Consider the following 57,671-nt stretch of genomic DNA (forward strand, 5'->3'; position numbering starts at 1 on the left):
CGCGTGACCTGGTACCACTGGCCGATATTCCGGCCGTTGCTGCGCCCCGCAGTGCTGCCGGGTGCCGACAGCCACCTCCGGATACCGATACCCCCCCTGTCGGAAGCCGCCACCCTTGCCGTGGTACCCACCGCGGACCGCCCCCGCCCCCCGGATCTGGCCCTGCTGCCGGTGCGTGGTGGCCATGTCCCGGGCATGGCCCTCGGGTTGGCCGCCACACTGGATGGGCACACCCCGCACTCATTGCTGGTGGAGCCGGGAAGGGGTGTCTACATCGGCGATAAATTTGTGGGGCTGGGACCGGACCTGTCCCTGCGGGTGATTCCTCCCCGACGGGACCCCCGCGGCAAGGCGCTGGACACCTGGACAATGACCGACCTGCTGGAGATGAGAATCCCCGCAACCAGCATCCAGGGGCGTGCCGTGGTCATCGGCATGAATCACCCCCGCCAAACCCCCTTCATCAGCCATGAAGGCCTGACACTTCCCCCTGCTGCATGGACGGCGTGGACCACGGGCGCCTTGCATGAGGGCCGCTACATTCGCGTGGGCGGGGGATTCCTGCTTCTGGAGCGCTTGCTGCTGGTGCTTGCGGGCATCTACCTGCTCTGGCTTTCCGTTGCCGCGCCGGCGAGGCGGGATCAGATCGTGCTCGGCACCATCCTGGGTCTGCTGGTGATCAATGTATTGACCCTGGCCGTGGCCCGCTGGTGGCTACCCCTGATTCTCCCGGCCCTGCTCATCGGTCTGGCACCCGGACTTTTGCTGGCCCATGCCCGGCTGACTCGCTATCTGGCCAGGAATCTTCATGAGGCATCCGAAGCACAGCTCCAGCTGGGCACGCAACTGCGAAAACAGGGACACCTGGATCAGTCATTCGCGGCACTGCGGCGTTGCCGGATGGAACTGGAACCACTGAATGGAGAACTGTACCAACTGGGTCGCGACTTTGAGCGACGACGCCAGTATGGCCGGGCGGTGGAAGTCTTCCAGCATCTGAATGAACGCTGCGCGGGGTTCCAGGATACCTTCCAGCGGCTGGAACGCCTGAAACCCTTCATCGGCACCCGACAGCCACGCCTGGGGGACATGAAACGCATAGGCGGGGGTAAGGAACTCCTGTTGTCCGAGGATGGGGATGACAAGACCATGATCGGCCGTTACCAGATCGAAAAACAGCTGGGCAAGGGGGCCATGGGCATTGTCTACCTCGGGGTAGACCCTCACATCAATCGCAAGGTCGCCATCAAGACCCTCGCCCTGAACCGGGAGTTTGAACCGGAAATCCGGGAAGAGGCCAAACGACGTTTTTTCCGAGAAGCCGAAGCCTCCGGCCGTCTCGCCCACCGCAACATTGTCACGGTCTATGATGTGGGCGAAGAACACGATCTCGCCTTCATTGCCATGGACTTCCTGGAGGGGGACCCTCTGGAGGCCTTTACCCGCCCGGACACCCTGCTGCCCATCCCCGAGGTGCTGGAGGTGTGTGCCCAGGTGGCGGAAGGCCTGTCCTACGCCCACGAACAGGCGGTCATTCACCGCGACATCAAACCCGCCAACATCATTTACGACCGCGACGGCAAGACAGTCAAGATCACGGACTTTGGTATCGCCAACATCACGGATCGCACGAAGACGCGCAGTGGTGCATTGCTGGGCACACCGGCCTTCATGTCACCCGAACTGGCCACGGGCGCATCGGTGGATGCCCGCTCAGACCTGTTTTCGCTGGGAGTCTGCCTTTACCAGCTGTTGACGGGAGAGCTTCCCTTCAAGGCCAATACCCTGGCTGAACTGATAGCGCAGATTGTCCAGTCACAGCCAACGGACGTCCTGGAACTGCGCCCCGAGCTCGGGCCGGTGATTCAGGTCATGGTGAAAAAGGCGCTGAATAAAAATCCGGACTTGCGTTACCAGAACGGTGGGCAAATGGCCAGGGCCCTGAGGGACTGTATCGAAAGCATCAGGAGAGTTCCCAGGCAGGGGCAGTTCAATCCCCATCAGGCTGTGGACAATTACCTGGGCGGAGACTGAGTACCGCACGGTGAGTGCTCCCTATGGCACACCCCTGAATTCCGCCCGGACCCGGCCATTGTCCTGAATGCGGTCCCCAGGATGGGCAATGACGCTCTCTCCGGGAGCCAGCCCCTCCAGGACCTGGGCCCACAGACCACTGCGACGTCCGATTTCCACCCGCCGCAGGTGGGCCCGCCCCTCCTCCACCGTGAAGACAGCCCAGGCATCCCGATGCCTGAACAGGGCACCCGAGGGAATCTGGATCACATCGTCCCCCTCCCAGAGCACAAACCTGGCCTCCACCCGGTAACCATCCCCCAGGTGCCGCCACTGTTCGCGAGGCGAAACCAGAGTGATCCAGACATAGACCCGCTGCTCCTCCACGCCCAGTGCCGAAACCTTTTCAAATCCCGCCGGCTCAACCCTTCGTACCGTGCCTTCCAGGGCATCACTCCCCCCCCATCGATCCAGAATGACCCGCATGCCGGGGCGCAGACGCACGGCCTCCATGGAGAGCAGATCCACCTTGACCTCCAGATCATCCAGATTGCCGAGCTCCAGCACCGGCTCCCCCGTTTGCACCGGCCCCTCGTCCCGTCGGTGGCGCTGGGTCACCACACCGCTGATGGGTGAACGCACGGTCACCAGCGGCATGTCATCCCCGGCACGCTGTCCATCCGCGATCTCCAGGGTCAGGCGCGCCGAGGCCAGCTCGAAGCCGGCCACTTCCACCCCGTGCCTTGCGGCACGCTCCGCCGCCAGGCCGGCATCCCGCTCCGCCAGGCGCCGGTCCCTTTCTTCGGCGGCAATCTGGGATTGCATGAACAGACGATCACTGCGTTCATACGCCTGCTGCGCCAGACGGGTTTCGGCACGACGCGCTTCCAGTTCCGCCCTCGCCGCCGCCAGGCGGGCAGCGGCCACCTCCACAGCCTCCCGGGCCTGCTCCCGGCTGCGAACATCCAGGCCCGGGGCCGGCGCGGGTTCCAGCCGAAACAGAGGATCACCGGCGTCAACGGGATCACCCGGTTCCAGAATCACCCGGCGCAAATGGCCGCTGATGGGGGCCGTCACCGTGTAGGGATTGCGCAGACGGGTACGACCTTCGTCCTCCACGTATTCGACGAAGGGACCCTGAATCACCCTGGCGGCACTGACCGGAATCGGTGCCGGCCGCAAGGCCAGACCCAGCAGAACCAGAATGAACAGGGCGGTCAGGAGAATCAGGATCTTCTTGAACAAAGGCATGACAGTTCACTCATCGGTCTTCAATGCGCTGACCATATCCAGCCCGGCCAGCCTGCGTGCGATCATCAGCACCGACAGCACCGCCGCCAGCAGTACACCGGCGGCAGAAAAGGCATAGGTAGCCGGGGTCATGATGAACGGTATCCTGAACATGTCCATGCTCAGGGCCTGATTCAACAGCCACGCGAACCCCGTACCCACCAGCCAACCCATCGGGATGGCCAGCAGGGTCAACAGGGCCATTTCCCCGATCAGCACCCAACTGACCTCGCCGCGACTCAGGCCCAGCACCCGCAGGGTGGCCAGTTCCCGCGCACGCTCCGCGAAGGCAATGCGGGCACTGTTGTAGACCACGGCAAACGTGATGGAACCCGCCATCAGCAACAGAATACCCATCATGACCAGCACCGTATCCTCCATATACGCCCGAAACTGACGCTCAGAGTCGTCGATCATCCCGATCCCCGCCACCCTGGGGATGTCCCACAGACGGGCAAACAACGACTCCCGCTCATGCCCGTCCACCATGAGCCAGGCCCCGGAGATGGCCGGGCCCTCCCCCATCAGACGGTTCAAGGCCCGACGCTCCATGTAGGCGCTGACCCCGATGGGTTCTTCCACCGTCCCCGCCAGAATAACCTGAAGGCTTCGGCGATGACCTTCCAGCACTTCCACGGTAATCCCGTCACCGGGACGTACCCCCAGATAATCCGCCAGATAATCGGTCAGGAGCAGTCCTTCCGGCGGCAGGCGCAGGGGCTGAAAATCCCGGTCCAGCAACCCGCGCAACCGGGGTTCGGCGTCCATGCCCTGGATGCTGGTGCGATACTCCCGGCGCTCATGCACCAGACGCACGGGCACATTGCGATACCCTTCCGCATAGCGCACTCCCGGAAGGGTCCTGAGTTCGGCCAGGGCCCGCTCCGGAGTGGGATCCGTGAAACTCAGGTGCAGATCCATTTTCATCACCAGCCGGTACTGGATGTCGAGCAGATGGTCCACGGCGTTGAACTGATAACTCCCCAGCAACAGCAGTCCACCGGAGAGGGCGATGCCCAGCATGGACATGAAGGCCTTGAAACGGTGACGGGACAGATTGCGCACGATGATGCGGGTGGGCTGGGACAGATGGCGACCCAGGGCCGAGCCCTCCAGCCAGGAAGGCCTGAACCGTACCGGTGACGGTGGACGCATGGCCTGTGCGGGCGGCAGTCTGACCGCCTGATTCACCGCTCGCCAGGTCCCCACCAAGGCCGCCGCCGCCGCCACCACCAGGGCCAGCAGGATCACCCGGAGCTGGAGTCGGAAACTCATTTCGGGAAACCGGTAATATTCCGCATACACTCCGGCCAGGGCCTCGGCGGACCAAGCACCCAATACGATGCCCAGCATGCAGCCCACCCCTACGATCAAACCGGTCAGCAGGCCGAAATGGGCGGCAATCTCGCCATTCCCGTAACCAAAGGCCTTGAGAATGGCCACCTGCTGGCGCTGGGTCCGGACAATGCGTCCCATCAGTATGTTCAGCAGGAAGGCGGCCACCCCCAGAAAAATGCTGGGCAGCATCACCGCCATCACACGCAGCTGATCCAGCTCTTCCGACAGGAAGCGATGGGAAACCTGATCCTCCCGACCCACGGCGCCGATGCCGCCATGGGGGGCCAGAAGCCGGTCAAGGGACTCAATCACCGCCGCCTCCACCGCACCGGCCTGCAGGGAGATCAGCACACTGTTGAAGGCACCCTCCAGGTCCATCGCCTGGGCCAACCCCCGGCGGTTCATCCACAGGACCGCATAACGCTGGTAGTCCGGCAACAGATCGGCCGGGCCCACCTGATAGATGAACTCCGGGGACAGGGCAACACCGCGGATGGTGAGGCGTTCCAGGCGGCCATTGATGATGGCGGTGAGCATGTCCCCGGGATGAAGGTCATGGGCCTGGGCAAACGGTTCGCTGATGACCACCTGATCCGCCCGACCCGGCTCGGGCAGGCCGCCCTGCCGCAGATGCAGGCGGTTGAGTGCCGGCTGGCGGCCCTCGGGCACGGAAAGGATCATGCCCCGTACCGGTTCATTGAAACCCGGCACTTCCAGGCGTACCGGTGCCCTGATCCGGGTCTGCACCCGGTTGACGCCGGGGATCTCTTCCAGGCGAGGGGCAAGCCCTTCCGGTGCCCGTTTCAGTTCCACAAAGACATCGGCGAAATGGTAATGGTCGTAAAACCGGTCCTTGGACAGGGTCAGCGCATCCAGGGTGGTGACGGCGAGGATCAGCACCATGACGCCGGCGGCAATCACCACCGCGATGGCGGCCACCTGGCCCTTGAGCCGGGACAGATCCCGCAGCAGTTTGCGGTTCAGGGGACCCATCACCAATGGAGCTGTCCCGGAGACTTACGCGCCGGGTTTTCCACAACGGAATGCACACGACCATCGGCCAGTCTCACCACCCGGTCGGCCATCTCCCCGATGACCGCATTGTGGGTGATCACGGCCGTGGTGGTGCCCAGTTCCTGGTTGATCTGCTGAATGACCTGCAACACCCGGATACCGGTACGGGAGTCCAGGGCGCCCGTGGGCTCATCGCAAAGCAGCACATCGGGGCGTTTGGCAATGGCCCTGGCAATGGCCACCCGCTGCTGCTCACCACCGGACAACTGGGCGGGAAAATGATCCATGCGGTCTTCCAGCCCCACCAGCGACAGCGCACTGTCGGGCGTCATGGGGTCACGGGCAATCTCGGTGACGATCGCCACATTCTCTCGCGCGGTGAGACTGGGGATGAGGTTGTAGAACTGAAAGACAAAACCCACGTGATGACGGCGGTAGGCGGTCAGAGCCTTGTCACCGGCATGGGCCAGATCCTGATCACGGTAACGCACCACACCGCCATCGGCATGATCCAGCCCCCCCAGGATATTGAGCAATGTGGACTTGCCGGAACCCGAGGCCCCCAGCATCACCACCAGTTCGCCGGCGTAAAGGGTCAGATCCACACCACGCAGGGCCTGAATACGGACCTCGCCCATCAGGTAGGTCTTGGTAACCCCGCTGGCCTGGAAGACCACATCTCGATGTCCGCTCATACCGTGAATACCGGCTTGTGGATCAAAAAATCCCCAGGACCCGAACCCCGCTCAAGCCAGGGATGCATGGAGCGCCCCTCCATCTCATCCCCGGTGCATTCCCGCGAAAGCGGGAATCCAGTCGCGGATTGAACATTCTGCACGCCATTCGCGGGAATGGCGGCAGGAAACTGCTCCAGCGATGCCCTAACGGAAATAGCGCCGCAGGTATTCAGGGAAGGAGATGTCATCCTCTGCCTCCATCCGTCGCTGGCGCGCCAGGGAAGCCAGGGCCTCGGCCTCCAGCATGGCCTCCCGGGACGGATCCGGGGCCACATCACGGAAAAAGGCGGCGTGGGCCAGGGACATCCGGCGGGCGAATTCGTGGAAGCCATGCTCTGCCTCGCACATGAGGGCCAGCATGCGGGCCGAGGGCGTCAGTCCGGCATCCGCCACCTTGGCCTGCTGCTCGGCCAGCGAGGCCGAATAGGGCCGTGACGGCTGTCCGTCATCCAGCACCCTGCACAGGAGCGCCATACGGTCCAGCACTTCAGTCGCCCAGGCTCGCAACGGGACCTGCTCGCCGCCACGCAGTAGCCGCAGGGCAGGATCCCTGCCACGGTGAGCCGTAGCGCTCTGGTTATGATCAATGGCGTAGCGTTCCACATCACTGATGGGCGGGCTGTCCAGCAACAGGGCAAAGATCATGAACGCCTCCAGAAAACGCAGCTGCGACTCATTGACCCCCAGCGGATCAAAGGCATTCACATCCACCGAACGTAACTCCACATATGCCACCCCCCGGCGCTGCAACGCCACGGTGGGCCGCTCGTCACCCTCGGTCAGGGGCTTGGGGCGCACGGTACTGTAGTACTCGTTCTCAATCTGGAGGATATTGGCATTGAGCTGACGATATTCTCCGTCCACCTCCACGCCAATACGGGCGTATTCCGCCGACGGCGTGGTGATGGCGTGGGAAAGACCACGGACATACCCCTCCAGGCTGTCATAGTTTGCCTTGATGCCGCTTTCTTCCTCCTTGCGGTTCTGATAGCCGATGTCTCCCATGCGCAGACTGGTGGCCCAGGGCTCAAAAAAGGTGCTCTCATCGAATTCCGCCAGCGTGGTGGGCCTGCCGGCAAGAAAAGATCGGCACACCGCCGGCGAGGCCCCGAAAAGGTAGGGGATCAGCCATCCCAGGCGCTGGAGATTGCGGATCATGCCGAAGTAGCCCTGGTCACGGAACCGGCGGATGTCCTCCCCCCCTGCCCCCAGCACCTGCTGATAGATGGGCCAGAAACACTCACCCATGGAAAAGTTGAAATGCACCCCGGCGATGACCTGCATCAGCCGTCCATAGCGATGGCCCAGCCCCAGACGATAGATGGTCTTCATGCGACCCGCGTTGGAGTGACCATAACGGGCCACGGGTATCCCCGCCTCTCCCGCCAGCACACAGGGCATGCTGGTGGCCCAGAGAAACTCCTCGCCGATCCGGGGGTAGGTGAAGACATGCAAATCCCGCAGAAAATCAAGGGCCTCGCCCGGTGTTTCACAGGGTGGGGTAATGAATTCCAGCAGGGCCTCGGAATAGTCGGTGGTGATCCAGGGGTGGGTGAGCGCTGCCCCAAGGTCCGTGGGATGGGGCGTCTGGGCGATGCTGCCGTCCTTATCGACGCGCAGACTTTCCTTTTCCAGGCCGATTCGGGTGCCTCGCAGACACTGGGCGCCGCCCAGTTCAAGGATCTGCCGCAGGCGTGTTTCACAGGTGGTGTACAACGTCAGTTCTCCATCGGAGCCGTGCTCTACGTCCTGATCATACTAAGCACGGGACTGGAAAGGCCATCTTGCCCGCCCCATAATCCCCCTGAACATCAGTCACCCTACGCCCCATGATCCCCCTCCTGAAGGCCTGGCAAAGACGCCGCGCACTTGCCCACGCTCCCATTCCCGACACCCTCTGGTCCTCGGCCCTGGCGACCCAGCCCATGCTGACCGGACTGAGCGGCACCGAACGGGCGGAGCTTCGGCGTCTGGCCACCCTTTTCCTGCATGAAAAACGTCTTTATGGCGCCCATGGGCTGGACCTTACCCCCGCCATGGCAATGCACATCACCTTGCAGGCGTGCCTGCCGATCCTGAAGCTGGGGATCGACTGGTATGACGAATGGACAAGTGTCGTCGTCTATCCCGATGACTTCATGCCACGACGGGAATTCATGGACGATGAGGGCATCCTGCACCTGGATGACAGCCCACGCAGCGGCGAAGCATGGGAGCGAGGCCCGGTGCTGTTGTCCTGGGCCGCCATCGCCGCGGGCGAGCCACTGGCCATTCATGAATTCGTCCATACCCTGGATCTGCGCAACGGCGTTGCCAACGGCATGCCGCCCCTGCACCGGGAAATGTCCATCCAGGACTGGACCCAGGCCCTGAGCACGGCCTACGATGCACTCGTTATCCGGCTGGATCGGGAGGAGCCAGTGACAATGGACCCCTATGCCGCTACTGATCCGGGTGAGTTCTTTGCCGTAATGAGCGAATATTTCTTTACCGAACCCTGGACCCTGGCTCAGGCCTACCCCGATGTCTATGGGCAATTCCGTCAATTCTACCGCCAGGATCCCTTGGCCCGGTTGCCCAAGGGTCCTGGTCGTCGCACGTTTGAGGAGTAAGACATGACCCAGAGCCTTCGCGAGCAACTGCTCCAGGCCGGACTGGTCACCGAAGAGCAGGTCAGGAAGGTCGAGCAGGCCAGAGCGCCCGAGGCCCGTCAAGGCAAGCGAAGCGGGCCGCAAAACGGCAAACCCGCCAAGGCGGGTGAAAAGGTCAAGGCCAGGCCCAGGCGTAAGGCGCGCAAAAACCCGGAACGAGGTTCCGCCAGGAGCCACAATCAGTTACCGTCTTCAGTGGTTACAAAAGCGCCACTCTCGCCAGCCGCCGATGCACGGGCACTCAAGCAGCAGCTCCGGGAACTGGTGACCGCCCACCGCGTGAACAAGGAGGAAGCCGACGTGCCCTATCACTTTCAGGTGGGCACCACCATCAAGCATCTCTATGTCACATCGGAACAGCAGGAAGCCCTGGCGGATGGCCGTCTTTGTATCGCCTTTCTGGATGGACGACGCAACCTGCTGCCCAGCGAGCAGGGGCGTGAGATCCTACGCATCGACCCCAGCCGCACGGTCATCTTCCCCGGAGATTGATGAACCCGGCCCATGACCTGCCTGGTCCGACAGGGCCAGGCCCTGATCGTGAGAACGATCAACGATCATTGATGAACCAACACAGGCTCAAGACATGCGACGCAACAGAACCGACCTACTCCCCCTCCCGGCACTGATGCTGATCGCCCTGCTGGGATGGGGTCAAGCAGCTCTCGCCGCCCCCTCCGGAAGCAGCGCCACCTTCCCGGGCTACATCCCCCTGCAGCCGGCCCTCGTGGTCAACCTGGACAATCCCAGACGCGCCCAGTATCTGCAACTCAATGCCCAGCTCTATGTGGAAACGGCACGGGATGCCCAGCTGGTGGAGCATCACATGCCGATCATCCGTCACCATCTGATCATGTTTTTTGGTGGTCGTGATCCGGATCTTGTACAAACCTCCGCAGCCCGTGAGCAGCTCCGCGGCGAAGCCCTGGACACCCTGCGCCAGATCATGACGGAATACATCGGCGCACCGACCATCAACGGGCTGTATTTCACAAGTTTCATCGTGCAGTAATCGATTGGCGCCGGTGCGGCTGCCGGATGCCACCGACAACAGGGAGACATAGCCAATGAAACGCCAGAACCATGAAGACAAGGGCCTCCCGGGCCTGTTGCTCAAACCTGCCGCCCTGAGCCTCACCCTGATATCCATGCCGTTATGGGCCGGTGAGTCATTCCAGCCCTCCCATTTCAACCCAGCGCTTCTGCTCGCCCAGGCAGGTCTGCCCGATGCATCGGGCACGGAACACGAACTGTCTCCGAGCATCCCGGAAATGGAAGCTCCGCGGAATGAACTTCGAGATCAGGACCCGCCCGGCATGGATACCACGGCACCTGACCGGCCTGCCCAGCCAGAGGCCGGTTCGCTGCCGCCGGAGCAAACACCACCCGCCTTCCCCGAACCCACGCCCGCGGAGCCGGTGCACACGCCCGAAGCACATCCGGAGCCCGGCCTCCCCGAACCCACCCCGCCGGAAGCCCCGGCACCGACCATGGATCATGTCCCAGAACCGGCAACAACGCCCAGCATGGAACCCCGGCCAACACCGGCTGTGCCGGATGCCAGATCGTCCGTGCCGGGACCAAGGGGACATGTGGCCCGCGCCCAGTTCACATCGGAAGTGCGGGGACGCGAGCCCATTGATCAACTCAGCCGCCTGGATCATCAGACCCGGCAGATCCAGTTCTTCACCGAAATCATGGATCATGAAGGTGGAGAGATCATCCACCGCTGGTGGTACGGGTCACAGTCCATGGGGGATATCCGCTTTCAGGTCGGAGGTCCCCGCTGGCGGGTATGGTCCACCAAGACACTGAAGCCCGAATGGGCGGGCGTCTGGCGCGTGGAGGTGGTGACCCAGGATGGCGAGGTGCTTGAAGAACGCCGGTTTGAGCTGACGCCCTGACTCAGGCCTGCCAGGACAGTGATCTCGTGGTCCTGTCCATGAGACTGCGTGGGCGGGTTACGTGCCCCGGAACGGACCCGCCCCGCAACTTCACACCATCAATTCATCCCATCGGACTCCGCCATTTCCAGCGCCTCGCAGGCCTCCAGCCATGCGGATTCCACCTCGGCCAGGCGTCGGGATTTTTCCGCCTGGCTGGCCAGCAATGACTGCAGACGTTCCCTGGCGGTCGCATCGTAGATCCCCGGGTCCGCCAAGGCCTCATCCAGAGACTGCTTTTCCCGTTCCAGGACTTCGTGCTCCCGTTCCAGGCGCCTCACCTGATCCCGCAGGGGCTTGAGCCGTTGCCGGAGTGCCGCCTCGTCCCGCTTGCGCGCCTTGCGGGACGCCGCGCTCTGTTCGCCACCGATTTCCCGGTCATCACCGCCTCCCCGAGTCCGTTCCCGAGCTGCCAGCCAGTCCCGATAATCGTCCAGATCTCCCTCAAAACCCTTGGCATCGCCATCGGCCACCAACAGAAACTCGTCACAGACACTGCGCAACATGTGACGGTCATGGGATACCAGCACCACCGCCCCCTCGAAATCCTGCAGGGCCTGCTCCAGGGCATGGCGCATATCCATGTCCAGGTGGTTGGTGGGCTCATCCAGCAACAGCAGGTTGGGCCGCTGCCAGACCAGCAGGGCCAGCACCAGCCGGGCCTTCTCTCCTCCCGAGAAAGGCCCCACCGGCGCCAGGGCCTGATCCCCCACGAAACCGAAACCACCGAGAAAATTCCGCAGCTCCTGCTCCCGTATCCGGTTGTCCAGTCGCTGCAAATGCAGCAGGGGACTGGCCTCCGGGTCCAGTTGTTCCAGTTGGTGCTGGGCAAAATAACCCACCGCCAGATCGGGCGCCGGCTCCCGGTTGCCATTCAGGGGAGCCAGGTCACCGGCCATGATCCGGATAAGGGTGGACTTGCCCGCACCATTGGGGCCGAGCAGCCCCAGTCGTGCCCCGGGGTGCAAGGAGAATTTCACCCCATGTATCACCGCCGTCCCGCCGTACCCGCCGGATACCCGATCCAGCTTCAGCAGGGGATCGGGCAACCGCGACGGTTCGCGAAAGGCAAAACGAAACGGTGAGTCCGCATGGACCGAAGCCACCCGGGTCATGCGCTCCAGGGCCTTGAGACGGCTCTGGGCCTGGCGGGCCTTGCTGGCCTTGGCCCGGAACCGGGCCACGAATTTCTCCATGTGCTCGATTTCACGCTGCTGGCGCTCATGCAGAGCCTGCTGACGGGCCAGGGCCTCGGCACGGGCCAGTTCGAAGGCGGAATAATCGCCGGTATAGAGCCGGATACCGCCCTGTTCGATATGGGCCACATGGGTCACCACCCGATCCAGGAAATCGCGGTCATGGGAGATCAGCAGCAACGTGCCCGGATAGGATAACAGCCACTGTTCCAGCCACAGCACCGCCTCCAGGTCCAGATGGTTGGTGGGCTCATCCAGCAACAGCAGATCAGACCGGCACATGAGGGCACGCCCCAGGTTCAGGCGCATGCGCCAGCCGCCGGAGAAGGAAGCCATGGGGCGCCGTTCATCCCCCGGCTGAAAACCCAGGCCATGGAGCAGCCTGCCGGCCCGGCTTTCCGCAGTCCAGGCATCGATGGCGTCCAGACGGGCATGCAGTTCACCCACCCGGGTACCTTCTCCAGCGGCCTCCGCCCCGGCCAGAGCCTCCTGCAAGCGACGCAATTCGCCATCGCCGTCCATCACATAATCCAGGGCGCTGCGTTCGCTGCCCTCCACCTCCTGGGCCACATGGGCAATGACCCAGTCCGCGGGCAGGTTGCATTCCCCCTGGTCGGGGGCCAGTTCTCCCTGCAGCAGGGCAAACAGGCTGGACTTGCCGGTGCCGTTGGCGCCGGTCACGCCCACCCGCCAACCCGGGTGAATGGTGAGATCCGCGTCCTGGATCAAGACCCGGGTGCCGCGTCTTACGGAAAGGTGTTCAAGTCTGAGCATGGCCCGGAGTGTATCAGTCTGCCCGGGAAGACCGCAGTCCCAACTTTCCGGCACCTGCGGCACGAAATGGCCGACAACAGCGTCATAATCCCGCCACTGGGACCGGGCGAGCTCACAACCCACTGTTTTAAAAAGACTCTAAAAAATGGCATGAAAATCGCTTAATACAATGCACAGAGGAACTGATCCGAGACAGGACCCATGATTCGTCAAATCATTCAGGCCCCGCACGACCCTGGCCTCAAGACTGACAGCGCCATCGGCGGTGGCCGGCAGTTCCCGGCCGAGCGCAATGTGCCCTCACAATTGATCAGCACACCGCAATTGCTGCACCGACTGCAGACGACCCTGGACCTGGAGGAACTGCTTGGCATTTTCTCAAGCTCCATCGCCTGGCGCATTCCCCATGACGGTCTGAACTTTGACCGGGAAAACAGCGGCATTCACCTGAGCCGTGGGCGCCTGTCACGCCACAGCTGCCGTTACAACCTGATGGTGGAGCAGCAGGAACTGGGGGAACTCAAACTGCTGCGGGGTCGCAAGTTTCGCGAATCGGAACTGGCGGCCCTGGAAGAAGCCCTGACCGTCCTGGTCTATCCGCTGCGTAACGCGCTGCTTTACCACGAGGCGCTACAGGCAGCGCAGACAGACCCGTTGACGGGTCTGCTGAACCGAAACGCCATGAACAGGGCCGTGGAGCGCGAACTGGCCGTGGCAAGGCGGACGGGGGGCTCCCTGGCAATGCTGATGCTGGATGTGGATCACTTCAAGCGGATCAATGATCACCACGGCCATCATTACGGAGATCAGGTGCTGGCTGCAGTGGCCCAGCGACTGCGGGCGGTCACCCGGAAAAGTGACATGGTATTCCGTTTCGGGGGCGAAGAATTCGTCATCCTGATGGCGGGCACCGATCCCCAGGCGGCCGTCCTGGGCGCCAACAGGGTCCTTGAGGCCATTCGGCTCTGCCAGCTCCCCCTGAAGTGCGGCAATCAGGTGAGCGTGACGGCAAGCATCGGCCTCTCCGTTTCCCGGGAGGGGGACAGCCCCGACAGCCTGTTCCAGCGGGCTGACCAGGCCATGTATCAGGCCAAGCGGGCGGGACGTAACCGGGTGGAGTGGACGGACTGAACCCTACGCCTTCCCCTTGACACGTTCAAGACAGGGCACGTGAGTCTCCATAATGGCTTGTCGAATCACCTCGATGGCCCGGGGGCGAGGAAAGCTGCTGCGCCATGCCAGCGCCACCTGACGCTCAGGCACGGGATCGTGAAAACGCCGGATCGCAAGCAGGTGCTGGGCATACCGATCGGCTCCGGCGGCAGAACACGGCAGAATTGTAACCCCCATGCCGGTCACCACCATGTGGCGGATGGTCTCCAGGGAGCTGCCCTCCACCGAGTGCTGGATACGATTGCCTGAAGAAACCGTGGAATGACAGGCGGGACACGCCTTGAGCACCTGCTCCCTGAAACAATGCCCCGCCCCGAGCAGCAGAAGGTTTTCATCCGCAAGCTCATCGATATTCAGCTTCTGACGACGGGCCAGTGGATGATCCGCAGGCAAAACCGCCACGAAGGGTTCCGAGTACAGCGGCAACGTCACGACGCCGGGCTGTTCGAACGGCAAGGCCACGATAATGGCGTCCAGTTCTCCCTGCTTGAGCCCTTCGGCCAGTCTCGCTGTATAACTCTCCTCGATGATCAATGGAAGCCGCGGCGCACGACGGTGTATTTCGGGCACAAGATGGGGTAGCAGATAGGGCCCTATGGTGTGAATCGCCCCCAGACGAAGGGGGCTGGCCAACTGGTCCCTGCCCTGACGGGCCAGGTCCACCAGGGTGTCCACCTCTTCCAGAATGCGCTGAGCCTGCCGCACGACCTCCTCCCCGACCGGAGTTATGCTCACCTCGGTTTTGCTGCGTTCAAACAGCATCACGCCAAGCTCTTCCTCCAGCTTCTTCACCGCCACGCTCAACGTGGGCTGGCTCACGTGGCAAGCCTCCGCGGCGCGCCCGAAGTGGCGTTCCCGGGCCACGGCCACGATGTAACGTAATTCTGTCAGGGTCATGAGATCATCCTGTCACTGATCCGGGGAATCCGCCCGCGCAGGTTGCGAGTGTACCCCAAGGCTTGCACAAAGCACCCCACCGGGGCTCAAACCCCGTGATATCATCACTCATCGCACATAACCACTGCATGCAAACGAGACCTCCATGGCATCCCTCCTTGCCAGGCTGAGGCACCATTTCGCCGCCCTGCGACCGAATCACCTGCCTGTCGCCTACAAGCTCGGCCTGAGCATCTCGCTGCTCATCGTCGGGTGTGTGGCCCTGCTGGGACTGGTGATCATCAACCAGCAAAGCCGGCTGCTGCTGGAGCACATGGACAGCTTCGGCCAGGCCATGGTGGAACAACTGGCAGACACCTCCAAGGAACTGGTCCTGGCCGATGACAGCCTGGCGCTGAACGCGCTGATCATCAATCTGACTGGCAGCTCCAGGGTCATGGGCGCCGCCGTCTATCATCGTGATGGTCATTCCCTGGCCCATTCGGGCATATTACCGGAACATCTGGAGCAACAGACGGCACCGGAACCATCGTCCCAGATCGCCACTTACACCGGTAACATACACTTCCAGGACCTGCATCTGGGCACCGCCGTCGTGACTCTCACCTTGGCTCAACAACACATCGCCCTGCGTCAGGCGATGACCGCCATTGCCCTCTCAACGCTATTCGTCAGCCTGTTCGCCGGCATCTCAGCCTTCTTCATGGGCAAGCACCTTACAAGGCCCATAGACCATCTCATGAAGGCAACGAAGGCAATCGGCGCCGGTGATTATGGCTACCGGCTGAAAAGCCGAAGGCGTGATGAAATCGGCCAGCTCATGGCGGCGTTCAATCAGATGGCCCACGGTCTGCAGGAAAAGTCCCAGGTGGAAGGCGCCTTGAGCCGGTATGTATCGGCGGGGGTGGCAAAACAGATCATGAACAACCTGGGGCAACTGCAACTGGGAGGACACCAGGTCGAGGCTTCCGTCCTGTTTGCCGATATCGTCGGCTTCACATCGTTGTCCGAACAACTGGAGCCGAACCAGGTGGCCCAGTTGCTGAACGAGTATTTCAGCTACATGAGCCGCCTTGCCCACTGTTACCGGGGCAACATCGACAAATTCCTGGGGGACGGGGTCATGGTGGTCTTTGGCGTTATCGAGGAAGATCCGGACCACCGCTTTCATGCCATCGCCTGCGGTGTGCTGCTGCAAAGACTGGTGGAGCGCCTGAATCGCATGCGAGAAGCGTCGGGGCAACTACCGGTACGCTTCCGCGTGGGCGTCAACAGCGGCCTCATGCTTGCCGGCAACATGGGGGCGGATGACCGCATGCAATATACGGTGGTGGGGGATGCGGTGAATCTGGCCGCTCGCCTGATGGCATCAGGCGAGCCAGGCCAGGTGATCATCCCCGAGGCCCTGCTCGATGTTGACCCTGACCTGGCAAACTGCCTCCACCTGCATCCCTATGGATGTCTTTCCCTGCGGGGCAAGGAGACTCCGGTTCGGACCTGCATGGTGCAGGATCTTGGGGAACAGTATCGCCCCCTCATGGAACGGCACATCCAGTCACTGATCGGTGAAGGGAATCCCTCCTCATGACATGGTTTCGCACCCTACTGACGGTAATACTGATAGCACAGGGACTCATGGGCTGCGCCACGGTGACGGTTCACCCCTTCAGTACAGAAGCCCGTCTGCAGGAAGCACTGAAACGGGGTGACATCGAGCTGGCAAGGACAATCATGTCCACCCTGCCCCAAACGGAGGATGATGCCGAGCTTGCTGCCATCAGGGAGTGGCTGGACAGGGCCAGCCATCACCTGGAACAGGCCATGCTGATGCAGGCAGCGGGACATCTGCGCAGGGAACAGTGGGACCTGGCCCAGGCCAGTTATCAGCGGGGACTCGCCGTGCTGCCCGAGAGTGAAGCCCTCAAGGCGGCGCGGGACCGGGCCCTCACGGAACAACGGGAACACCTGCAACACCTGCGAGTGCGACTGCTGCTGTCCCAGGGGCGCGCACTGACAAGCCTCAAGCCCCTTTATGCCCAGATCCTGCGCGCAGACCCAGGGGACACTCAGGTCAGAGAAGCCGTCGTGATGGCCGAACAAAGCGCCATCCAGGTCGCCGCGGAATTGCTGCAACTGGGATTATCCGCCATGGAGGAAGCGGACCTCGCGCTTGCCATGGAAGCCCTGAGCCTGTCCCATGCGCTGTCTCCCAATGAAGCGGCCGCGGTCGCCATGGAAACGGCCCAAGCCGCCCAGTCCCGAAAGCAGGCTCAGGAAAGACGCGCCCAACAGGCTCAGCTACAGGCCCAATGGGCCCAGCGAACCCGGGAACTCTTCAACCAGTTTCAGGAGGCTCTGGAATCCAAGGATCTGCAAACGGCACGCCGTCACCTGCTGGCACTGGAGCAGGCCCTGCCCGGAGATACAACGGTGCGACGCCTGCGCCGTGAGTTGTCAAAGGCGGTTGATGCGGAGGTTACCCTTGGGCTGGAAACCGGCAGAAACCTGTACCTGGATGGACGTATCCTCGAAGCGCTTGAAACCTGGAGAAACCTGCAGGAACTGCGCCCCGATCACCCGGAATTGCAGGCTCATATCCATCGGGCGGAAAGAGTCGTGGAATCCTTGCGACGGCTGGAACCCGGCGGGCTTTCACCGGGACCCTGATCAGCTCTGGAGAGGATCAGGGGCGCAGCCGTTGCCAGCTTGGCGTTCATGGCCCGGTTTTCAGGTCCCCAGCAGCCTCTCCGCAATGCGAAAACCGGCGGCATAGGTGCCGATGGCCGACCCCATGGTGGTGAACAGAAACACCAGAAGCACCCTTGACACCCTGTTCCTCCACCACCCCCGCAGATGCGCCGTGTCCCGGCGCAACCGGGAAAAGTCGCCCACCGTGGGCTTGCGCAGGAAGGTTTCCATCGCCGCGGCCACAAAGCCAACGCCGATGGTGGGATTGAGGGAAGTGAGAGGCGCGGCCAGGGCGGCCGTGATGACGGTCAATGGATGGGCGCCGGCAATCAGGCCACCGATACCCGCCAGGGAACCATTGATCAGCACCCAGTCCATCACCAGCTGCCAGCCCAACTCCGGATTGCGGCTAAAGCCCAGGATGAAACCGAAGATCACCAGGGCCACCACCACCCATGGCAGAATCCCCGGCAAGCGGGATGGCGGGGGTTCCTGATCCAGGCGCTGTATCACCGCTGACGGAGACTCGGTCACCGGCTTCCCGTTGAGCACCTGCTGGATTCCCTGGAGGTGCCCCGCCCCCACCACGGCAAGGATATGCCGATAGGAGCCTTCCTCCGCCTCCTGCCTCAGCCGTGCCGCCATGTAAAGGTCCCGCTCTTCAATCAGGGGGGTATAGAGCGCCCTTGATTCCTCGGCAAACTGATTGAAGGTGGACTCAAGCACATCCCCTTCCTTGAGTCGTTCGATCTCCTGTTCAGATATTTTTTCCTTGCTCACCACGCTGGCCATCAGACCCGCAAACAGGTTCATGCGTCGCCACCAGGGGACATTGCGATAACACCGCTTGAGCGTGGTACCCACTTCCCTGTCGATCAGCAGCACCGGCAAGTGGGCCTGCCGTGCCTCTTCGATGGCGGCCCTCATCTCGGCGCCAGGCTCGATCCCGAACTGTTCCGCCAATCGCTGCTGATAGGCGCCCAGGGCCAGGCTCGCGGTGACCATGGGTACCTTGCCTTCACGCAACACCTGGAACAGATTCATCCGCGACAGGGCGTCCGGGTTCAGGATGGCGTGATGGCGACTGGGGCACAGCTCCACCGCCACGGCATCGAAATCCCCGCTCTGCAGCAGGCGGCTCACCACTTCGGCGGAAACCCGTGAAACATGGGCGGTACCAAGCACCGTGACAAGGGTGCCATCAATGGTGACGGTGAACCGGGGCTCATCCGCCGAGGCAGCGACTTGAAGATCCATGAGGACGTATCCAGGGAATGATGCGAAAGCGACCATGCAGGGCCGGGGTCGCCACCATAGCAGGGCGACGGGAGTTAGACCATCCTGATGTCAGGGCGTTGCCTCAAGACATTCGCCCAGGGAACCGGAGGCGCAAACGCGGCCGTCCACCCAGATGGCACGGCCCAGGAGTGCCCCGGTGAGGTCGGTGCCCGTCAGATCGGCTCCACGCAGGTCGGCGTAACTCAGGTCCGCCTCCACCAGCCTTGCACGCGACAGACGGGCCTCTACCAGGATGGCTCCGGTCAGACGAGCCTGGGTCAGATCGGCCTCCACGAAGCGGGTTTGACGCAGGTCGGCGTAGCCAAGATCCGCCCCCGTGAGGCGGGCCTGCTCCAGGCGGGCCGCGAGAAGGTCCGCGTTGCTGAGAATGGCACCTGTCAGATCCGCGCCTCTCAGGTCAAGCCCAACCATCCGGCAGTAGCTCCAGTTCACCCCCGGTGCCGGGGGTGCCATGCAATCAGGCATGGCGCTGGGCGGAGGGTGATCCATGGCGCTGAGCACCAGTCCCGCCAGCACCAGGGCAAGAAGGAATCCCCCACCGAGAATCCATGGCAGCAAGCCTCCGGGAAGTCCGCCACGGGGCTCACGCTCCAGCAGTTCCGCCCGCTGATGACGATAGTTCAGGATCTCTACCGACTCGGGACGGCGGCGATCGGGCAGTGAACGCTCATCCACCATGCTCGGGTCCCCATCACCGGATTGCGGGTCGCGCCGCGGGCGAATACGTTCATCTTCCCTGAGCCGGGCCTGCAGCAGGCGCAAACTGCCTTCTGGCGTATGGGAATCCAGAAGCTCATGGGGGATCAGATGAGGGTGGTCGGCGATGGCGCCCCAATGCTCGCCATCGGCACTGATCTGGTCTGCAATATCCAGACGCCCCAAGAGCAGATACCGGGAAATCAGACGACCGGGATGGGGGCCGCTGACCTGACCGTCACGGCGCGTGAACCACAAATGATGACCACTATCCTTGGAAGCATCCATGGTGGTGATATTGACCCCGCAGACCTTGATAAGGCAAGCCGCAAGGAGAGACTTTCATCGAATTTTCAGTTCCTGAAGATCACACCGATACCGATATTGAAGCGGGGCGCTCCCGAGGCGGGATATGGTGGATCCCGGGGCCACAAATGAAGGTCATCCACCTCGACCCTGGGGTAGACATAGGGAGAATCCCCGACCTTTCCTGATACGGCATCCTTCAGCCGCCCTGTCACGGTGAGGCGACGTCCGGGTTCATAGTCGACGGTCTCCAGATAGCCGGGCACCTGGGCCAGGAAACGACCCTGGGCAGGGCGGCTGGTGTCCGGCCCCTGACTGCGCCCAAGCGGGTAACCGAGCACCTCGAACTCGGTGACATCCTCCCGATTATGTGCATGGACAATCACCCCGCCCCATAACACACGAGTGCCGGCCAGGACCTGGTCTTCATGGGTAGCCATGGCCGGAGTCAGGCCGGCATCCACCTGGCCTGGATCAAAACGGGGACCCGCGGCGCAGCCGGCCAGGACGAAGGCGGAGAGCGCGAGCATCAGATGAACGCATATCCTGGAGGGACGCCCCGCAGTGGCATCATGTGCGTGTGTCAGTATCGCCATGGTCGGTAATAGGGGTGGAAGGGATACCAGGGATCATATAACGGGGAATGGAACATGCGCGGAGAATAATAATGGCAGCAAGGCTCACGAACGGGTTCAGGCCGGGGTGCCCAGAGGTATGTTCCCCGGGCATTGACCACGGGAAAGGCGTAACGGTACTCGCCGATGGGTCGGTGCATTACCCCGTCCAGATGCCCGGTCACGGTAAATTCCCTGCCTTGGGCATGGACCACCGGATCCAGAAAACCATTGACAATCACCACAAAGCGGCCCTGACTGTCATCGCTTTCCCGGGGACGCCCACGACGGTCCAGAGGCCTGGAGACCACTTCGACAAGGGTGTGATCCGCCTGGTTTTCCACCAAAGCAATGACACCACCCCAACGCACCTCCTGTCCGTGATAAGCCTCCGGCTGACCACGGACCATGGCCAGCTCGGGGATCGACTCGGGCACTGCGGCAATGGCCGCGGGAGGACGGGATGCGCAGCCGGCGGACATGAGAGTAGCGCCCAGCAGAGACACAACAACCACCCATTGTATGCGCATGGCAATCACCGTGTAGATGCAACACTAACCTGCCCACGGGATCATCCCGCGGACGAACTGCCATCAAGCGTCGCCGCAAAACCGTGACGGAAACACCGATCAAACCTCCAGTCGTTCCCCCAACACAGGCAGGAGTCCGAAGTTACCATGCCTTGAGCGGATTCCCGCTTGCGCGGGAATGACGGTAGTGATCCGCTCTGTATTATCCGGATTTTGACTGGATTCCTGCTTGCGCAGGGATGAGTCATACATAACATTGTTGGACCTTCCAAGGTGCCAAAGATTCCCGAGAATGTCCCACGCCCCCCAACCCATCAATGCCGTTCTGCCCCGGGTCATACAGGCCCTTGCCGAACAAGGTTCCGCCGTGCTGCAGGCCCCGCCGGGGGCCGGCAAGACCACCCGGGTGCCCCTGGCCGCACTGGACGCCCCCTGGTGCACCGGCACCATCCTGATGCTGCAGCCACGACGGCTGGCCACCCGGGGCGCGGCCCGGTTCATGGCCGAATTGCGCGGGGAAGCGGTGGGTGAAACCATCGGCTATCAGACCCGGCTGGAACGCCACATCGGCCCCCGTACCCGGGTGCAGGTGATCACCGAAGGCATCCTTACCCGCCGCCTGCACCAGGACCCCGCTCTGGAGGGGGTGAGCCTGGTGATCTTCGATGAATTCCATGAACGCAACCTGCAATCCGACCTGGGACTGGCCCTGTGCCTGCAGTCCCGCGGACTGTTGCGGGAGGACCTGCGGATACTGGTGATGTCCGCCACCCTGGACATGGATCCAGTGGCCCGGCTCATGGGCGACGTTCCGGTGATCCACAGCGAAGGACGCCGGTTCCCGGTGGACATCCGCCATCTGGAGCCGTCGCGACGGGGCCATGCCGACCTGGAGGCCCTGATGACAGCAAGCCTGAGGCGGGTGCTGACGGAGGAAACCGGCAGCGTGTTGGCCTTCCTGCCCGGACAACGGGAGATCGAGCGGGTGGCCAGGGCCCTGGGCGGCACCGACCTGCCCGGGGACGTGAGCATCCACCCCCTCTACGGCAACCTGCCCCCGGAAGCCCAGCAGGCGGCCATCGCCCCCTGCCCCGCCGGACGACGCAAGGTGGTGCTCACCACCGACATCGCCGAGACCAGCCTGACCATTGATGGCGTGAGAGTGGTGGTGGACAGCGGCCTGGCCCGGCGTTCCTGCTTCGACCCCGCCTCCGGTCTGACCCGGCTGGAGACAGTTCGCATCAGCCGGGCCTCGGCCATCCAGCGCAGCGGCAGGGCGGGCCGCCTGGAACCAGGCGTGTCCCTGCGCCTTTGGACTACCGGCGATGAAGCGGCCATGCCGGAACACAGTCCGGCGGAGATCCTGGAAGCAGACCTGGCCCCCCTGGCTCTGGAACTGGCTCGCTGGGGTGCCGATGCCGGAGAACTGGCCTGGCTGGACCCGCCGCCGCCAGCGGCACTGGCCCAGGGCCGTGATCTGCTACGGCGACTGGGGGTGCTGGACGATGATGGACGCCTCACCGCCCATGGCGAGGCCATCGCCGCCCTGGGAACCCATCCCAGGCTCGCCCACCTGATGCTCAGTGGTCGCCGTATGGGACTGGAGACCCTGGCCTGCCAGTTGGCGGCCCTGCTGGAGGAACGGGACATTCTTGGCGGCCTGGACGGCCCCGCCGAGGCGGACGTGCATCTGCGACTGGAAGCCCTGGAGGGTCGCGGTGTGCCCGGTCACCGGGTACACCGGGGTGGCCGGGATCGGGTACTGCAGCAGGCCCGGCGCTTTGCCGCCGCCCTGGCTCGCTGCCCCTCCCCGCCGTCCGTCGGGGTGACCCCGCCACGGGAACCCGCAGGACTGCTGCTGGCCCTGGCCTATCCGGACCGGATCGGACAGCGTCGCCCCGGCGGCGAGGCCCGCTACCGGCTCTCCGGGGGCCGCGGAGCCGCCTTCAGTCGCCACGAATCCCTCTCCGGCCAGGAATGGATCGTGGTCCCCAACCTGGACGGGGCCGGACGGGAGGCGCGGATCTTTTTGGCCGCACGGCTGGATCGGCAGGACCTGGAGGTCCATCTGGCCCGGCTCATGGAACGACGGGAACAGGTGGTCTGGGACGACCGGGCCGGGGTCGTCAACGCACGGCAGGACATCGTCCTGGGGGCACTGATCCTGGAAACCCGTCCGCTGTCATCGCCGGACCCGGAGCAGATTCGCGCCGCCCTGCTGGAGGGCATCCGGGACACGGGGCTGGCCTGCCTGCCCTGGAACCGGGAGTCCGAGGTGCTGCGGGAACGGGTAAGTTTTCTGCACCGAACCCTGGGAGCCCCCTGGCCGGACCTGTCGGACGCAACCCTGCTGCAAGGCCTGGAACATTGGCTGGCTCCCTGGCTGGAGGGCATGAGCCGACTGAGTCACCTGGAACGCCTGGACCTGACGGCCATCCTGCGCGGCTGCCTGGACTGGCCGCTACCCCAGGAGCTGGACCGGCTGGCCCCCACCCATCTGGTCCTGCCGGGGGGGCAGCGGGTCAGGCTGGATTATGGCCAGGGGGAGGTGCCGGTACTGGCCGCCCGTCTGCAATGGCTGTTTGGAATGCGGGAAACCCCCTGTGTCGCCGGGGGCCGTGTCCCCCTGCTGGTGCATGTCCTGTCGCCGGCCCAGCGACCGGTCCAGATCACCAGCGACTTGGCCGGTTTCTGGACACGGACCTATCCGGAAGTGAAGAAAGACCTGAAGGGACGCTACCCCAAGCACGCCTGGCCGGACGATCCGCTGGCAGAGACCTCCGCCCGGCGCTGAAACTCCGTCAGGGGTGATGCAGGACCAGTGCCTCCACCTCCACCACCTGCTGCTGGGCCCGTTCGATGAGAGGGCGCACCACACCAGGGTCAAGGCCGACCCGCTCCCAGGCCAGAGGAGAGATCGGCGGGGCATCGCCGGGGTCCTGGGTATCCAGCTCGGCCATATGGGCCACACTGTTGGCAATGTGGACCAGGGCCACTTCCACGGGATAATCCGTGGGACTCATGGGTTCGTGGTGATACTGAATGCAGTCCTGGAGCTTTTGCGGCAGGTTGAGACGGGCCGCCAGCGCCCCACCCACCTGGGCGTGATTATGACCGAGAATTTTTCGCTCGGCTTCGTGGGGCGGCAGGGTGCTCACATTCTGCAGGCTCAGCAGGAAGGCCTTGTGAGCCGCGTCCGGCTCCCGGTTGAAGATCAGTAGCCGACCGATATCATGGAGCAACCCGGCAATGAACATGGACTCGCTGTGGCGCAGACTCAGGTCATCGGCCAGCGTCCGGGCAATAAGACCGCAATACACACTGTGCCGCCAGAAGGCCTCCATGGACATGAGCGGATTGGGAATGCGATCAAAAGCCCGGCCCACGGTGGTGGCCAGCACCAGATCACGAATCTGCGAGGTACCGATCACGGTAACGGCACGGGAGATGGTTTCCACCCGATGGGACAGGCCGTAAAAGGGGCTGTTGGCCAGTTGCAGCAGGCGAATGGTCAGCGCCGGGTCCTGACTGATCAGGCGACCGATATCCGCCGCGGTACTTTCCGGATCATTGACCATGGCATTCAGGCGCACCGCCACTGCCGGCAACGAAACCAGCCCCGTGGATTCTTCCACCAGTTGTTCAATACTGAGCGACATGATCACCCCCGAAGTGACTGCTTGCCTATCATACACCCAGAAGCCCGGGTGGCCACGGCATCGCTGGCTACCCCAGCACGGTTCCCAACCAGAAAGCCAAACCAATGGTCAATACCACCCCAGTCACGCCAATCAGCCAGAGCCGCCTGCGGCGCACTCGACTACGCTCCAACTCCCAGCGCACCACCGACTCGGATCCCTTGTGTTGTCTCTCGCTCCTGGGCGCATCTTCCTCGGGCTTCGGCGACGCCCCCCCCATGACGGGGATTTCCGGTACCACCGGCTCCGGTTCATTGGATTCTTCCCGAAGGGAGGCCTCGGCAGACTGCTCCAGCAACTGGGAAAGCCGCTTTTCCAGTTGCTGGCAGTGATCCTCAAGCTGATTTTCGCGCTCTCGGGCAGCGGCACGGAGACGGTTGACTTCCGCTCTCGCTGAATTCGCTTCATCCCGGGCCTTGGCAAGGGCGGACTCAGCCTCCTCCAGGCGCCCGCTGACACCAAGCAGTTCATCCTCGGCCTGCAATCTTGCCAGCTCCGCCGCCTTGATACGGGCGTCCATATTGGCCGCATCACGGTCCGAGGCACGGGCCTGAAGCTCCGTACAGGTACGTTCCGCCGATGCTGCGCGCTCCCGGGTCTGATTCAGTTCCGTCAGGGCCTGCTCCAGATCCCGGTTCAATCCATGGATGCGGGCATCCAGTTCGTTGTTGCGCGCCTGCTCCTTTTCCAGCTGGGATGACAGCCTGCTTTCCGTGGCACGGACCGTTTTCAACGTCTGCTCCAGCTGCTTGAGGCGTACCTGCACCTCCCGCTCATCCGAAGTCTGCTGTCGAAGCATCAACTCGGTACGGAGCTGCTTGAGATCCTTTTCAAGTTGATCACGATCTATTTCAAGCTGTTCACGGTCCTTGAGAGCGCTCGCAGTCTGGGCAAGGGCCTGAGCAAGCTGTTCACGCAAGGCATTCAATTCATCCCTTGCGCCGGGGGCATGGGCCGTGGAAGATACAGCGGCCAGCCGTGCCTTCAGCAATTGATCCGTGATCCTGAGAACCTCTTCCCCCCGAAACGGCTTTTTCAACAGCTCATTTGCCCCGCACTCCCTGATCCGTTGCAGGGTTCCCACATCATCCTCATTACCGGTGACCACGACCACCGGAAGACCACTGACGCGGGCGATCTGACTCTCGCGAATCCGCTTGAGCAATCCGTAACCGTCAAGCCTGGGCATGGACAGGTCAGTGAATACACAGGCGACGGCAGGCTCGCTCTCCAGCAACACCCAGGCAGCTTCCCCATCTTCGGCCTCGACCACCGGGTAACGGTTGCCGAGAATCTTGTTCAATGCCTGCCGCATGACTCTGGAGTCATCCACCACCAGAATCATGGGCGCATTAGCTAAAGAACTCATTGATTCTTTCTCCTGCCCTGGCATGGCCATCGGTCGTGTATTCATGCTTCAGTTTAGCGCCTGAGGCTTCAGGATACCTTGCCAACTGGTCAGAACACGACATCCTTCCGTCGGTCCCTTGATCCCTCGGGCCACTCAAGCCATCATCCAGACAGCCATCACCTCCCAAGGGAAGCGCGACATGACGGAAACAATCGTGATCACGGGTGCCAACCGGGGCATCGGCCTGATGTTCGTACAGCAGTATGCGGAGGCGGGTGCCCGGGTGCTGGCCGCCTGCCGCCACCCGGAGCAGGCCCGGGAGCTGAGCCGGTTAGCCGCCAAGACCCGGGGCCGGGTCAGCGTACACCCCATGGATGTCACCAATCCCGTGCAGGTCCGGGCGCTGACGGGCACCCTGACGGAGACGCCGGTGGACATCCTGATCAACAATGCCGGCAGCTATGGTCCCGCAAGTGCCTTCGGCAACACGGACGTGGAAGGCTGGCTGGAGACCTTCCGGATCAATACCGTGGCGCCGCTGAAGATCATGGAGGCCCTGGTGGAGCCAGTGGCGTCCAGCCGGCGGCGCCTGATGGTGAACATCTCCAGCAAGATGGGCAGCATGGCGGACAACGGTTCCGGCGGCGCCTACATCTACCGCTCCACCAAGGCGGCCCTGAACGCGATCACCGTCAGTGCGGCGCGCGACCTCAAGGCACGGGGCATCACGGTGGCGGCCCTGCATCCCGGCTGGGTACAGACGGACATGGGCGGGCCCAATGCGGAAATCACCACGGAGCAGAGCGTGACCGCCATGCGTCAGACCATCAGCCATCTCACCCTGGCGGACAGCGGCCGTTTCATCGACATCGACGGCAGCGACATCCCTTGGTGATCCGGTGCTGAGTCTGCTGCGCAACGTGCTGTTCCTGGCGGCCCTGAGCCTGGTGATGCTGGTGGCCCTGTTTCTGGGCGCCCGCAGTTGCGGACTGACGCCGGAACAGGCCGAGGAAGCCCGCCTGCTGGTGGAGATGAACATCGAGGACGGCGAGGCCTATCGCAGCCGCAACGGCCGGCGGGACGGCGTGGTGACCCTGTCCAGCGGCCTGCAGGTGGAGATGCTGGCCCGGGGTGACGGACCCGTGCCGACCCTGGAAGACCAGGTAGTGGTGCATTACCGGGGCCTGCACCTGGACGGACGGGTGTTCGACAGCTCCCATCGCCGGGCGGTGCCGTCGGTGGTGGCGGTGCGGGATACGATCCCGGGCTGGCGGGAGGCCCTGGTGAACATGCCCGCGGGCAGCCGGGCCCGGCTGGTGGTTCCCCACTGGCTGGCCTATGGCGAGGGACGGGCCGGGGCCGTCATCGGGCCGGGAGAGACCCTGATCTTCGAACTGGAACTGCTGGAGGTGCTGGTCCCCGGCGAACCGGAAGATCCGCCGACGGATCCCATGCAGCAGACGGTTCCGGGGATCGGCTGAGCCGCCCCGTCGTCCTCAGCGTTTCCAGCGCACCTCGTACAGATCCAGCCGCCGGTCCACCAGGTTGCGCACGGCCCCGTGGGTGCGCAGTTCCTTGAGATTGTCCAGATCCAGGTCGGCGATCAGGGTCATCTCGGTGTTGGGGGTGGCCTCGGCGGCCACCGCGTCATGGGGGAAGGCGAAGTCCGACGGGGTGAACACCGCCGCCTGGGAATACTGCATGTCCATGTTCTCCACCTTCGGCAGGTTGCCCACGCTGCCGGAGATGACCACATAGCACTCGTTCTCGATGGCCCGGGCCTGGGCGCAGCGACGCACCCGCAGGTAGGCGTTCTTGGTGTCGGTCCAGAACGGCACGAACAGGATCTGCAGGCCCTGGTCCGCCAGCAGGCGGGGCAGTTCGGGAAACTCCACGTCGTAGCAGATCAGGATGCCGATCTTGCCGAAGTCGGTCTCGAAGATGCGAACCTTGTCGCCGCCCTTCAGGCCCCAGTAGGATCGCTCGTCCGGGGTGATGTGCAGCTTGTACTGCTTGTCCCAGCTGCCGTCCCGGCGGCACAGGTAGGAGACGTTGCGCAGTTCCCGGCCATCGTACTCGGGCATGCTGCCGGCGATGATGTTGATGTTGTAGGCCAGGGCCAGGTTGACCATCTCCTGGCGCAGGGTGTCGGTGTAGTCGGCCAGATGACGCACCGCCTCGGCGGTGTTGTCCTGGTTGAACTGGCCCATCAGCGGACCATTGAAGAATTCCGGAAACAGCACCACGTCGGCCTGATAGCCGGACACCGCGTCGACGAAATATTCCACCTGCTGCAGCAGTTCGTCGAGGGATTTCAGCGGCCGCATCTGCCATTGCACCGCCCCCACCCGCACCACCTGCTTGGTGGCGCCGATCAGGGTTTCCTTCTCCTCGTAGTAGATGTTGATCCACTCCAGCAGGGTGGCGTAGGCGTGGGATTCCTTGTCGTCGGGCAGGTAGTCGTTGATGATCCTGCGCACGTGGAAGTCGTTGGACAGCTGGAAGGTGAGCACCGGGTCGGTGACCTCATGGGACTTCACCAACTCCACATACTGCTGGGGGCTCATCTCCTCCCGGTAACGGGCATAGCCGGGGATGCGGCCGCCGGCGACGATGGCCCGCAGATTGAGCTTTTCGCACAGTTCCTTGCGGGCGTCGTAGAGACGGCGCCCCAGGCGCATGCCCCGGTATTCCGGGTCCACGAACACGTCCACGCCGTAGAGGGTGTCGCCGTCCGGGTCATGGGTGGTGAGAAAGCCCTTGCCGGTGATCTCCCAGTATTTGTGACGATCGCCCCAGCGCCGGTAGTCCACGATCAGGCTGATGGCCGCCGCCACCACCCGGCCGTTGTCCTCGATGCAGATCTGGCCTTCGGGAAAGCGCTGGATCTGGGATTCGAACTGCTCCCGACTCCAGGCGCCGTCCAGGTTGGGATAGACAGCCTCCATGATGAGATGGATGTCGTCGTAATCGGCCAGACAGGTGTTGCGCAGAAGCAGGCGATGCGAGTCGTATTCCGTGTCGCGGGACTCAGGCATGGGGACTCCGATGGATAGGACGATGTGAACGGGGCTCAGTCCGGATCATAACCCAGGTTGGGTGCCAGCCAGCGCTCCGCCGCTTCCAGGGGCATGCCCTTGCGCCGGGCGTAATCCTCCACCTGATCCCGGTTGAGCTTGCCCACGGCAAAATAGCGGGACTCCGGATGGGAGAAATAGAACCCGGACACGGACGAGGCGGGAGACATGGCATAGCTGTCGGTGAGGGTCATGCCGGCATGGGTCACCGGGTCGATGAGTTCCCACAGAAGGCCCTTCTCCGTGTGCTCCGGGCAGGCGGGATAGCCGGGGGCCGGACGGATGCCCTGATACTTTTCCTTGATCAGGTCATCGTTGGACAGGGCCTCGCCGGCGGCATAGCCCCAGAACTCACGCCGCACCCGTTCGTGCAGATGCTCGGCAAAGGCCTCCGCCAGACGATCCGCCAGGGCCTTGATCATGATGGCGGAGTAATCGTCATGGGCGGCCTCGAAGCGGGCGACGTGTTCGTCGATGCCGCCGCCGGCGGTGACCGCAAAGGCCCCCAGATAGTCCCGCGGACCGCCCCCCTGGGGGGCGATGAAATCGCTCAGGCACATGTTCGGGGCCTGACGGGGCTTGCGGGTCTGCTGGCGCAGATGGTGCAGACGCATCAGCGGCTCATGGCCCGCCGCGTCCCGGTAGAGCTGGATGTCGTCGGCATCCACCCTGGCGGCGGGGAAGAAGCCCACCACCGCCCGGGCCCGGAGCCAGCCCTCGTCGATGATCCGGCGCAGCATGGGCCGGGCATCGGCAAACAGCCGGGTGGCCTCCTCGCCCACGATCTCGTCTTCCAGGATGCGGGGATAGGCGGCATGCAGATCCCAGGCGCGGAAGAACGGGGTCCAGTCGATGTAGTCCACCAGCCGGTCCAGGGGATAGTCGTCAAACCGCAGCAGGATGCTGTCGGGACCATGAAGACGCAGGATCTCCGGGGCCGGTCCGCCCACGGACGGGGCCTGTTCCGCGTCCAGGACGGCGGGGCGCGGCGGGGTGTAGCCGGACCAGTCCACCGGCGTCCGGTTGGCCCTGGCCTCCTCCAGGGTAAGCCAGTCCTGGGTCTTGCGGCGGGCGGCATGCTGTTCGCGCACGTCCGCGTATTCGGCGCGGATCTTCTCCCCATAGGGGCCGCGCAGCTCCGGGCTGACCAGACTCTGGGCCACGCCCACCGCCCGGGAGGCATCCTTCACCCAGACGGTGACCCCTTCATAGCCGGGAGCAATCTTCACCGCGGTATGGGCACGGGACGTGGTGGCGCCGCCGATCATCAGCGGGGTGCCGAAGCCTTCCCGCTGCAGCTCCGCCGCCAGATGGGCCATCTCCTCCAGGGACGGGGTAATCAGGCCGGACAGGCCGATCACGTCCACCTTGTGCTCCCGGGCCGCCTCCAGGATCTTTTGCGCGGGCACCATGACCCCCAGGTCGATGACTTCGAAGTTGTTGCACTGGAGCACCACGCCGACGATATTCTTGCCGATGTCGTGGACATCCCCCTTCACCGTGGCCATGAGGATGCGACCGTTGTTCTTCGAATCACCGCTCTTTTCCGCCTCGATGTAGGGGATCAGGTGAGCCACGGCCTTCTTCATCACCCGGGCGGACTTGACCACCTGGGGCAGGAACATTTTGCCGGCACCGAACAGATCCCCCACCACGTTCATGCCATCCATGAGGGGGCCTTCAATGACATGAATGGGCCGGTCGAAGGTCAGGCGCGCCTCTTCCGTGTCTTCCACCACAAAGGCGTCGATGCCCTTCACCAGGGCATGCTCCAGACGCTTGGCCACGGGCAGCGACCGCCAGGCCAGGTCTTCCTTGCGGGTCTCGCCGCCGGTGTCGCGGAACCGGTCGGCAATCTCCAGCAGGCGCTCGGTGGCATCGGAACGGCGGTTGAGGACCACGTCCTCCACCCGCTCACGCAGGTCCGGCTCGATCTCGTCATAGACCGCCAGCTGGCCGGCATTGACGATGCCCATGTCCATGCCCGCGCGGATGGCGTGGTAGAGGAACACGGCGTGAATCGCCTCCCGCACCGGGTTGTTGCCGCGGAAGGAGAAGGAGACGTTGGAGACGCCCCCGGAAACCAGGGCATGGGGCAGGGTCTGCTTGATGCGGCGGGTGGCCTCGATGAAGTCCACGCCGTAGTTGTTGTGCTCCTCGATGCCGGTGGCAACGGCAAAGATGTTGGGGTCGAAGATGATGTCCTCGGCAGGGAAGCCCACCACCTCGGTGAGGATTTGATAAGCCCGCCGACAGATCTCCACCTTGCGGTCCTCGGTATCCGCCTGGCCGGTCTCGTCGAAGGCCATGACCACCACCGCCGCGCCGTAGCGCCGCAGCAGGCGGGCCTGGCGAATGAAGATCTCCTCCCCTTCCTTGAGGGAGATGGAGTTGACGATGCCCTTGCCCTGGATGCACTTGAGGCCGGTCTCGATCACCTCCCACTTGGAGGAGTCGATCATCACCGGCACCCGGGAGATATCCGGTTCGGCGGCGGCCAGGCAAAGGAAACGCTTCATGGCCTCCAGTGCATCCAGCATGCCCTCGTCCATGTTCACGTCGATGACCTGGGCACCGCTTTCCACCTGCTCGGCGGCCACCTCCAGGGCGGTTTCGTAGTCACCGTCCTTGATCAGGCGCTTGAAGCGGGCACTGCCGGTGACGTTGGTGCGCTCCCCCACGTTCACGAACAGGGTGTCGGCGGTGATGTTGAAGGGCTCCAGACCCGACAGGCGACAGGCGGGGGCGATCTCCGGCACCGGACGGGGAGGATGTTTCTCCACCGCCTCGCGGATGGCACGGATGTGGTCCGGGGTGGTGCCGCAACAGCCGCCGACGATGTTCAGCAGACCGCTGCCGGCCCATTCGGAGATCTCCTCGGCCATCTGCGCCGGAGTCTCGTCATAGCCGCCGAACTCGTTGGGCAGACCCGCATTGGGGTGGGCGGAGACATGGGTGTCGGCGATGCGGGAGAGTTCTTCCACATAGGGCCGCAGTTCCTTCGGTCCCAGGGCGCAGTTGAGGCCGATGGAGAAGGGTCTTGCGTGGCGCAGGCTGTTCCAGAAGGCCTCGGTGGTCTGGCCGGTGAGGGTGCGGCCGGAGGCATCGGTGATGGTGCCGGAGATCATCACCGGCCAGCGCTCGCCCCGATCCTCGAACAGGCCTTCCACGGCAAATACGGCGGCCTTGGCGTTGAGGGTATCGAAGACGGTTTCGATCATCAGGATGTCCACCCCGCCTTCCAGCAGGGCCTCGGCGGCCTCCCGGTAGGCGGCCACCAGTTCATCGAACCAGACGTTGCGAAAGCCCGGGTCGTTGACGTCAGGGGAAATGCTGGCGGTGCGGTTGGTGGGGCCGAGGATGCCGGCCACATAGCGGGGACGGTCCGGGGTCTTGCGGGTGTATTCGTCGGCCACTTCCCGGGCCAGACGGGCGGCCTCCCGGTTGATCTCCGGCACCAGGTCTTCCATGCCGTAGTCGGCCATGGCGATGCGGGTGGCGTTGAAGGTGTTGGTTTCGAGAATGTCGGCGCCGGCCTCCAGGTAGGCGGCGTGGACCTCGCGGATGATGCCCGGCTGAGTCAGCACCAGCAGGTCGTTGTTGCCCTTGATGTCCGACGGCCAGTCAGCGAAACGCTCTCCCCGGTAATCGGCTTCCTGCAATCCATAACCCTGGATCATGGTGCCCATGCCACCATCCAGAATCATGACGCGGCGCTTGATCTCCTGGTAAAGCTGAGTGAGTCTGTCGGAATTCATGAACATCTATCCGGTTGCATCAAAGTTTTTCAGCATAACATGCCTGCTGTCGGCATTTCCCCGACCTGCCCTGAGAGATGGAAGCAGCCTCTCCCAACGGTCACCGCGGAGCGACCGTGTCCACCGATACTGACTCAGATCATGGATTGACATCCATCAACAATCTAAGCTTATTCCCATGGTTAAAGGGCGTCTGTTGGGTCTCTTGGTCCTTGACCATTTACCCGTCACGTTTGCGGGTTTCAATCCTCACACAATATCTGGCCGCCATTGGTGGCCTTTTTTTTAGCCTGGTGCTGATCTGGACAAACACACCGTGTCCCTGCATGAATCTCTGATATTTTTTGCAACCGCACCTGACAGCTGCCCATACATGAAAGGCGGCAAGATGGTCAGTCTGTTTGCCGATCCGGGTGGGCCGATGAATGCCGCCGTCTACGGCGAATTGCTCCATCACGGCTTTAGACGTAGCGGAAATCACGTGTACCGTCATCAATGCCCGCAATGCCGGGCCTGCATTCCCTATCGCATACCCGTGTCCCGATTCAAACCGGACCGAAGCCAGCGGCGTACAGCCACACTGAACCGGGACCTTGCCGTACGAATCCGGGAGGCCAGTTATGACCCGGAACACTTTGCGCTTTACGCGACTTACGTGAATCACCGGCACAAAGGCGGAGGAATGGATAATCCGACGGAGGAAAGCTACCGGGGATTCGTGACCAGCCAGTGGTGCTGTACCTGGCTGGTGGAGTTCAGGGACGGGGACAGGCTATTGGGCGTCGCCGTTATCGACCGCGTGCCCGATGCGCTGTCGGCGGTCTATACCTTCTTCGACCCTGAGTTTCACCATCGCGGCCTGGGCACCCTGGCGGTGCTGTGGCAGATTCAGCGGGCCCGGGAGGAAGGATTATCCTTTGTTTATCTGGGCTACTGGAATGCCAGGAGCCCCAAGATGGCATACAAGCACCGGTTCCAGCCCGGCGAGGGGCTGGTGAACGGCATCTGGCGATCCGTGGGCCAGGTCGTGTCGCGTTAAATCACGCGCCACGACTTTCCGGCCGCCCCATCAGGGGTTGAGGATGGCCAGGGCTTCGGCATGGAGTTCGGGGGTCGCGGCCGCCAGGACAGAGGTGGTTTCCAGGCTGACCGGGCCACCCTGAAGATCCGTAAAGATCCCGCCCGCCTCGCGCACGATCACCGTTAACGCCGCGATATCCAGGATATTGACGTCCGATTCAACCACCAGATCTATCCGTCCGGAGGCCAGAAGGTGATAGTGGTAAAAATCCCCATAGCCCCGCGTGCGGTTCACTCTTGCCACGATCTGCGCCAGCCCTTGCCAGCCTGGGCCTCCAGCCAGGGTCTTCACATTGCCGATGGACAGGGTTGCCGCCTCCAGGCTACGGATGTCACTGACCCGGATGGCCTCCCCCGCCAGAAAAGCCCCTGCCCCCACCTCGGCATAGGCCATTTCCTCGAATTCGGGGGCATTGGACACCCCAATGACCAGTTCCCCACGGTGACGCAGGGCAATCTGGGTCGAGAAAAAGGGATAACGACGGACAAAGCTCTTGGTTCCGTCGATGGGGTCTATGAGCCAGAGATAATCGGCATCCATCCGCTCCTGACCCGTTTCTTCCCCGTAAATACCGTGCTCTGGGAAAGCGACGGTGATGATGGATTTGATGGCCTTTTCCGACTCCAGATCGGCCACCGTCACCGGGGTCATGTCCTGCTTGATCTCCACGGCCACATCCTGGCGATAGTAGCGCTGGATCACGTCCTGGGCACTCAGGGCGGCGTCGATGGCGGTCTTCAGGAATGGGGTCATGGCATCTCCCGGCAGGCATGTAAAAGGGGGAAGATTAACATGCGCCGATGGAGATGAGGGCAATCATCACAGACCGGGACGATTGACGAACTCCAGCATCATCCCCCGATCATCCTGCCTCAGACGCGTGATCCCCGCATAGGGGACCCTGATGCGATACATGGCCTCGGTAGGGACATCCAGCACATGACAGATGGCGGCCCGAATGACGCCGGCATGGGTCACGACAAGCAGATGCTCCCCAGCATGGCTCCGGCTCAGCTCAAGGAGCGCGGCATCGACCCGCGAACGGAACGCCTCAAGGGGCTCCGCACCCAGGGGCCTGGCATTCATGGGATCGCGAAAAAAGGCAAAAAACTCATCCGGGCTGTTCTGTCGAATATCTGCCGGTGTGCGGCCTTCCCAACTGCCAAAACCCACTTCGCGCAGATCCGTCACCTGGGTAAGAGGCAGATTCAGGGACAGAGACAGGGACTCTGCAAACGCCAGACAGCGGCGCATGGGAGAACTCACCACCTGATCCCAGGGCCCTGAGGTCAGTCCGCGACCTCCCACGGCCTGCCACATCTGCTCCAACCCGCACGCACTGAGCGGGTCATCCACGCCACTGCCCCGATAGCGTTCACCGCCCGCGGGCTCGCCATGGCGTAACAAGTCAATACAGATCATTGTGACAACACCCTGCCCTGCCGGGCCACTTGCATGGCCCGGCAGGGGTTTCAATGGCGGAAATCAGCCGGAAACACCCACGATGGTCAGCAGCGCCAGGATGGCCACAAAGGCGATCACGCTACGGAATACCAGGCTGGAAGCGCGCTCCACGGCGGAACGGGCCTGCAGGGGCTCCTTGAGTTCTTCCTCGCTGAGCTGGATGGCCTCGCAACCGGCGTCCCGCAACAGGGCCTCGTTCTCGTCGGCCATATTCCCCCAACTGCCCAGGATACCGGCGCGCAGAACCGGGAAGGCCCGGTCGAAACTGCCGGTGAGGGCGTAGAACAGGGCCACCAGGCGGGCGGGAATCCAGTCCAGCAATCCCTGGAGCTGGGTGGCGGCCTGCTGAAATCCATCCGGCTCTGTCCCCTTGGGGGCACGCATCAGGTTGGCCAGGCGATACAGCAAGGCGCCCACGGGTCCCAGCACCACGAACCAGAACAGGACGGCAAAGAGGCTGCTGTTGCTGCCGGTGAGCATTTTCTGCAGAACGGCACGGGCACGTTCGGCGGCATCATCCGGGACCTGATCCCCCAGCAGGTTGCGGGCGTGTTTCATCTCCCGCTCTTCGTCCTTCATGGCGCCGGCCTCCAGGAAGGCGTCCACTTCCTTGCCCAGATTGCGGGGCCCGATACTGAACAACAATACGGCCAGGGCGATGAGCACACCGACCAGGCCGCCCAGGATCCCGCCAATGAACTGCAGAAGAATGACCAGCACCACCAGCGGGATGGCCACGGAGATGACCAGAGTGGGAGTGCCGCCAAGACCGAAGCCCTCGCAGCGTTCCCGCACCAGGGCGGTATATCGATCCAGCCAGCTAAAGTTTCTAAGGTTTTCGACAGCACTGGTGAAGCGTTCTACAAACAGCGTGACAAGTATGATGAACAGTGACATGACGGGTTTCCCGGGTTTGAAAAGGTGAATAAAGTTTCGTTGCTCAAAATCGTATGTGCAAGTTCCGGCGATGCCGGATTCACTACGAAATCACATGTTTTTCACCAAGCAAAAAGCTTGGATTTACTTTTGAGAAATTCTGGTCGAGACCCTCGTTGTCGCACCCGGTACCCGGCACCCGCCGCCGCATCCGGCACCTGCCATCACTCCCGCGAAAGCGGGAGTCCAGGGCTTACAGTCTGCGATGGATCCCCACTCGCGCGGGAATGGCCCATTCAGAACTTCCCATGTCCGGAACTCAGGCACCCAGTAATACTTGCAACCTGGACCATTCAAAACAAGGTCCTGGATCAGTCTTTCGGCCTGGAGCAATATCTGCATGACCCACCACGGGGGCATTGGCCAGACCGGGGTATGTCTTTTTCAAGGCGGTGATGAGCTGGGCCAACCGTTCATACTGGACGCCAGTGAAGGGATGAACATCACTGCCTTCCAGTTCAATGCCAATGGAAAAATCATTGCAGCGTTCCCGGCCCCGGAAAGAGGACACCCCCGCATGCCAGGCCCGCTGGAGAAAAGGGACATACTGCACCGTTTCACCATCACGCCGGATCAGGACATGGGCGGAAACCGTGAGCCCCTGGATCTCGGCGAAAAAGGGATGCCCCTCCGCCGGCAGGGTATTGGTGAACAACCGATCAATCCAGGGACCACCGAACTCTCCCGGCGGCAGACTAATGGCGTGGACAACGATGATTTCCGGCATCACCCCGGGCGGGCGCTTATCCTGATTGGGGGAAGGCACCCGTGTCGCAATGTCCAGCCAGCCAGTGGTGTCGATATCCATGAACGCCCTGAAAACCTTGAAGTCCTGATAATTTGATAAAATGCCGCCCCGCCCCACACCCCCGCCGCCATGGACACCCTCAACCCGCAACAACGCGCCGCCATCGAGTATGTGGATGGCCCCTTGCTGGTGCTGGCCGGTGCCGGCAGCGGCAAGACCCGGGTGATCACGGAAAAGATCGCTCATCTGATCCGTCATCGGGGCCTGTCCCCGAAACGGATCGCCGCCATCACCTTCACCAACAAGGCCGCCCGGGAGATGAAGGCCCGGGCCGGCAAGCTGCTGTCCCGGGAGGAAAGCCAGGGCCTGACGGTCTCCACCTTCCATACCCTGGGCCTGGACTTCATTCGCAAGGAGATCAGGACCCTGGGCTACAAGGCGGGATTTTCCATCTTTGACGCCGCCGACGCCCTGTCCCTGCTCAAGCAACTCACCCACCGGGACGACGATGGGGTGGAGGCCGAATCCGCCCGCCATCGCATCAGCCGCTGGAAGAACGACCTGCTCACCCCGGAACAGGCCCTGTCCCGCGCCGAGGATGACCTGGAAGCCGCTCAGGCCCGCCTGTATGCCGCCTACCAGCGGGCGCTCAAGGCCTACAACGCCGTGGACTTCGATGATCTGATCGTGCTGCCCGTGCGCCTGCTGGAAGAGAATCCGGAAGTGCGCGAGCGCTGGCGTCATCGCCTGCGCCACCTGCTGGTGGACGAGTATCAGGATACCAATACCTGCCAGTACCGTCTGGTCCGCCTGCTGGTGGACGTGGACGCGGGACTCACCGCGGTGGGTGACGACGACCAGTCCATCTACTCCTGGCGCGGTGCCCGGCCCGAGAATCTGGTGGCCCTGCAACAGGACTACCCTCACCTGAAGATCATCAAGCTGGAGCAGAACTACCGCTCCACCAACCGCATCCTGCAGACCGCCAACCACCTGATCGCCAATAATCCCCATGTGTTTGAAAAGCGCCTGTGGAGCGGCCTGGGCCAGGGCGATCCCATCCGGGTGCTGCCCTGCAAGGACGCGGACCACGAGGCAACCCGGGTGGTGTCCGAGATCATGAAGCATCGCTTCAAGCACCGCCTGGAATTCAAGGACTACGCCATCCTCTATCGGGGCAACCACCAGGCCCGGGTATTTGAAAAACTGCTGCGGGAAAACAACATTCCCTACAAGGTCAGCGGCGGCCAGTCCTTCTTCGAGAAGGCGGAAGTCAAGGACATCCTGGCCTACCTGCGTCTGCTGGCCAACCCCGACGACGACAGCGCCTTTCTGCGCATCGTCAATGTGCCGCGACGGGAGATCGGTGCCGCCACCCTGGAAAAACTGGGAGAGTATGCCGGTCGCCGCCATGTCAGCCTGTTCACCGCCTGTTTCGAGTTCGGCCTGACGGAGACCCTGTCCGCCCGGGCGGCGGAGCGGCTGCAGGCCTTTGCCCAGTGGCTGCAGGACAAGTCCCGGGCCGCGACCACCGGCGATCCCGCCGCCGTCGCCAAAAGCCTGGTGGAGGAGATGAACTACGAAACCTGGCTGCTGGACCAGAGCGCCAACCCCAAGGCGGCCTCGAAACGCATGGAAAACGTGCAGGAAGTGCTGGACTGGATGGGACGCCTGGCCAAGGAAGGGACCGGCGACGGCAAGAACATCGGGGAAATCGTCGCCCACATGACCCTGATGGACATCCTGGACCGGGCTGGCGGCGAGACCGAGGCCGACGGAGTGCATCTGATGACCCTGCACGCCGCCAAGGGGCTGGAGTTTCCCTGCGTCTTCCTGGTGGGCATGGAGGAGGAACTGCTGCCCCATCGGGTCAGCCTGGAGGAAGACACCCTGGAGGAGGAACGCCGCCTGGCCTATGTGGGCATCACCCGGGCCAGGAAGGCCCTGACCCTGACCTATGCCTGCCGACGCACCCGTTTCGGCGAGACGGTGGAGTGCGAACCCAGCCGCTTCCTGGCGGAACTGCCCGAGGAACACCTGGAATGGCCCGACGCAAAACCACCGGACCCGGAAGAAGTCCGGCTGACGGGGAAGGCCCACCTGAATAACCTCAAATCCCTGCTGGGCTGAGGGTATCGGTCAGCGGCTGAGCTTCAGGCCCACCCTGGCAATCCGGTTCGCCGCCATCTCCCGCACCACCAGCTCCACCTCACCGCACTGCAGCCGGTCCCCCACCACCGGCTGGGTGTTCAGGCGATCCAGGATAAACTCCTCCAGAGTCATGCCCGAGGCGGACGCGGGCAGCTTGAGCCCGTAGATCAGGGACAGATCCTCCACCTTGGCGTAGCCGTTGAGCACGAACTCACCGAAGAACTTGCGTTCGGACAGGCGCTCCGGCGCCGTACTGGCCACGAACAGGCGATCCAGTACCGGAAGGTCATCCGTTGAGGCCAGCAGGTAGAGGTAATCTCCCGCCCGCAGATCCAGCATGTTCAGCGCCTCCAGCATGACCTTGTCGCGGACATGGGCCACCACCCGCACGCTGCGCGGCAGGGTGAAGCTGGTCCATTTCTCCCGTACTACCGGGGTGTTCTCCGCCAGCCGGTAGGCCACCAGCTCCAACTCATGCTGACCGGGGATATCCAGCTCCACCCGCTGCACCACATGGGTGGTGGGCGGCACCTCCAGCCGCAGCCAGCGGGCCACCGGTGTGATGGTCCAGCCCTGGACCATCAGCGAAATGATGACCACAAAGAAGACGATGTTGAACAGCATCCCCGCCGCCTCGATGCCCGCCAACAGGGGGAACAACGCCAGGATGATGGGCACGGCCCCCCGCAGGCCCACCCAGCCGACGAAGACCTGCTCCCGCCAGGGAAAGTTGAAGGGCAGCAGACACAGCCACACCGCCAGGGGACGGGCCACCAGGATCAGTACGGCGGCGATCAGCAGGGCATCCACCGCCACGGGCATCAACTCAGAGGGGGTTACCAGCAGCCCCAGCATCAGGAACATGCCGATCTGGGCCAGGCTGGCAATCCCGTCATGGAAGCGGTTCACATACTGGGCGGCCTGCATGGGCCGGTTGCCCACCACCAGACCCGCCAGATAGATGGCCAGAAAACCGCTGCCCTGCAGCACCGAAGCCAGGCCGAAGATGGACAGCCCTCCGGCCAGGGCCACCAGGGGATAGAGGCCCTGGGAGATCTCCAGCCGGTTGATGAGCCAGACCAGCCCCAGGCCGCCAAGGATACCCACCAGGGCACCCAGGCCCATCTGGCGGATGAACTCCCACAACACGGTGAGTCCCATGTTGCCGTGGCCGCCCACCAGCAGCTCGATGAGCACGATGGTGAGGAAGATGGCCATGGGGTCGTTGGAGCCGGACTCGATCTCCAGGGTGGAGCCCACGCGCTGCTTCAGTTCCAGGCCCTGGGAATGCAGCAGGGAAAACACCGCGGCGGCATCGGTGGAGCCGACGATGGCCCCCAGCAGGAAGCCCAACATCCAGTTGATCTCCAGCCACCAGGCGGCGAAGGCGCCGGTGATGCCGGCGGTGATGATCACACCGATGGTGGCCAGCCCCAGGGCCGGACGCAACCCCACCCGGAAGCTGTCGATGGGGGTACGCATGCCGCCGTCGAAGAGGATGATGGCCAGGGCCAGGCTGCCGAACAGGTGGGCCATCTGGATGTCTTCGAACTCGATCCCGCCCGGACCCTGCTCCCCCAGAAGCATCCCGATGAACAGGAACACCAGCAACAGGGGCACTCCCAGGCGTCGCGTGATGACGCTGGAGAGGACGCTGCCCAGCAGGATGAGGCTGCCGAAGAAGATGATCTGGTTAGTGAGATCCATGCATAAACTTTATCAGCCTTATTAAAAAATGGCATGAGTTTAAAAACGTTCTGAGCAGACCCATTACTGCCACAGGCACGTCATCCCAGCGCACGGGCAACTCACCTCCCCCCCCCCACGGGCACGTCATTCCCGCGAAAGCGGGAATCCAGAGGGAGCCTGCAGGAAACTCCTGGGCTCCCGCTTTCGCGGGAGTGACGACGTGGAGAAAGTGATGATGTGAGGGAGGTGACGATGTGGGGGAAGGATATCCCGCGCAAAAAAAAGGGCCGGATATCCGGCCCCAAGCGTGCGAGAAGAGGAGAAATGCGACACACGACTTGAATAATAATCCTTCTCATTTTCATGTCAACAGTTTTTTGCAAATTTATCCTTCCGGCTTAAAGCGCTTGAGCCGCAACGCGTTGCTCAGTACCGAAACCGACGACAGGGACATGGCCGCAGCCGCAAAGACCGGCGACAGCAACAGCCCGAAGAACGGGTAGAGCACGCCGGCCGCCACCGGCAACAGGGTGGCGTTGTAGGCAAAGGCCCAGAACAGGTTCTGCTTGATATTGCGGATGGTGGCCCGGGACAGGGCGATGGCATGGGCCACCTGGCGCAGATCGTCGGACATCAGCACCACCCCGGCCGATTCCATGGCCACGTCCGTACCGGAACCAATGGCCAGCCCCACGTCCGCCGCCGCCAGGGCCGGCGCATCATTGATGCCGTCGCCGACGAAGGCCACCTTGTCCCCGGAGGCCCGCAGACGCTGCACCGCGTCCACCTTGCCCTCCGGCAGCACCTGGGCCACCACCTCGTCAATGCCCAGTTGCCGGGCCACCGCCCGGGCCGTGCGCTCATCGTCGCCGGTGATCATCACCACCTTGAGTCCCAGTGACTTGAGACGGGCCACGGCCGCGGCCGACGACGGCTTGGGCGGGTCGGAGATCCCCAGCAGGGCCGCCGGTCGGTGATCCACCGCCACCAGCACCGGGGTACTCCCCTGCCCCGCCAGCCTTGCCACGGCTTCCTGGGCGTCTCCCAGGTCAACGCCCGCTTCGGCCAGGAAACGGGGCGAACCGATGATCAACGCATGACCGTCCACCCGGCCCTGAAGTCCGCGTCCGGTCAGGGACTCGAATCGCTCCACCTCAGGCAGGGTCAGCCCCCGCTCCCGGGCACCACGCACCACCGCCTGGGCCAGGGGGTGTTCCGAGCGGGACTCCAGGGCCGCCGCCAGGGTCAGGACCCGGGCCTCGTCCCAGTCCTCCAGCACCGTGATCCCGGTCAGTTCGGGCCGCCCCCGGGTCAGGGTGCCGGTCTTGTCCAGGGCCACCACCTGGACATCCCGCAGGGACTGCAGGGCATCACCGCCCCGGAACAGCACCCCCATCTCCGCCCCCTTTCCGGTACCCACCATGATCGAGGTGGGGGTGGCCAGCCCCATGGCGCAGGGGCAGGCGATGATGAGGACCGCCACCGCATTCACCAGGGCCAGGGTGAGTGCCGGCGCGGGACCGAAGAAGAACCAGACCAGGAACGTGACCAGGGCGATCCCCATCACCGCCGGGACGAAATACCGGGTCACCTGGTCCACCAGATTCTGGATCGGGAGCCGGGCGGCCTGGGCGGACTCCACCATGCGAATGATCTGGGCCAGCACGGTGTCCGAACCCACCCGCTGCGCCTTCAGGGTCATGGCACCCTGGCCGTTGATGGTGCCGCCCACCAGGGCGGCACCAACCGGCTTGTCCACCGGTACCGGTTCGCCGGTGATCATGGACTCATCCACCCAGGACCGGCCTTCCTCCACCACCCCGTCCACCGGGATGCGCTCCCCCGGCCGCACCTGAACCCGGTCACCGGGCAGGACCTGATCCACGTCCACCTCGGTCCAGTCGCCGTCGCGCCAAACCCGGGCGGTGCGGGGACGCAGGCCCATGAGCGTGCGGATGGCCTCAGACGTGGCGCCCTTGGCGCGGGCTTCCAGATACCGCCCCAACAGCACTAAAGTGATGATCACCGCGGAGGCCTCGTAGTAGACGTGCACCGACTCCGCCGGCAGGATCCCGGGCAGGAAAGTGGCCACCACGGAATAGCCATAGGCGGCGGAGGTCCCCAGCATGACCAGGGAGTTCATGTCCGGCGCGCCCCGGATCAGGGCCGGGCCGCCCTTGCGATAGAAACTCAACCCCGGGCCGAACTGCACCCCGGTGGCCAGCAGGAAGAACAGCAGATACACGGTCTGGGTACCCAGCGTCCCGTGCACCATGTGATGAAAGGCGGGGAAGACATGCCCCCCCATGTCCAGCACCAGTATCGGCAGGGTCAGGACGGCCGCCAGGCTCAGGGCTTGGCGCACCCTGGACAATTCCCGCTTGCGTGCCGCCCGCTCCCGGTCTTCCCGGTCCGGCCCGGCCTCGTGGACCCGGCTCTCGTAGCCGGCTTCGGTGATGCGCCGGGCCAGGTCCGCGGCGGAGAGGGTGCCGGCGGGGATGCGCACCCGTGCCTGGCCGGTGGCCAGGTTGACCCCGGCCTCCAGTACGCCCGGGGTCCGCTCCAGCAGGGTCTGCACCCGACTGCTGCAGGCTGCGCAGCTCATCCCGGAGACATCCAGGATCAGGATATCTTCGGCCACGTCATAACCGGCCTCGCGGACGGCATGGACCAGGGCGACGGCATCGGGCGCGGAAGAGGCGGTGACAACGGCCTTTTCAGTGGCCAGGTTGACGCTGACGGTATCGACGCCCGGAAGGGGTTTCAGGGCATCTTCCACCCGCGTGACGCAGGCGGCACAGCCCATGCCGGTGATGGGCAGGGTCAGTGTGCGGGAAGGGTCATGACTGGAACGGGACATGGGGCTTGCCGAAAAAGGGCCGGTGTCCAGATTAATGCCTGAGCGGGATCCATGGAAACTCCCGCGGTTGTTCTCCCCTCACCCCAACCCTCTCCCACAAGGGGAGAGGGGCTTTTACAGGCGCTCTGACTTAATTGACCCGCTCGGTCACTTCGATGCGGATCTCCACGCGCCGGTTGGCGGCACGGCCTTCCGGGGTGGTGTTGTAGGCCACCGGACGGTCATAGGCATAACCGGCGGCTTCCATCAGACGAGCCGGGATGCCGCGCTCCACCATGAAACGCTTCACGGACTCGGCACGATCCTTGGACAGGCGTTCGTTCAATGCCCGGGAGCCGGTATTGTCGGTGTGACCACTGATCACCACCCGCTCCAGGCGGGAGCCTGCCTGACGAATCCGGTCGGCCACCCGGTTCAGTTCAGTGGCGGCGGCCGGATTGAGCTGATGGCTGCCGATGGCAAAGAGAACCTCGGAACCCAGGGTGATGGTTTCATAGACAGGCTCCGGCGCCGGGGCCGGCACTGCAGGGGCAGGCGGCGGAGCACGCTCGGCACGCGGCTCCGGCGCGGAGGCCACATAACCGGCACAACCTTCGATGGCGCGATCCATCAACCAGCGGGGCGTACGCACACAGTCACCGGAACCATCACGCACCACGGCACCACGGGGGTCCGAAGCATAGCCAGTGTCCGCAAGGACCACCGGTGTCCCGGCCACCAGCAGGGACGAGGCCAGAGCCAAAGTGCCGGCGAAAGTTGTCTTACGCATGTCGTATGCTCTCCTGAAATAGGTCGGATAATGTGGCACTGCCACAAGCGCAATACTAACTCCAAACACAAAGCCCCGCACGGGGCGGGGCTTTGCCTGCCGTCATGAAAAGACGGCATTCACTGCGACCTTTCGGGTTGCAGGGCTTACATCATGCCCATGCCGCCCATGCCGCCCATGTCGCCGCCCGGCATGGCGGGCTCGTTCTTCTTGGGCAGCTCGGCCACCATGGCTTCGGTGGTGATGATCAGACCAGCCACGGAAGCGGCGTTCTGCAGCGCGGTACGGGTCACCTTGGTGGGGTCCAGGATGCCCATCTCGATCATGTCGCCGAACTCACCGGTGGCGGCGTTGTAGCCCTGGTTACCCTTGAGCTCGCGCACCCGGTTCATGACCACCGCCGGCTCTTCGCCGCAGTTGGCCACGATCTGGCGCAGGGGCTCTTCCATGGCGCGTCTGGCAATGGAGATGCCCACGTCCTGATCATGGTTGATGCCCTTGACCTCGCCCATGCCTTCCAGGGCACGGATCAGGGCCACGCCACCGCCGGGGACCACGCCTTCTTCCACCGCGGCACGGGTGGCATGCAGGGCGTCTTCCACGCGGGCCTTCTTCTCTTTCATTTCCACTTCGGTGGCGGCACCCACCTTGATCACTGCCACGCCGCCGGCCAGCTTGGCCACGCGCTCCTGCAGCTTTTCCTTGTCGTAGTCGGAGGTGGCGTCTTCGATCTGGGCACGAATCTGCTCCACGCGGGCCTTGATCTCGTCGTGCTTGCCAGCGCCATCGATGATGGTGGTGTTTTCCTTGGTGACCACGATGCGCTTGGCCATGCCCAGGTCATCGATGCTGGCCTTCTCCAGGGACAGGCCCACTTCTTCGGAGATGACCTGGCCGCCGGTGAGGATGGCGATATCCTGCAGCATGGCCTTGCGACGATCACCGAAGCCGGGGGCCTTGACGGCGGCCACCTTGACGATGCCGCGGATGGAGTTGACCACCAGGGTGGCCAGCGCTTCGCCTTCGATGTCCTCGGCAATGATCAGCAGGGGCTTGCCGGACTTGGCCACGCCTTCCAGCACGGGCAGCAGGTCGCGGATGTTGGATATCTTCTTGTCGTACAGCAGCACGAAGCAGTCATCCAGCTCGGCGCTCATGTTCTGCTGGTTGTTGACGAAGTAGGGGGACAGGTAGCCGCGGTCGAACTGCATGCCTTCCACCACTTCCAGGGCGTTTTCCAGGGAGGAACCTTCCTCCACGGTGATCACGCCTTCCTTGCCCACCTTCTCCATCGCACTGGCGATGATCTCGCCCACGGACTCGTCGGAGTTGGCGGAGATGGTGCCCACTTGGGCAATGGCCTTGCTGTCGGTGCAGGGCTTGGACAGGTTGGCCAGTTCGGCCACGGCGGCGGTCACGGCCTTGTCGATACCGCGCTTGAGGTCCATCGGATTCATGCCGGCGGTGACGGCCTTCATGCCTTCGCGGACGATGGCCTGGGCCAGCACGGTGGCGGTGGTGGTGCCGTCACCGGCCACGTCGGAAGTCTGGGAGGAGACTTCCTTCACCATCTGGGCGCCCATGTTCTCGAACTTGTCTTCCAGTTCGATCTCCTTGGCCACGGACACGCCGTCCTTGGTCACGGTGGGGGCACCGAAGGACTTTTCCAGCACCACGTTGCGGCCCTTGGGACCCAGGGTGACCTTCACTGCGTTGGCCAGGACGTTCACGCCCTTGACCATGCGGGCACGGGCGTCATCACCGAAGCGGACTTCTTTCGCGCTCATACTTGTCTCATCCTCTAAAATGTATTCTGTGTGGGGAGCAGGGCTGGATCAGCCTTCGATGACGGCCATCACGTCTTCCTCGCGCATCACGAGGAGTTCCTGACCGTCCACCTTGACCTCGGTGCCGGAGTACTTGCCGAACAGCACCTTGTCACCCACCTTCAGGTCCAGCGGGCGCACATCACCATTGTCCAGGCTCTTGCCCTTGCCCACGGCAACCACTTCGCCGCGGATCGGCTTCTCGGTGGCGCTGTCGGGGATCACGATCCCGCCGGGGCTGGTGCGCTCTTCTTCCATGCGCTTGATGATCACCCGATCATGCAACGGACGGATATTCATGGGCCTTGACTCCTTAGAAGCAGGTTTTGGATTGACTGTGTCTGATCCCAGGGGCTGTTAGCACTCCCCCTTGGTGAGTGCCAATAATAGGGGCGGACTTCCGGATGTCAAGGGGGAGAGGGTGACTACTCCCGGTCCCGGTTACGCTCCGGGGACTCCACCTCCGGGCGAACCGGCTCTTCCCGCTCCCATTCCCCTTCGATGGTGCGTCCACGGCCACCCTGCTCCGGCGGCTGCCGGCCCTGGGCCTGATACTGGGCGTGCACATGGGCCTGGGCGGCGAAGACCCCGCGCCGGATCATCCATGCCGCCAGCAATCGGCGGGTGAACGGGAGCAGGCAGGCAAAGCCGATGGCATCGGTGAAGAAGCCGGGCGTCAGCAACAGGGCACCGCCGATGACCAGGAAGAAGCCCTCCACCAGTTCCCGGGCCGGCAACTGCCCCTGATCCATGCTGCGCTGGACCCGGGTCAGGGTGGCAATCCCCTGCTGCTTGAGCAGGTAGGCGCCGATCACGGCGGTGAGGATGACCAGACCGACGGTGGGCCAGACACCGATGATCCCCCCCACCTTGATGAGCACGAAGATCTCGATCAGGGGGATGGTGAAGAACAGCAATAACAGGATGGGGAAGACAGGCATGATGGCGATATCCGCAAATGGTGGATGAGCGTCGGATACACCGACAGGTAGAAAGGTCACTTTGGCGGCCTGCCCCCATGAATTCAAGGCATACCGTTCCCGTTTTTCGGGATCTCAATCCGAAAACATCCACTTGCCAGTCACCCCCGGGATTGGGTAAAACACAGTTATTGACTTATTTCGATTGGAAATATAAAGCCTGGAGGCCAGTCATGCGCGTTAACGGATCACTGCCAGGGCGTCGGTTCGGCACGGGCCTGTGCCTGCTGATCCTGCTGTGGAGCCTGTCCGTCCACGGCATGGAACGGGACCCTTACGAGCACTTCTTCCAGTTCACCTTCGGCGATTTCCAGGAAGAGCTGGACACCGCCCGGGAGGCGGGCAAGAAGGCGGTACTGATCTTCTTCGAGATGGACGAGTGCCCCTTCTGCCACCGCATGAAGGACACCGTCCTCAACCAGCCCGAGGTCCAGGACTTCTACCGCGAGCACTTCGCCGCCTTTGCCGTGGACGTGGAAGGCGCCATCGAGATCACCGACTTCCAGGGCAACCCCACCACCCAGAGCGAATGGGCGTTTCAGGAGAACCGGGTCCGGGCCACGCCGGTATTCCAGTTCTTCGACCTCGACGGCAGGCCCATCGCCCGCCTGACCGGCCCCACCTCTGGGACCGAGGAATTTATCTGGTTCGGCGAATACGTGGTCGAGGGCCATTATCGGGAACAGCCCTTCAGCCGTTACCGGCGCGAACGCCAGGAGCAGGCGCGGGGGTCATGAGCCGACGCATCCTGCCCCTGCTGATCGCCCTGTGCCTCTCCGGCCCGGCCGGAGCCGACGTCCCCCTGCCCTCACCCCTGACCCTGGAAGCGGCACTGGCCCTGGCCGATCCGGCACACCCCCGCCTGGTCCTGGCCCGCGCAGGGCTGGACACCGCCCTGGCCGAAAGGCGGCTGGCAAACAGCCGCAACGACCTGGAACTGGGCCTGCAACTCAACCCCCGCTGGGTGGAGCCCAATGACCTGGCGCCGATGCAGGACCATGACGACTCCCGGGCCATCCTGCACGCCCGCAAGACCCTCCATGATTTTGGCCGCACCCGGCATCACCTGGCCGCGGCGGAATCCGCCGTGCAGTCCGGAACCTGGGAACAGGATCATGTTCTGGCCGAGCACCGCCTGCGGATCATGCAGGGCTTCTTTGAAGTGCTGCTGGCGGACCTGACCTACACCCGGGACAACGAGGCCATGGCGGTGGCCTTTGTCGAACTCAACCGCCTGCGGGAACGCCACGGGCTGGGACAGGTCTCCGATATCACCCTGATGGCCCAGGAAAGCCATTACCAGACGGCACGCCTGCAGCGGCTGGCCAGCCAGCAGCAGACGCGCATCACCCGCCAGCGTCTGGCGGCCCTGCTGGGACGGCCGGACCAGGTGCCCGGACGTCTGCGCACACCGGCCCTGACAGGCAATGACCGGGCGTTGCCCGATGTGGACACCCTCTGGACATTGGCCCGGGACCACAACCCCCGACGCCGGTCCCTGCAGTTGGCCGTGGAGGCGGCCACGGCCCGGGTGGGCGCACAGCGGGCAGAGCGCAGGCCCACCCTGAGCGCCGAGGCCCAGGCCGCCTGGTGGCAGCGGGAGTTCGGCGGCGACCGCAATCCCCTCGCCCTGGGGCTGGTACTGGACATCCCCCTCTACGACGGGGGCCGGGTGGACGCCCGCACAGCCCGGGAACAGGCCGGCCTGCACGAGGCCCGCGCCCGCCTGCGGGATTTCGACCTGTCCCTGCGCCAGGCGATGCTGGAGACCTGGCTGGAGATCCAGCGCCTCGGGATCCAGCGGGAACAGGCCCGGGTGCAGGCGGATTACCGCGACCTGTATCTGGATCGCAGCCGCAGCCTCTATGAAATGGAAGTGGCCACGGACCTGGGCGATGCCATGACCTGGCAATCGGAGGCCATGCTGTTTACCGCCAGCACGGAGTTCCAGCTCGCCCTGGCCTGGGCTCGCCTGGCCCTCCTGACCGGGCAGGCCACGGCAGACCCACTGGCACCGGAGCCGTTTTCACCCGCGACCGTGCGGGAGGAGGATTCGTGATGCGTTCCAGGACTCGCCCCGGCCCGGCCATCCTGCTCCTGCTGGTGCTGACGGCCACGGCACCGGCACTCCAGGCCGAGGAGATCCCCGCCCGGCTGGCCTGGGCCGACCGCCTGGAACTGGGCACCCCCCTCTCCGGCACCATCACCCGGGTGCTGGTAAACCCGGGAGACCGGGTACGCCGGGGCCAACCCCTGATAGAGATGGACACCCGTGCCCTGCAGGCGGAGGAACAACAGGCCGGCGCCCAGGAACACCGTCTGCGACTGGCCCGGGACGAGGCCCGCCGGGAGCATGATCGAAGCCGTGAGATGTACGACCGCACCCTCATCGCCGAGCGGGAACTGGCTCTGGCCGAGATCGCCCGGCGCATGGCCGAGGCGGAACATCAGGCGGCGCAGGCGGCCCTGACCCGGGTGCGGCTGGACCTGGAACATGCCCGGGTGACCGCCCCCATGGACGCCCGGGTGATCGCCCGCCATGTCGCCCCCGGACAGGTGATACACAATGCCCTGCGGGTACAGCCGCTGCTGACCCTGGCGGCGGACGGGCCCATGCTGGCGGTGGCGGACGTGGAGGCCGCCGTGCTCGACAGGCTTTCGCCCGGCACCAAGGTAGAGGTGCGCGTGGGAGATCGACGCCTTGCCGGACGGGTGCAGGGGCTGGGGCTGGAACCGGTGGACGAATCCCTGCCCCGCTTCCGGCTGGAGGTGGTATTTTCACCGCCGGAGGCGCTCGGGCTGCGGGCCGGGTTGACGGCGGTGGTGGTCTTGCCCTGATGATGTGCGGGGATCGGGGAAGAAGGGAGAACCGACGCATCTTCTGATCCGAACATTTTTCCGATCTGAAAAGGGCTACCCCATGAGCGACAAGCTGCTGATCCTCACCACCCTCAAGGACCCCGTCCATGCCCGCGAGATTGCCGGGGAACTGGTCAGGCGCCGCCTGGCGGCCTGCGTCAGCATCCTGCCCGCGGCCACCTCCGTCTATGTCTGGGAAGACGAAGTGCAGGAAGACGCGGAACATGTCCTGCTCATCAAGTCCCGGGCCGACTGCTTCGACACCCTGCAGAGGACCCTTCAGGCCCTGCATCCCTATGAACTTCCGGAAATCATCGCGGTTCCAATCACCCATGGCCTGGAAGGCTACCTGCGCTGGATAGACGACAACACCGACTCATGATGCGACGCTCACTGCGATTCCTGCTGCTTCTGGCACTGCTGCTGCCCGCCCTCCCCGCCCTGGCCCAGTTCGGCATGGGAGACGAACTCCTGCCCCCGGACAAGGCTTTCGCCTTCGATGCCTACCTGGAGGACGGGAACACGGCGGTGGCCCGCTGGCGCATTGCCGAGGGCTACTATCTTTACGGTGCCCAGTTCCGGTTCGAGTCGCAGACCGAGGGCATCGAACTGGGCGAACCCCGCCGGCCCGCCGGCGTCATCAAGGAAGATGAATTCTTCGGCCAGGTGGAAACCTACCGTCATGACATCCGCGTCCACATTCCCCTGCTGCGCGGCGAGGATGCCCCCGACACCCTGACCCTCAAGGCCCGCTCCCAGGGCTGTGCCGACATCGGGGTGTGCTACCCCCCCCATTTCCAGACCGTCAGCCTGGATCTCACCGACATCCGCGGCCCCCAGGCCCTGGAACCCCGGCCCGCGGCGGGCGGCACACCGGTGACGGAACAGGACCGTATCGCCGCCCAGCTGGCGGACGGGCGCATCTGGCTGGTGGCCCTGGTGTTCTTCGGTTTCGGCCTGTTGCTGACCTTCACCCCCTGCGTACTGCCCATGATCCCGATCCTGTCCAACATCATCGTGGGCCAGAAGGATCTCACCACCCGCAAGGCCTTCTTCATCTCCCTGGTCTTCGTCCTGGCCATGGCGCTGACCTATACCGTGGCCGGGGTGTTCGCCGGCCTGGCGGGGGCCAACCTGCAGGCGGCCTTCCAGAACCCCTGGATCATCGGCGGCTTCGTGGCCGTGTTCATCGCCCTGGCCATGGCCATGTTCGGCTTTTATGACCTGCAGATGCCCTCCGGCATCCAGACCCGGCTGTCCGCCCTGTCCGGCAAGCAGCAGGGCGGCACCCTCATCGGCGCCGCCATCATGGGCTTTCTGTCGGCCCTGATCGTCGGTCCCTGCGTCACCGCGCCCCTGGTGGGCGCCCTGCTCTACATCAGCCAGACCGGCGATGCGGTACTCGGCGGCCTTGCCCTGTTCTCCCTGAGCATGGGCATGGGCCTGCCCCTGCTCGTCATCGGCACCTCCGCCGGCAAGCTGCTGCCCCGGGCCGGAGCCTGGATGGATACCGTCAAGGCCGTGTTCGGCGTGCTGCTGCTGGCCATGGGCATCTGGCTGCTGGAACGGGTGGTGCCCGCCCAGGTCACCCTGTTCCTGTGGGCCACCCTGCTCATCGTCTCCGCCGTCTACATGGGCGCGGTGAAGTCCCTGCCGGAGAACACCGGCGGCTGGCGGGTGCTGTGGAAGGGGCTGGGTCTGGTGATCCTGATCTACGGGATCCTGGTGATGATCGGTGCCGCCTCCGGCGGCCGGGACGTGCTGCGGCCCTTGAGCGGCATCACCACCGGCACCTCGGCAGCGGTCCAGGCCGAACTGCCGTTTCGCCCGGTGGACAGCCTGGCGGACCTGGAACGGGAGCTGGCCCAGGCCCGGGAGCTGGGTCAGCCGGTGATGCTGGACTTCTATGCCGACTGGTGCGTGGACTGCGTGCGCATGAAGCGCACCACCTTCCAGGACGGCGACGTGGCCCTGGCCCTGTCCGGGGTCCGTCTGCTCAAGGCCGACGTCACCGCCAACACCGGCGATCACCGGGCGCTGATGCGGGCCTTCAATCTGTTCGGCCCACCGGCCCTGGTCTTCTATGACGGACAGGGACAGGAGCTGGCCCATGAACGGGTGGTAGGCTACATGAACGCCCGTCAGTTCACCGACCATCTGCAACGTGCCCTGGGGAGATCCTGAGCATGTCATCACCACAATCCGGTCCTTCGCGCCGTTACCTGCTGCCGATCCTGCTGGCGCTCGCCCTGATTTCCGGCACCGCGGCCAGTTTCGGTTTCAGCCTGTTCTCCTCCGGCAAGCAGGCAGACAGCGCGCTCACCGGGTCCGGGATGCTGGGCCAGCAACGCCCCGACTTCATCCTGCCCGACATGCAGGGCCGGGAGCGCACCATCTCCGAATGGGACAACCAGGTAGTGCTGGTCAACTTCTGGGCCACCTGGTGCCCCCCCTGCCGCAAGGAGATGCCCACCTTCGTGGAAATGCAGGAAGCACATGAGGCCGCCGGCTTCACCATCGTGGCGGTGGCCATCGACGAACATCAGGCGGTCCGTGACTTCATGGACACCTACATGGTGAATTTCCCGGTGCTCATCGGCGAGGACACCGCCATGGAAGTGGCGCGCCGCTACGGTAACCGCTTCGGCAGCCTGCCCTACAGCGTGCTGCTGGACCGGGAGGGTCGAATCCGGTATATCCATGCGGGTGAGCTGACGCGGGCGACGCTGGAGCGGGAACTGCAGCCGCTGCTGTAACGGCGCCCCCCCAGCGCGGTAATTCGCCGACAAGCCGGCTCCCACGACACACGAAAAACCGCCACAACCCGAACGAGCCCCGCAAAACCTCTCGGAAAATTATTAGAACATGCCGGAAACTTCGGCAAAAACCCCATGATCCGGCATATCCTCTGGACACCACCCCAACCATGAGGCACAATCCCCTGCACCTTGGGGGTATTCATCTTTCCTGCGTCTGACCGCGGCTTTCACCCCGCAAGGCCCGGCATTTTCCAGTCCTCGCGATGTTGTGAAGCCCATGGCCAAGTTCCTGCTGCTCAACGGTCCCAACCTGAACCTGCTCGGCACCCGCGAGCCGGGCGTATACGGCAGCAAGACCCTGGATGACATCGTCCAGGCCCTGACCGAACAGGCCCGACAGGCCGGCCATGACCTGGACGCCTTCCAGTCCAACGCGGAACACGCCCTGATCGACCGTATCCACGCCGCCCGTCACGAAGGCGTGGACGGCATCCTGATCAATCCGGGCGCCTACACCCATACCAGCATCGCCCTGCGCGACGCCCTGCTGGGCGTGGCCATACCGTTCATTGAAGTGCATCTTTCCAACACCTTTGCCCGCGAGTCCTTCCGCCACCACTCCTACCTGTCCGACGTGGCCGCCGGTGTGATCATCGGCCTGGGCCCCCACGGGTATGCGCTGGCGCTGCAGGCCGCCATGCAACTGACCAACCGAAGCTGAGACGCCATGGATATCAGAAAAATCAAGAAACTGATCGAACTGCTGGAAGAATCCGGCATCAACGAGATCGAGATCCAGGAAGGTGAAGAATCGGTCCGCATCACCCGGGCAGCCCCCAACAGCGGCACCGCCTTCATGATGCCGCCCCAGCAGTACATGGTTCCCGGCGCCGCGCCCGCCGCCGCACCGGCCGCGCCGGCACCGGCGCCCGCCGTGGAAGACAAGCCCGCCCTGCCCTCCGGCCACCAGGTCACCGCCCCCATGGTGGGCACCTTCTATCGCGCTCCCACCCCCGGCGCCCGCGCCTTCGTGGAAGTGGGCCAGTCGGTGAATGCCGGTGATACCCTGTGCATCATCGAAGCCATGAAGATGCTCAACCAGATCGAGGCCGACAAGGCGGGCGTGATCAAGGCCATCCTGGTGGAAAACGGTCAGCCGGTGGAATACGGCCAGCCCATGTTCATCATCGACTGAACGACGACCAGGGGCCAGACAAGCACATGTTCAACAAGATACTGATTGCCAACCGGGGTGAGATTGCCCTGCGGATCCTGCGGGCCTGTCGCGAGATGGGCATCAAGACCGTGGCGGTACATTCCGACGCGGACCGGGATCTCAAGCACGTGCGCCTGGCGGACGAGTCGGTGTGTATCGGCCCGGCCCGCTCCATCGACAGCTATCTCAACATCCCCGCCATCATCAGCGCCGCCGAGGTCACCGACGCCGAGGCCATCCACCCCGGCTACGGTTTTTTGTCGGAAAACGCCGACTTTGCCGAACGGGTGGAATCCAGCGGCTTCGTCTTCATCGGCCCCCGGGCCGACACCATCCGCCTGATGGGTGACAAGGTCTCCGCCAAGGACGCCATGATCGCCGCCGGCGTGCCCTGCGTCCCCGGCTCCGGCGGCGCCCTGGGGGACGATCCGGAAGAGAACCTGGCCCTGGCGCGCAAGATCGGCTACCCGGTCATCATCAAGGCCTCCGGCGGCGGCGGCGGCCGCGGCATGCGGGTGGTCCACTCCGACGGTGCCCTCATCAACGCCATCTCCCTGACCCGCAGCGAGGCGGCCTCCGCCTTCAACAACCCTACCGTCTACATGGAGAAGTATCTGGAGCGCCCCCGGCACGTGGAGATCCAGGTGATCGCCGACGAGCACGGCCATGCGGTCAGCCTGGGGGAGCGGGACTGCTCCATGCAACGCCGCCACCAGAAGGTGATCGAGGAGGCCCCTGCCCCCGGCATCACCGAAGAACAGCGCCACACCATCGGTGAACGCTGCGCCGACGCCTGCCGCCGGATCGGTTACCGGGGCGCGGGCACCTTCGAATTCCTTTACGAGGACGGGGAGTTCTACTTCATCGAGATGAACACCCGCGTGCAGGTGGAACATCCGGTGACCGAGATGGTGACCGGCATCGACATCGTGCGGGAACAGATCCGGGTGGCCGCCGGCGAACCGCTCAGCTTCACCCAGGAGCAGGTCAGACTGCAGGGCCACGCCATCGAATGCCGCATCAATGCGGAAGATCCGGCCACCTTCATGCCCTCTCCGGGGACCATCGGCCAGTACCACGCCCCCGGCGGGCCGGGCATCCGCGTGGATACCCACATCTATAACGGCTACAAGGTGCCACCCTACTACGACTCCATGATCGGCAAGCTCATCAGTTACGGGGCCACCCGGGAGATTGCCCTGGCACGCATGCGCGGGGCACTGTCGGAGATCGTGATCGAGGGGATCAAGACCAACATCCCCCTGCACCGGGATCTGATCAATGACGTGGCCTTCCAGAACGGCGGCACGGACATCCACTACCTGGAAAAGAAACTCAAGGCACAGAGCTGATGATCCAGATCACCATTCCGGCCACGGCCGAGCAGACCGAAACCGTGGAAGACGCCCTGCTGGACCTGGGGGCCATTTCGGTCATGCTGCGGGACGCCGGGGACTACCCCCTGCTGGAACCCCTGCCGGGGGAAACCCCCCTGTGGCCGGACACCCTGGTGACCGGACTGTTTGGCCCCGACGCGGACATCCCCGGCCTCACTGCCGCCCTGGCCCGGGCGCTGGGCCTGGAGCCGGCCCGCATCCATCACGAGATCCTGCCGGACCAGGACTGGGTGCGGGCCTGCATGGATGACTTCAAGCCCATCCGCTTCGGGGAGCGCCTGTGGATCGTTCCCACCTGGCACGAGGCGCCGGACCCGCGGGCGGTCAACATCCGCCTGGACCCGGGCCTGGCCTTCGGCACCGGCACGCACCCCACCACCGCCATGTGCCTGGGCTGGCTGGACCGTCACGCCCCCGTGGACCAGGAGGTGCTGGATTACGGCTGCGGCTCCGGCATCCTGGCCATCGGTGCCCTGGCCCTGGGTGCCCGTCATGCCTGGGGCGTGGACATCGACCCCCAGGCCATGACCGCCACCCGGGAAAATGCCGAGCGCAACGGCATCGCCCCGGAGCGACTGCACGCGGCGCTGCCCGACGCCCTGCCGGACGAGATCCGCTTCGACCTGACCATGGCCAACATCCTGGCCGGCCCCCTGATCGCCCTGGCCCCGGCCCTGGGTCGACGCACCCGGGCCGGGGGGCGCATCATCCTCGCCGGATTGCTGGACCGTCAGGCCGAGGAAGTCGCCTCCGCCCATGAGCCCTGGTTCGAGATGAGCGTGGCCGACCGGCAGGACGGCTGGACGCTGCTGCAGGGGGTGAGGCGCGTCAATGCGCCCTGAAAACCCCCATGCTGAAGGTTTGCCCACACTGCCAGGCCCGGTTCTATGTCAGCGATTCGCTGCGTAAATTTTCCGGCGGGCAGGTCAGGTGCGGTGAATGCGGCAAGACTTTTGATATTCAGGATCCATCATCCCCCTCGCCCTTGTCCTGGGTGGAGCCATCAATCCCCACCCTCGGGGAAGACACCCCCAAACCATCTTCCCATTCCCCCTTCGAGGCAGATTCCGGGACCATTGAGAACGCCACGCAAGACGAGGGCGAGATCGTCGACTTCGACCCGCAGGCGGAGCCGAAGAGCGCTACCACCACGCCGGACCTCCCCTTACCGGTACCGATAATACCCATACTGCCCCCCCCTTCCGTCATCCCCCATGGCAGGAGCATTCAGGCCAGCCCCGCTCCGGAAATCATTGCGCCCCAGGCATCCGTCCCCATCGCCAAGGCCGACACCGCCAATCCGGACCATCCCGCGATGATACCGGCGGCCCTTCTCCCGGACCTGACACAGCCTGCCCCCCGGTCTCCCCCCCTCGGCAGCACCTTGATCTGGGCCCTGGCCTGCCTGACCCTGATAGCCCTTCTGGCAGGCCAACTGGCGTACAACGAACGCGAACACCTGCTGAAACACCCCGGAGCCGAACCCTGGGTACGGCAAGCCTGCAACTGGCTGAACTGCGATCTGCCCCCGCCGGCAGACCTGAATGCAATCCACCTGATCAACCGTCAGGTACACACTCACCCCACCTATCCAGGCGCACTCATGGTCACCGGGCGCGTGGAAAACCGTGCGAATTTCCCGCAACACTGGCCGGTCATGGAAATGGTCTTCATGGACATCATGGGTCGCCCCATCGCCGCGAGACGGCTTGCATCCGACGCCTACCTTCTCCACCCCGCCAATGGCCTGATGCCCCCCGGAACACCCGCCGACATCAGACTGGACCTGAAAGATCCGGGCGCAGCGGCGGTATCCTACGAATTTCGTTTCCTTGCCCCCTGACCTCTTTCAGATTTCAGACCACCTATCCCCACACATCCGGGAAAGGGGCT

Annotated in this window: 48 protein-coding genes (1 of these 48 only partly in view); 24 read left to right on the forward strand and 24 right to left on the reverse strand. The window is 63.8% G+C overall.

Annotated features, from left to right (window positions below; translation table 11 throughout):
• On the forward strand, positions 1–2,034 hold the 3' portion of the coding sequence (locus tag CKO35_RS05625) for a serine/threonine-protein kinase (protein WP_200173480.1). 387 nt of this gene lie to the left of the window's left edge; 2,034 of the gene's 2,421 nt are visible here — the last part of the coding sequence; its start codon lies off the left edge, out of view; the stop codon is at positions 2,032–2,034.
• A gap of 21 nt (positions 2,035–2,055) precedes the next feature.
• Here CKO35_RS05625 and CKO35_RS05630 read toward each other — a convergent pair whose 3' ends face one another.
• The 4 genes from CKO35_RS05630 to gshA all read right to left on the reverse strand — a co-directional run bounded on the left by CKO35_RS05630 (position 2,056) and on the right by gshA (position 8,108).
• Entirely contained in the window at positions 2,056–3,264 is a 1,209-nt protein-coding gene (locus CKO35_RS05630; RefSeq protein ID WP_200173482.1) for an efflux RND transporter periplasmic adaptor subunit, read from the reverse strand.
• A gap of 6 nt (positions 3,265–3,270) precedes the next feature.
• On the reverse strand, positions 3,271–5,634 hold the full coding sequence (locus CKO35_RS05635; RefSeq protein ID WP_200173610.1) for an ABC transporter permease: 2,364 nt from the start codon (positions 5,632–5,634) through the stop codon (positions 3,271–3,273).
• Positions 5,634–6,350, reverse strand: a complete 717-nt coding sequence (locus tag CKO35_RS05640; RefSeq protein ID WP_200173484.1) for an ABC transporter ATP-binding protein — start codon at positions 6,348–6,350, stop codon at positions 5,634–5,636. The genes CKO35_RS05635 and CKO35_RS05640 overlap by 1 nt, the downstream gene beginning before the upstream one ends.
• Positions 6,351–6,536: 186 nt before the next feature.
• Positions 6,537–8,108 carry a glutamate--cysteine ligase gene (gene gshA / locus CKO35_RS05645; RefSeq protein ID WP_200173486.1) on the reverse strand — a complete coding sequence of 524 codons (1,572 nt, stop codon included), beginning with the start codon at positions 8,106–8,108 and terminating at the stop codon, positions 6,537–6,539.
• Between the two features lie 113 nt (positions 8,109–8,221).
• Here gshA and CKO35_RS05650 point away from each other — a divergent pair, with 113 nt between their 5' ends.
• The 4 genes from CKO35_RS05650 to CKO35_RS18185 all read left to right on the forward strand — a co-directional run bounded on the left by CKO35_RS05650 (position 8,222) and on the right by CKO35_RS18185 (position 10,947).
• Positions 8,222–9,004 (forward strand): M90 family metallopeptidase, encoded by a 783-nt coding sequence (locus CKO35_RS05650; RefSeq protein ID WP_200173488.1) that lies wholly within the window; start codon positions 8,222–8,224, stop codon positions 9,002–9,004.
• Between the two features lie 3 nt (positions 9,005–9,007).
• Complete coding sequence (locus CKO35_RS05655; protein WP_200173490.1) at positions 9,008–9,535, forward strand: DUF2058 family protein; 528 nt, start codon at positions 9,008–9,010, stop codon at positions 9,533–9,535.
• Between the two features lie 94 nt (positions 9,536–9,629).
• On the forward strand, positions 9,630–10,055 hold the full coding sequence (locus CKO35_RS05660) for a flagellar basal body-associated FliL family protein (RefSeq protein ID WP_200173492.1): 426 nt from the start codon (positions 9,630–9,632) through the stop codon (positions 10,053–10,055).
• 55 nt (positions 10,056–10,110) lie between these two features.
• The gene (locus tag CKO35_RS18185) at positions 10,111–10,947 is read left to right on the forward strand and encodes a DUF2914 domain-containing protein (protein ID WP_200173494.1); all 837 of its coding nucleotides are present in this window, start codon (positions 10,111–10,113) and stop codon (positions 10,945–10,947) included.
• Positions 10,948–11,045: 98 nt separating this feature from the next.
• On the opposite strand, the gene CKO35_RS05670 is transcribed toward CKO35_RS18185, so the two are convergent.
• Entirely contained in the window at positions 11,046–12,956 is a 1,911-nt protein-coding gene (locus CKO35_RS05670) for an ATP-binding cassette domain-containing protein (protein ID WP_200173496.1), read from the reverse strand.
• Between the two features lie 201 nt (positions 12,957–13,157).
• On the opposite strand from CKO35_RS05670, the gene CKO35_RS05675 reads away from it, so the two are divergent.
• Positions 13,158–14,087, forward strand: coding sequence for a GGDEF domain-containing protein (locus CKO35_RS05675; protein WP_200173498.1), 930 nt, complete (start codon positions 13,158–13,160; stop codon positions 14,085–14,087).
• A gap of 3 nt (positions 14,088–14,090) precedes the next feature.
• Here the strand turns inward: CKO35_RS05675 and CKO35_RS05680 are convergent, their stop codons facing one another.
• Positions 14,091–15,026 (reverse strand): hydrogen peroxide-inducible genes activator, encoded by a 936-nt coding sequence (locus CKO35_RS05680; protein ID WP_200173499.1) that lies wholly within the window; start codon positions 15,024–15,026, stop codon positions 14,091–14,093.
• Between the two features lie 145 nt (positions 15,027–15,171).
• Here CKO35_RS05680 and CKO35_RS05685 point away from each other — a divergent pair, with 145 nt between their 5' ends.
• Positions 15,172–16,614: an adenylate/guanylate cyclase domain-containing protein gene (locus CKO35_RS05685; protein WP_200173501.1), complete on the forward strand. Its 1,443-nt coding sequence runs from the start codon at positions 15,172–15,174 to the stop codon at positions 16,612–16,614.
• On the forward strand, positions 16,611–17,693 hold the full coding sequence (locus tag CKO35_RS05690; protein ID WP_200173503.1) for a hypothetical protein: 1,083 nt from the start codon (positions 16,611–16,613) through the stop codon (positions 17,691–17,693). The genes CKO35_RS05685 and CKO35_RS05690 overlap by 4 nt, the downstream gene beginning before the upstream one ends.
• A gap of 60 nt (positions 17,694–17,753) precedes the next feature.
• Here the strand turns inward: CKO35_RS05690 and CKO35_RS05695 are convergent, their stop codons facing one another.
• The 4 genes from CKO35_RS05695 to CKO35_RS05710 all read right to left on the reverse strand — a co-directional run bounded on the left by CKO35_RS05695 (position 17,754) and on the right by CKO35_RS05710 (position 21,159).
• Positions 17,754–18,971: a TraB/GumN family protein gene (locus CKO35_RS05695; protein ID WP_200173505.1), complete on the reverse strand. Its 1,218-nt coding sequence runs from the start codon at positions 18,969–18,971 to the stop codon at positions 17,754–17,756.
• A 90-nt stretch (positions 18,972–19,061) separates the two neighbouring features.
• Complete coding sequence (locus CKO35_RS05700; RefSeq protein WP_200173507.1) at positions 19,062–19,997, reverse strand: pentapeptide repeat-containing protein; 936 nt, start codon at positions 19,995–19,997, stop codon at positions 19,062–19,064.
• A 65-nt stretch (positions 19,998–20,062) separates the two neighbouring features.
• On the reverse strand, positions 20,063–20,545 hold the full coding sequence (locus tag CKO35_RS05705) for a Slp family lipoprotein (protein WP_242467042.1): 483 nt from the start codon (positions 20,543–20,545) through the stop codon (positions 20,063–20,065).
• Between the two features lie 53 nt (positions 20,546–20,598).
• The gene (locus tag CKO35_RS05710; protein WP_200173511.1) at positions 20,599–21,159 is read right to left on the reverse strand and encodes a Slp family lipoprotein; all 561 of its coding nucleotides are present in this window, start codon (positions 21,157–21,159) and stop codon (positions 20,599–20,601) included.
• A 292-nt stretch (positions 21,160–21,451) separates the two neighbouring features.
• On the opposite strand from CKO35_RS05710, the gene hrpB reads away from it, so the two are divergent.
• Positions 21,452–23,953: an ATP-dependent helicase HrpB gene (gene hrpB / locus CKO35_RS05715; RefSeq protein ID WP_200173513.1), complete on the forward strand. Its 2,502-nt coding sequence runs from the start codon at positions 21,452–21,454 to the stop codon at positions 23,951–23,953.
• A gap of 7 nt (positions 23,954–23,960) precedes the next feature.
• On the opposite strand, the gene CKO35_RS05720 is transcribed toward hrpB, so the two are convergent.
• Complete coding sequence (locus CKO35_RS05720; protein WP_200173514.1) at positions 23,961–24,818, reverse strand: HDOD domain-containing protein; 858 nt, start codon at positions 24,816–24,818, stop codon at positions 23,961–23,963.
• A 67-nt stretch (positions 24,819–24,885) separates the two neighbouring features.
• A complete protein-coding gene (locus CKO35_RS05725; RefSeq protein ID WP_200173516.1) occupies positions 24,886–26,226 on the reverse strand; it encodes a response regulator in 1,341 nt (446 codons plus the stop codon).
• Between the two features lie 181 nt (positions 26,227–26,407).
• On the opposite strand from CKO35_RS05725, the gene CKO35_RS05730 reads away from it, so the two are divergent.
• Positions 26,408–27,103, forward strand: a complete 696-nt coding sequence (locus CKO35_RS05730; protein WP_200173517.1) for an SDR family oxidoreductase — start codon at positions 26,408–26,410, stop codon at positions 27,101–27,103.
• 4 nt (positions 27,104–27,107) lie between these two features.
• The gene (locus CKO35_RS05735) at positions 27,108–27,689 is read left to right on the forward strand and encodes an FKBP-type peptidyl-prolyl cis-trans isomerase (protein WP_200173519.1); all 582 of its coding nucleotides are present in this window, start codon (positions 27,108–27,110) and stop codon (positions 27,687–27,689) included.
• Positions 27,690–27,704: 15 nt separating this feature from the next.
• Here CKO35_RS05735 and CKO35_RS05740 read toward each other — a convergent pair whose 3' ends face one another.
• Together CKO35_RS05740 and metH are read right to left on the reverse strand one after the other, a co-directional pair.
• On the reverse strand, positions 27,705–29,246 hold the full coding sequence (locus CKO35_RS05740) for a bifunctional GNAT family N-acetyltransferase/carbon-nitrogen hydrolase family protein (protein ID WP_200173521.1): 1,542 nt from the start codon (positions 29,244–29,246) through the stop codon (positions 27,705–27,707).
• Positions 29,247–29,281: 35 nt separating this feature from the next.
• The gene (gene metH / locus CKO35_RS05745) at positions 29,282–33,043 is read right to left on the reverse strand and encodes a methionine synthase (protein ID WP_200173523.1); all 3,762 of its coding nucleotides are present in this window, start codon (positions 33,041–33,043) and stop codon (positions 29,282–29,284) included.
• Between the two features lie 316 nt (positions 33,044–33,359).
• On the opposite strand from metH, the gene CKO35_RS05750 reads away from it, so the two are divergent.
• Positions 33,360–34,082 (forward strand): arginyltransferase, encoded by a 723-nt coding sequence (locus tag CKO35_RS05750; protein ID WP_420870740.1) that lies wholly within the window; start codon positions 33,360–33,362, stop codon positions 34,080–34,082.
• Between the two features lie 30 nt (positions 34,083–34,112).
• Here CKO35_RS05750 and CKO35_RS05755 read toward each other — a convergent pair whose 3' ends face one another.
• The 4 genes from CKO35_RS05755 to ampD all read right to left on the reverse strand — a co-directional run bounded on the left by CKO35_RS05755 (position 34,113) and on the right by ampD (position 37,332).
• Positions 34,113–34,877 carry an inositol monophosphatase family protein gene (locus CKO35_RS05755; RefSeq protein ID WP_200173525.1) on the reverse strand — a complete coding sequence of 255 codons (765 nt, stop codon included), beginning with the start codon at positions 34,875–34,877 and terminating at the stop codon, positions 34,113–34,115.
• 66 nt (positions 34,878–34,943) lie between these two features.
• The gene (locus CKO35_RS05760) at positions 34,944–35,543 is read right to left on the reverse strand and encodes a histidine phosphatase family protein (RefSeq protein ID WP_200173613.1); all 600 of its coding nucleotides are present in this window, start codon (positions 35,541–35,543) and stop codon (positions 34,944–34,946) included.
• A 66-nt stretch (positions 35,544–35,609) separates the two neighbouring features.
• Positions 35,610–36,485, reverse strand: a complete 876-nt coding sequence (gene ampE / locus CKO35_RS05765) for a regulatory signaling modulator protein AmpE (protein ID WP_200173527.1) — start codon at positions 36,483–36,485, stop codon at positions 35,610–35,612.
• Positions 36,486–36,783: 298 nt separating this feature from the next.
• Positions 36,784–37,332, reverse strand: coding sequence for a 1,6-anhydro-N-acetylmuramyl-L-alanine amidase AmpD (gene ampD / locus CKO35_RS05770; protein WP_200173528.1), 549 nt, complete (start codon positions 37,330–37,332; stop codon positions 36,784–36,786).
• Positions 37,333–37,401: 69 nt separating this feature from the next.
• Between ampD and rep the strand changes: the two genes are divergently transcribed.
• The gene (gene rep, locus CKO35_RS05775; protein WP_200173530.1) at positions 37,402–39,402 is read left to right on the forward strand and encodes a DNA helicase Rep; all 2,001 of its coding nucleotides are present in this window, start codon (positions 37,402–37,404) and stop codon (positions 39,400–39,402) included.
• Between the two features lie 9 nt (positions 39,403–39,411).
• Here the strand turns inward: rep and CKO35_RS05780 are convergent, their stop codons facing one another.
• From CKO35_RS05780 to CKO35_RS05805, 6 genes are all read right to left on the reverse strand, one after another.
• A complete protein-coding gene (locus CKO35_RS05780; protein WP_200173532.1) occupies positions 39,412–41,130 on the reverse strand; it encodes a potassium/proton antiporter in 1,719 nt (572 codons plus the stop codon).
• 367 nt (positions 41,131–41,497) lie between these two features.
• Entirely contained in the window at positions 41,498–43,972 is a 2,475-nt protein-coding gene (locus CKO35_RS05785) for a heavy metal translocating P-type ATPase (RefSeq protein WP_200173534.1), read from the reverse strand.
• A gap of 130 nt (positions 43,973–44,102) precedes the next feature.
• Positions 44,103–44,741: an OmpA family protein gene (locus CKO35_RS05790; protein WP_200173536.1), complete on the reverse strand. Its 639-nt coding sequence runs from the start codon at positions 44,739–44,741 to the stop codon at positions 44,103–44,105.
• A 146-nt stretch (positions 44,742–44,887) separates the two neighbouring features.
• On the reverse strand, positions 44,888–46,528 hold the full coding sequence (gene groL, locus CKO35_RS05795; RefSeq protein WP_200173537.1) for a chaperonin GroEL: 1,641 nt from the start codon (positions 46,526–46,528) through the stop codon (positions 44,888–44,890).
• A gap of 48 nt (positions 46,529–46,576) precedes the next feature.
• The gene (gene groES / locus CKO35_RS05800) at positions 46,577–46,867 is read right to left on the reverse strand and encodes a co-chaperone GroES (RefSeq protein WP_008931806.1); all 291 of its coding nucleotides are present in this window, start codon (positions 46,865–46,867) and stop codon (positions 46,577–46,579) included.
• Positions 46,868–46,992: 125 nt separating this feature from the next.
• On the reverse strand, positions 46,993–47,508 hold the full coding sequence (locus tag CKO35_RS05805; protein WP_200173539.1) for an FxsA family protein: 516 nt from the start codon (positions 47,506–47,508) through the stop codon (positions 46,993–46,995).
• A 212-nt stretch (positions 47,509–47,720) separates the two neighbouring features.
• On the opposite strand from CKO35_RS05805, the gene CKO35_RS05810 reads away from it, so the two are divergent.
• From CKO35_RS05810 to CKO35_RS05860, 11 genes are all read left to right on the forward strand, one after another.
• Positions 47,721–48,284 (forward strand): thioredoxin family protein, encoded by a 564-nt coding sequence (locus CKO35_RS05810; protein ID WP_200173541.1) that lies wholly within the window; start codon positions 47,721–47,723, stop codon positions 48,282–48,284.
• Positions 48,281–49,606: a TolC family protein gene (locus CKO35_RS05815; protein WP_200173542.1), complete on the forward strand. Its 1,326-nt coding sequence runs from the start codon at positions 48,281–48,283 to the stop codon at positions 49,604–49,606. The genes CKO35_RS05810 and CKO35_RS05815 overlap by 4 nt, the downstream gene beginning before the upstream one ends.
• Complete coding sequence (locus CKO35_RS05820) at positions 49,606–50,385, forward strand: efflux RND transporter periplasmic adaptor subunit (protein WP_200173544.1); 780 nt, start codon at positions 49,606–49,608, stop codon at positions 50,383–50,385. Before CKO35_RS05815 ends, CKO35_RS05820 begins: the two co-directional genes overlap by 1 nt.
• An 82-nt stretch (positions 50,386–50,467) precedes the next feature.
• Positions 50,468–50,788 carry a divalent-cation tolerance protein CutA gene (cutA, locus tag CKO35_RS05825; RefSeq protein WP_200173546.1) on the forward strand — a complete coding sequence of 107 codons (321 nt, stop codon included), beginning with the start codon at positions 50,468–50,470 and terminating at the stop codon, positions 50,786–50,788.
• Positions 50,785–52,590 (forward strand): protein-disulfide reductase DsbD, encoded by a 1,806-nt coding sequence (locus CKO35_RS05830; RefSeq protein WP_200173548.1) that lies wholly within the window; start codon positions 50,785–50,787, stop codon positions 52,588–52,590. Before cutA ends, CKO35_RS05830 begins: the two co-directional genes overlap by 4 nt.
• Before the next feature lie 2 nt (positions 52,591–52,592).
• Positions 52,593–53,162 (forward strand): TlpA family protein disulfide reductase, encoded by a 570-nt coding sequence (locus CKO35_RS05835; RefSeq protein ID WP_200173549.1) that lies wholly within the window; start codon positions 52,593–52,595, stop codon positions 53,160–53,162.
• A gap of 280 nt (positions 53,163–53,442) precedes the next feature.
• Positions 53,443–53,886, forward strand: a complete 444-nt coding sequence (gene aroQ, locus CKO35_RS05840) for a type II 3-dehydroquinate dehydratase (protein ID WP_200173551.1) — start codon at positions 53,443–53,445, stop codon at positions 53,884–53,886.
• A 6-nt stretch (positions 53,887–53,892) separates the two neighbouring features.
• Complete coding sequence (accB, locus tag CKO35_RS05845; protein WP_200173553.1) at positions 53,893–54,360, forward strand: acetyl-CoA carboxylase biotin carboxyl carrier protein; 468 nt, start codon at positions 53,893–53,895, stop codon at positions 54,358–54,360.
• A 26-nt stretch (positions 54,361–54,386) separates the two neighbouring features.
• Positions 54,387–55,733 (forward strand): acetyl-CoA carboxylase biotin carboxylase subunit, encoded by a 1,347-nt coding sequence (gene accC, locus CKO35_RS05850; protein WP_200173555.1) that lies wholly within the window; start codon positions 54,387–54,389, stop codon positions 55,731–55,733.
• Positions 55,733–56,620 carry a 50S ribosomal protein L11 methyltransferase gene (gene prmA, locus CKO35_RS05855; protein WP_200173556.1) on the forward strand — a complete coding sequence of 296 codons (888 nt, stop codon included), beginning with the start codon at positions 55,733–55,735 and terminating at the stop codon, positions 56,618–56,620. The genes accC and prmA overlap by 1 nt, the downstream gene beginning before the upstream one ends.
• Before the next feature lie 8 nt (positions 56,621–56,628).
• The gene (locus tag CKO35_RS05860) at positions 56,629–57,621 is read left to right on the forward strand and encodes a zinc-ribbon and DUF3426 domain-containing protein (RefSeq protein ID WP_200173558.1); all 993 of its coding nucleotides are present in this window, start codon (positions 56,629–56,631) and stop codon (positions 57,619–57,621) included.
• Positions 57,622–57,671 lie beyond the last annotated feature (50 nt).

Source organism: Ectothiorhodospira shaposhnikovii, assembly GCF_016584105.1.
In the GTDB taxonomy this organism is placed as follows: domain Bacteria; phylum Pseudomonadota; class Gammaproteobacteria; order Ectothiorhodospirales; family Ectothiorhodospiraceae; genus Ectothiorhodospira; species Ectothiorhodospira shaposhnikovii.

What these genes read in the sequence shown, in the direction of transcription:
- CKO35_RS05630 (WP_200173482.1), bottom strand. Translation starts at nt 3,264, where the DNA reads ATGCCTTTGTTCAAGAAGATCCTGATTCTCCTGACCGCCCTGTTCATT.
- CKO35_RS05635 (WP_200173610.1), bottom strand. Translation starts at nt 5,634, where the DNA reads ATGGGTCCCCTGAACCGCAAACTGCTGCGGGATCTGTCCCGGCTCAAG.
- CKO35_RS05640 (WP_200173484.1), bottom strand. Translation starts at nt 6,350, where the DNA reads ATGAGCGGACATCGAGATGTGGTCTTCCAGGCCAGCGGGGTTACCAAG.
- CKO35_RS05650 (WP_200173488.1), top strand. Translation starts at nt 8,222, where the DNA reads ATGATCCCCCTCCTGAAGGCCTGGCAAAGACGCCGCGCACTTGCCCAC.
- CKO35_RS05655 (WP_200173490.1), top strand. Translation starts at nt 9,008, where the DNA reads ATGACCCAGAGCCTTCGCGAGCAACTGCTCCAGGCCGGACTGGTCACC.
- CKO35_RS05660 (WP_200173492.1), top strand. Translation starts at nt 9,630, where the DNA reads ATGCGACGCAACAGAACCGACCTACTCCCCCTCCCGGCACTGATGCTG.
- CKO35_RS18185 (WP_200173494.1), top strand. Translation starts at nt 10,111, where the DNA reads ATGAAACGCCAGAACCATGAAGACAAGGGCCTCCCGGGCCTGTTGCTC.
- CKO35_RS05670 (WP_200173496.1), bottom strand. Translation starts at nt 12,956, where the DNA reads ATGCTCAGACTTGAACACCTTTCCGTAAGACGCGGCACCCGGGTCTTG.
- CKO35_RS05675 (WP_200173498.1), top strand. Translation starts at nt 13,158, where the DNA reads ATGATTCGTCAAATCATTCAGGCCCCGCACGACCCTGGCCTCAAGACT.
- CKO35_RS05680 (WP_200173499.1), bottom strand. Translation starts at nt 15,026, where the DNA reads ATGACCCTGACAGAATTACGTTACATCGTGGCCGTGGCCCGGGAACGC.
- CKO35_RS05685 (WP_200173501.1), top strand. Translation starts at nt 15,172, where the DNA reads ATGGCATCCCTCCTTGCCAGGCTGAGGCACCATTTCGCCGCCCTGCGA.
- CKO35_RS05690 (WP_200173503.1), top strand. Translation starts at nt 16,611, where the DNA reads ATGACATGGTTTCGCACCCTACTGACGGTAATACTGATAGCACAGGGA.
- CKO35_RS05695 (WP_200173505.1), bottom strand. Translation starts at nt 18,971, where the DNA reads ATGGATCTTCAAGTCGCTGCCTCGGCGGATGAGCCCCGGTTCACCGTC.
- CKO35_RS05700 (WP_200173507.1), bottom strand. Translation starts at nt 19,997, where the DNA reads ATGGATGCTTCCAAGGATAGTGGTCATCATTTGTGGTTCACGCGCCGT.
- CKO35_RS05705 (WP_242467042.1), bottom strand. Translation starts at nt 20,545, where the DNA reads ATGCTCGCGCTCTCCGCCTTCGTCCTGGCCGGCTGCGCCGCGGGTCCC.
- CKO35_RS05710 (WP_200173511.1), bottom strand. Translation starts at nt 21,159, where the DNA reads ATGCGCATACAATGGGTGGTTGTTGTGTCTCTGCTGGGCGCTACTCTC.
- hrpB (WP_200173513.1), top strand. Translation starts at nt 21,452, where the DNA reads ATGTCCCACGCCCCCCAACCCATCAATGCCGTTCTGCCCCGGGTCATA.
- CKO35_RS05720 (WP_200173514.1), bottom strand. Translation starts at nt 24,818, where the DNA reads ATGTCGCTCAGTATTGAACAACTGGTGGAAGAATCCACGGGGCTGGTT.
- CKO35_RS05725 (WP_200173516.1), bottom strand. Translation starts at nt 26,226, where the DNA reads ATGAGTTCTTTAGCTAATGCGCCCATGATTCTGGTGGTGGATGACTCC.
- CKO35_RS05730 (WP_200173517.1), top strand. Translation starts at nt 26,408, where the DNA reads ATGACGGAAACAATCGTGATCACGGGTGCCAACCGGGGCATCGGCCTG.
- CKO35_RS05740 (WP_200173521.1), bottom strand. Translation starts at nt 29,246, where the DNA reads ATGCCTGAGTCCCGCGACACGGAATACGACTCGCATCGCCTGCTTCTG.
- metH (WP_200173523.1), bottom strand. Translation starts at nt 33,043, where the DNA reads ATGAATTCCGACAGACTCACTCAGCTTTACCAGGAGATCAAGCGCCGC.
- CKO35_RS05755 (WP_200173525.1), bottom strand. Translation starts at nt 34,877, where the DNA reads ATGACCCCATTCCTGAAGACCGCCATCGACGCCGCCCTGAGTGCCCAG.
- ampE (WP_200173527.1), bottom strand. Translation starts at nt 36,485, where the DNA reads ATGTCACTGTTCATCATACTTGTCACGCTGTTTGTAGAACGCTTCACC.
- ampD (WP_200173528.1), bottom strand. Translation starts at nt 37,332, where the DNA reads ATGGATATCGACACCACTGGCTGGCTGGACATTGCGACACGGGTGCCT.
- rep (WP_200173530.1), top strand. Translation starts at nt 37,402, where the DNA reads ATGGACACCCTCAACCCGCAACAACGCGCCGCCATCGAGTATGTGGAT.
- CKO35_RS05780 (WP_200173532.1), bottom strand. Translation starts at nt 41,130, where the DNA reads ATGGATCTCACTAACCAGATCATCTTCTTCGGCAGCCTCATCCTGCTG.
- CKO35_RS05785 (WP_200173534.1), bottom strand. Translation starts at nt 43,972, where the DNA reads ATGTCCCGTTCCAGTCATGACCCTTCCCGCACACTGACCCTGCCCATC.
- CKO35_RS05790 (WP_200173536.1), bottom strand. Translation starts at nt 44,741, where the DNA reads ATGCGTAAGACAACTTTCGCCGGCACTTTGGCTCTGGCCTCGTCCCTG.
- groL (WP_200173537.1), bottom strand. Translation starts at nt 46,528, where the DNA reads ATGAGCGCGAAAGAAGTCCGCTTCGGTGATGACGCCCGTGCCCGCATG.
- groES (WP_008931806.1), bottom strand. Translation starts at nt 46,867, where the DNA reads ATGAATATCCGTCCGTTGCATGATCGGGTGATCATCAAGCGCATGGAA.
- CKO35_RS05805 (WP_200173539.1), bottom strand. Translation starts at nt 47,508, where the DNA reads ATGCCTGTCTTCCCCATCCTGTTATTGCTGTTCTTCACCATCCCCCTG.
- CKO35_RS05810 (WP_200173541.1), top strand. Translation starts at nt 47,721, where the DNA reads ATGCGCGTTAACGGATCACTGCCAGGGCGTCGGTTCGGCACGGGCCTG.
- CKO35_RS05815 (WP_200173542.1), top strand. Translation starts at nt 48,281, where the DNA reads ATGAGCCGACGCATCCTGCCCCTGCTGATCGCCCTGTGCCTCTCCGGC.
- CKO35_RS05820 (WP_200173544.1), top strand. Translation starts at nt 49,606, where the DNA reads ATGCGTTCCAGGACTCGCCCCGGCCCGGCCATCCTGCTCCTGCTGGTG.
- cutA (WP_200173546.1), top strand. Translation starts at nt 50,468, where the DNA reads ATGAGCGACAAGCTGCTGATCCTCACCACCCTCAAGGACCCCGTCCAT.
- CKO35_RS05830 (WP_200173548.1), top strand. Translation starts at nt 50,785, where the DNA reads ATGATGCGACGCTCACTGCGATTCCTGCTGCTTCTGGCACTGCTGCTG.
- CKO35_RS05835 (WP_200173549.1), top strand. Translation starts at nt 52,593, where the DNA reads ATGTCATCACCACAATCCGGTCCTTCGCGCCGTTACCTGCTGCCGATC.
- aroQ (WP_200173551.1), top strand. Translation starts at nt 53,443, where the DNA reads ATGGCCAAGTTCCTGCTGCTCAACGGTCCCAACCTGAACCTGCTCGGC.
- accB (WP_200173553.1), top strand. Translation starts at nt 53,893, where the DNA reads ATGGATATCAGAAAAATCAAGAAACTGATCGAACTGCTGGAAGAATCC.
- accC (WP_200173555.1), top strand. Translation starts at nt 54,387, where the DNA reads ATGTTCAACAAGATACTGATTGCCAACCGGGGTGAGATTGCCCTGCGG.
- prmA (WP_200173556.1), top strand. Translation starts at nt 55,733, where the DNA reads ATGATCCAGATCACCATTCCGGCCACGGCCGAGCAGACCGAAACCGTG.
- CKO35_RS05860 (WP_200173558.1), top strand. Translation starts at nt 56,629, where the DNA reads ATGCTGAAGGTTTGCCCACACTGCCAGGCCCGGTTCTATGTCAGCGAT.